The 57671-nt window shown below is 65.5% G+C and carries 46 protein-coding genes (2 of these 46 cut by a window edge); 18 read left to right on the forward strand and 28 right to left on the reverse strand.

All coding sequences use genetic code 11. The features are described 5' to 3' along the window. Positions 1 to 197, reverse strand: the 5' end (the start) of a protein-coding gene (locus tag ACZ5R1_RS01085; protein WP_042135225.1) for a GMC family oxidoreductase. The gene continues 1591 nt to the left of window position 1, outside the view; 197 of the gene's 1788 nt are visible here — the first part of the coding sequence; it begins with the start codon at positions 195 to 197; its stop codon lies off the left edge, out of view. After that, on the reverse strand, positions 197 to 928 hold the full coding sequence (locus ACZ5R1_RS01090; RefSeq protein ID WP_042135227.1) for a gluconate 2-dehydrogenase subunit 3 family protein: 732 nt from the start codon (positions 926 to 928) through the stop codon (positions 197 to 199). Before ACZ5R1_RS01090 ends, ACZ5R1_RS01085 begins: the two co-directional genes overlap by 1 nt. 567 nt (positions 929 to 1495) lie before the next feature. Between ACZ5R1_RS01090 and gabP the strand changes: the two genes are divergently transcribed. Together gabP and ACZ5R1_RS01100 are read left to right on the forward strand one after the other, a co-directional pair. Continuing rightward, positions 1496 to 2884, forward strand: a complete 1389-nt coding sequence (gene gabP / locus ACZ5R1_RS01095) for a GABA permease (protein ID WP_464712764.1) — start codon at positions 1496 to 1498, stop codon at positions 2882 to 2884. A gap of 354 nt (positions 2885 to 3238) precedes the next feature. After that, complete coding sequence (locus ACZ5R1_RS01100) at positions 3239 to 3448, forward strand: DUF1127 domain-containing protein (RefSeq protein ID WP_007161433.1); 210 nt, start codon at positions 3239 to 3241, stop codon at positions 3446 to 3448. A 124-nt stretch (positions 3449 to 3572) separates the two neighbouring features. Here the strand turns inward: ACZ5R1_RS01100 and ACZ5R1_RS01105 are convergent, their stop codons facing one another. Then, positions 3573 to 3800 (reverse strand): hypothetical protein, encoded by a 228-nt coding sequence (locus ACZ5R1_RS01105; RefSeq protein WP_042135232.1) that lies wholly within the window; start codon positions 3798 to 3800, stop codon positions 3573 to 3575. Between the two features lie 307 nt (positions 3801 to 4107). On the opposite strand from ACZ5R1_RS01105, the gene ACZ5R1_RS01110 reads away from it, so the two are divergent. The 10 genes from ACZ5R1_RS01110 (at position 4108) to garD (ending at position 18170) form a co-directional block, all read left to right on the forward strand. Further along, on the forward strand, positions 4108 to 5211 hold the full coding sequence (locus tag ACZ5R1_RS01110; RefSeq protein WP_147302569.1) for an efflux RND transporter periplasmic adaptor subunit: 1104 nt from the start codon (positions 4108 to 4110) through the stop codon (positions 5209 to 5211). Continuing rightward, positions 5208 to 6287 (forward strand): efflux RND transporter periplasmic adaptor subunit, encoded by a 1080-nt coding sequence (locus ACZ5R1_RS01115; RefSeq protein WP_169853344.1) that lies wholly within the window; start codon positions 5208 to 5210, stop codon positions 6285 to 6287. The genes ACZ5R1_RS01110 and ACZ5R1_RS01115 overlap by 4 nt, the downstream gene beginning before the upstream one ends. Further along, positions 6284 to 9334, forward strand: coding sequence for an efflux RND transporter permease subunit (locus ACZ5R1_RS01120; RefSeq protein ID WP_464712765.1), 3051 nt, complete (start codon positions 6284 to 6286; stop codon positions 9332 to 9334). Before ACZ5R1_RS01115 ends, ACZ5R1_RS01120 begins: the two co-directional genes overlap by 4 nt. Positions 9335 to 9566: 232 nt before the next feature. Next, positions 9567 to 10508: a LysR family transcriptional regulator gene (locus tag ACZ5R1_RS01125; RefSeq protein WP_027598127.1), complete on the forward strand. Its 942-nt coding sequence runs from the start codon at positions 9567 to 9569 to the stop codon at positions 10506 to 10508. 118 nt (positions 10509 to 10626) lie between these two features. Continuing rightward, positions 10627 to 10797 carry a hypothetical protein gene (locus ACZ5R1_RS01130; protein WP_169742416.1) on the forward strand — a complete coding sequence of 57 codons (171 nt, stop codon included), beginning with the start codon at positions 10627 to 10629 and terminating at the stop codon, positions 10795 to 10797. 120 nt (positions 10798 to 10917) lie between these two features. Continuing rightward, positions 10918 to 12729 carry an aminopeptidase P family protein gene (locus tag ACZ5R1_RS01135; RefSeq protein WP_042135237.1) on the forward strand — a complete coding sequence of 604 codons (1812 nt, stop codon included), beginning with the start codon at positions 10918 to 10920 and terminating at the stop codon, positions 12727 to 12729. Beyond that, positions 12726 to 13766, forward strand: coding sequence for a threonine aldolase family protein (locus ACZ5R1_RS01140; protein ID WP_042135239.1), 1041 nt, complete (start codon positions 12726 to 12728; stop codon positions 13764 to 13766). Before ACZ5R1_RS01135 ends, ACZ5R1_RS01140 begins: the two co-directional genes overlap by 4 nt. A gap of 263 nt (positions 13767 to 14029) precedes the next feature. Then, positions 14030 to 15067: a LacI family DNA-binding transcriptional regulator gene (locus ACZ5R1_RS01145; protein ID WP_042135241.1), complete on the forward strand. Its 1038-nt coding sequence runs from the start codon at positions 14030 to 14032 to the stop codon at positions 15065 to 15067. 166 nt (positions 15068 to 15233) lie between these two features. Continuing rightward, a complete protein-coding gene (locus ACZ5R1_RS01150) occupies positions 15234 to 16592 on the forward strand; it encodes an MFS transporter (protein WP_464712766.1) in 1359 nt (452 codons plus the stop codon). 21 nt (positions 16593 to 16613) lie between these two features. Beyond that, positions 16614 to 18170, forward strand: a complete 1557-nt coding sequence (garD, locus tag ACZ5R1_RS01155; protein WP_042135242.1) for a galactarate dehydratase — start codon at positions 16614 to 16616, stop codon at positions 18168 to 18170. Positions 18171 to 18254: 84 nt separating this feature from the next. Here the strand turns inward: garD and ACZ5R1_RS01160 are convergent, their stop codons facing one another. The 4 genes from ACZ5R1_RS01160 to rph form a co-directional block, all read right to left on the reverse strand. Continuing rightward, positions 18255 to 20159: an acyltransferase family protein gene (locus ACZ5R1_RS01160; RefSeq protein WP_042135244.1), complete on the reverse strand. Its 1905-nt coding sequence runs from the start codon at positions 20157 to 20159 to the stop codon at positions 18255 to 18257. Between the two features lie 48 nt (positions 20160 to 20207). Further along, the gene (locus ACZ5R1_RS01165; RefSeq protein ID WP_042135246.1) at positions 20208 to 21506 is read right to left on the reverse strand and encodes a membrane protein; all 1299 of its coding nucleotides are present in this window, start codon (positions 21504 to 21506) and stop codon (positions 20208 to 20210) included. Between the two features lie 306 nt (positions 21507 to 21812). Next, entirely contained in the window at positions 21813 to 22175 is a 363-nt protein-coding gene (locus ACZ5R1_RS01170) for a DUF4870 domain-containing protein (RefSeq protein WP_077171325.1), read from the reverse strand. Positions 22176 to 22187: 12 nt separating this feature from the next. Beyond that, positions 22188 to 22910, reverse strand: coding sequence for a ribonuclease PH (gene rph / locus ACZ5R1_RS01175; protein WP_017639344.1), 723 nt, complete (start codon positions 22908 to 22910; stop codon positions 22188 to 22190). Positions 22911 to 23082: 172 nt separating this feature from the next. Between rph and ACZ5R1_RS01180 the strand changes: the two genes are divergently transcribed. The 5 genes from ACZ5R1_RS01180 (at position 23083) to ACZ5R1_RS01200 (ending at position 27590) form a co-directional block, all read left to right on the forward strand. Then, a complete protein-coding gene (locus ACZ5R1_RS01180; protein WP_007161417.1) occupies positions 23083 to 23943 on the forward strand; it encodes a YicC/YloC family endoribonuclease in 861 nt (286 codons plus the stop codon). Positions 23944 to 23953: 10 nt separating this feature from the next. Beyond that, complete coding sequence (gene gmk / locus ACZ5R1_RS01185; protein ID WP_007161416.1) at positions 23954 to 24574, forward strand: guanylate kinase; 621 nt, start codon at positions 23954 to 23956, stop codon at positions 24572 to 24574. 587 nt (positions 24575 to 25161) lie between these two features. Further along, a complete protein-coding gene (locus tag ACZ5R1_RS01190; RefSeq protein WP_139346894.1) occupies positions 25162 to 25656 on the forward strand; it encodes a hypothetical protein in 495 nt (164 codons plus the stop codon). A gap of 12 nt (positions 25657 to 25668) precedes the next feature. Next, positions 25669 to 26274 (forward strand): hypothetical protein, encoded by a 606-nt coding sequence (locus tag ACZ5R1_RS01195; protein ID WP_042135254.1) that lies wholly within the window; start codon positions 25669 to 25671, stop codon positions 26272 to 26274. A 263-nt stretch (positions 26275 to 26537) separates the two neighbouring features. Continuing rightward, positions 26538 to 27590 carry a hypothetical protein gene (locus tag ACZ5R1_RS01200; protein ID WP_197851112.1) on the forward strand — a complete coding sequence of 351 codons (1053 nt, stop codon included), beginning with the start codon at positions 26538 to 26540 and terminating at the stop codon, positions 27588 to 27590. 43 nt (positions 27591 to 27633) lie between these two features. Here the strand turns inward: ACZ5R1_RS01200 and ACZ5R1_RS01205 are convergent, their stop codons facing one another. The 20 genes from ACZ5R1_RS01205 to ACZ5R1_RS01300 form a co-directional block, all read right to left on the reverse strand. Further along, complete coding sequence (locus ACZ5R1_RS01205; protein ID WP_027598136.1) at positions 27634 to 29127, reverse strand: aldehyde dehydrogenase; 1494 nt, start codon at positions 29125 to 29127, stop codon at positions 27634 to 27636. Positions 29128 to 29230: 103 nt separating this feature from the next. Next, a complete protein-coding gene (locus ACZ5R1_RS01210) occupies positions 29231 to 29842 on the reverse strand; it encodes a hypothetical protein (protein WP_027598137.1) in 612 nt (203 codons plus the stop codon). Between the two features lie 80 nt (positions 29843 to 29922). Then, positions 29923 to 31293, reverse strand: coding sequence for an exopolysaccharide Pel transporter PelG (gene pelG / locus ACZ5R1_RS01215; protein WP_007161413.1), 1371 nt, complete (start codon positions 31291 to 31293; stop codon positions 29923 to 29925). Position 31294: 1 nt separating this feature from the next. Continuing rightward, a complete protein-coding gene (gene pelF, locus ACZ5R1_RS01220; RefSeq protein ID WP_007161412.1) occupies positions 31295 to 32818 on the reverse strand; it encodes a GT4 family glycosyltransferase PelF in 1524 nt (507 codons plus the stop codon). After that, positions 32815 to 33804, reverse strand: coding sequence for a tetratricopeptide repeat protein (locus ACZ5R1_RS01225; protein ID WP_042135258.1), 990 nt, complete (start codon positions 33802 to 33804; stop codon positions 32815 to 32817). The genes pelF and ACZ5R1_RS01225 overlap by 4 nt, the downstream gene beginning before the upstream one ends. Continuing rightward, entirely contained in the window at positions 33782 to 35155 is a 1374-nt protein-coding gene (locus ACZ5R1_RS01230) for a PelD GGDEF domain-containing protein (RefSeq protein ID WP_007161410.1), read from the reverse strand. Before ACZ5R1_RS01230 ends, ACZ5R1_RS01225 begins: the two co-directional genes overlap by 23 nt. After that, complete coding sequence (locus ACZ5R1_RS01235; RefSeq protein ID WP_017639355.1) at positions 35155 to 35670, reverse strand: hypothetical protein; 516 nt, start codon at positions 35668 to 35670, stop codon at positions 35155 to 35157. The genes ACZ5R1_RS01230 and ACZ5R1_RS01235 overlap by 1 nt, the downstream gene beginning before the upstream one ends. Positions 35671 to 35692: 22 nt before the next feature. Next, positions 35693 to 39289 (reverse strand): tetratricopeptide repeat protein, encoded by a 3597-nt coding sequence (locus ACZ5R1_RS01240; RefSeq protein ID WP_464712767.1) that lies wholly within the window; start codon positions 39287 to 39289, stop codon positions 35693 to 35695. After that, positions 39270 to 41993 carry an endo alpha-1,4 polygalactosaminidase gene (locus ACZ5R1_RS01245; RefSeq protein ID WP_464712768.1) on the reverse strand — a complete coding sequence of 908 codons (2724 nt, stop codon included), beginning with the start codon at positions 41991 to 41993 and terminating at the stop codon, positions 39270 to 39272. Before ACZ5R1_RS01245 ends, ACZ5R1_RS01240 begins: the two co-directional genes overlap by 20 nt. A 361-nt stretch (positions 41994 to 42354) precedes the next feature. Beyond that, complete coding sequence (locus tag ACZ5R1_RS01250; RefSeq protein WP_027598144.1) at positions 42355 to 43467, reverse strand: polysaccharide biosynthesis/export family protein; 1113 nt, start codon at positions 43465 to 43467, stop codon at positions 42355 to 42357. 283 nt (positions 43468 to 43750) lie between these two features. Then, positions 43751 to 44785 (reverse strand): glycoside hydrolase family 5 protein, encoded by a 1035-nt coding sequence (locus ACZ5R1_RS01255; RefSeq protein WP_027598145.1) that lies wholly within the window; start codon positions 44783 to 44785, stop codon positions 43751 to 43753. A 57-nt stretch (positions 44786 to 44842) separates the two neighbouring features. Further along, the gene (locus tag ACZ5R1_RS01260) at positions 44843 to 46114 is read right to left on the reverse strand and encodes a flippase (protein ID WP_042135263.1); all 1272 of its coding nucleotides are present in this window, start codon (positions 46112 to 46114) and stop codon (positions 44843 to 44845) included. Between the two features lie 55 nt (positions 46115 to 46169). Beyond that, a complete protein-coding gene (locus ACZ5R1_RS01265) occupies positions 46170 to 47447 on the reverse strand; it encodes a hypothetical protein (RefSeq protein WP_027598146.1) in 1278 nt (425 codons plus the stop codon). 84 nt (positions 47448 to 47531) lie between these two features. Then, positions 47532 to 48272, reverse strand: a complete 741-nt coding sequence (locus tag ACZ5R1_RS01270; protein ID WP_027598147.1) for a WecB/TagA/CpsF family glycosyltransferase — start codon at positions 48270 to 48272, stop codon at positions 47532 to 47534. Then, the gene (locus ACZ5R1_RS01275; RefSeq protein ID WP_027598148.1) at positions 48265 to 49140 is read right to left on the reverse strand and encodes a glycosyltransferase family 2 protein; all 876 of its coding nucleotides are present in this window, start codon (positions 49138 to 49140) and stop codon (positions 48265 to 48267) included. The genes ACZ5R1_RS01270 and ACZ5R1_RS01275 overlap by 8 nt, the downstream gene beginning before the upstream one ends. Before the next feature lie 200 nt (positions 49141 to 49340). Further along, positions 49341 to 51557 (reverse strand): polysaccharide biosynthesis tyrosine autokinase, encoded by a 2217-nt coding sequence (locus ACZ5R1_RS01280; protein WP_027598149.1) that lies wholly within the window; start codon positions 51555 to 51557, stop codon positions 49341 to 49343. A 15-nt stretch (positions 51558 to 51572) separates the two neighbouring features. Then, positions 51573 to 52013 carry a low molecular weight protein-tyrosine-phosphatase gene (locus ACZ5R1_RS01285; RefSeq protein ID WP_027598150.1) on the reverse strand — a complete coding sequence of 147 codons (441 nt, stop codon included), beginning with the start codon at positions 52011 to 52013 and terminating at the stop codon, positions 51573 to 51575. Positions 52014 to 52170: 157 nt separating this feature from the next. Continuing rightward, on the reverse strand, positions 52171 to 53580 hold the full coding sequence (locus ACZ5R1_RS01290) for an undecaprenyl-phosphate glucose phosphotransferase (protein ID WP_007161398.1): 1410 nt from the start codon (positions 53578 to 53580) through the stop codon (positions 52171 to 52173). A 470-nt stretch (positions 53581 to 54050) separates the two neighbouring features. Further along, the gene (locus tag ACZ5R1_RS01295) at positions 54051 to 54263 is read right to left on the reverse strand and encodes a hypothetical protein (RefSeq protein ID WP_027598151.1); all 213 of its coding nucleotides are present in this window, start codon (positions 54261 to 54263) and stop codon (positions 54051 to 54053) included. Positions 54264 to 54401: 138 nt separating this feature from the next. After that, on the reverse strand, positions 54402 to 55610 hold the full coding sequence (locus ACZ5R1_RS01300; RefSeq protein ID WP_081347912.1) for a methyltransferase: 1209 nt from the start codon (positions 55608 to 55610) through the stop codon (positions 54402 to 54404). Between the two features lie 298 nt (positions 55611 to 55908). On the opposite strand from ACZ5R1_RS01300, the gene ACZ5R1_RS01305 reads away from it, so the two are divergent. Next, positions 55909 to 56772 carry an isocitrate lyase/PEP mutase family protein gene (locus tag ACZ5R1_RS01305; protein WP_027598153.1) on the forward strand — a complete coding sequence of 288 codons (864 nt, stop codon included), beginning with the start codon at positions 55909 to 55911 and terminating at the stop codon, positions 56770 to 56772. Positions 56773 to 56775: 3 nt separating this feature from the next. On the opposite strand, the gene ACZ5R1_RS01310 is transcribed toward ACZ5R1_RS01305, so the two are convergent. Beyond that, positions 56776 to 57671, reverse strand: the 3' portion of a protein-coding gene (locus ACZ5R1_RS01310; protein WP_027598154.1) for a glycosyltransferase family 4 protein. The gene runs 304 nt beyond the window's last position; the window shows 896 of its 1200 coding nt (coding positions 305–1200); the start codon falls outside the window, past its right edge; its stop codon occupies positions 56776 to 56778.

The raw sequence follows: 57671 nt of genomic DNA on the forward strand, positions 1-57671 counted from the left end.
AACAGCTTCTTGCGGATGCTGTAGGTGAGTTCGTCGATCACCTGCGGGTAGGAGCCGTCGGGATAGGTGTCGCGGTAGCTGCCACGTTCCAGGGCCACCACGTCCAGGCCGGCCTCGGTCAGTTCCTTGGCCATGATGGCCCCCGTCCAGCCGAAGCCGACGATCACTACCTGCTTGCTGGGCAATACCTTGGCCATCAACCGCGCTCCCCGCGAATGGAGACCGGGGGCAGCGGATAGCGCTCGTCGCGCTCCACCCAGTCCATGAAGTCAGCGCGGGCACCGGGGAAATTCACCAGCTTCCAGCCGACCAGTTCCTTGTTGCCGCCATGCAGCGGGTCGCAATAGAAGCCTTCCCGGGTGTTTTGCAGCAGCTGGGCGAAGAACAGCTTGGCCGGTACGCCGTCCAGGCTGGCCTCACCGCTTTCCAGCGCCTTGAGGGCCGCGTCCTGCGCGGCGGGTGCCAGCTCGGCGAAGACCTTGCCGTGCTGCTGGCGGGCCCAGCGATCCACCGCGGCGATGCCCAGGCGATAGAGGTCCTGGGGTACTAGGCGACTCTGGTAGCCCATCTCCGGCGCGGCATCGGCGGCGAAGGGGCCCTGCATGTACCAGAGGCCGCCACGGGCGTAGGGGGTCTGCATCTGCCGGTCGATGAATTCCGGCGCACCGGCTTCCAGCGCGCCCGGGCCCAGGTCGTCCGCCGGAATCAGCCGGGCCACCGCGGCCTGCACGAAGGCCCATTCCTCGGCGGTAAAGAACACCGGTTGATAGTGGTCGGCGCGCGGACTGCTGCCCGGCTTGCTTTCCGGGGTGGGCGCGGCGAGGGCCAGGCCCGAGGGGGCACCGCTCGCCAGGGCGACCACGGGAATCAGGCTCAGGGACTTGCGCAGGAAGTCGCGGCGGGCCGGGACGGAATCGTCTGCGGACATGGTCAGGGTCTCATCAGGTGCCCGACGTGGAACCGCAGGGCTTATGGTTAGCTAGCTAATATGTTGGAATATTACCAACATCTGCCGGTCGCGGTTACATTTTGTCGCAGGTGTGCAGAGCCCTGGCGGCTCGGCAAGTTCCCACTGCTGCTGCATCGGCATGGAAAAGCGCCCAAGCCACGGCCCTGAGCGGTACCTGCCACGCAGCGAGCCAACAGCGGATGCCAGGCAAGGCGGTCTCTTCCGTCGTGTCCTGGTTCTGCGGTCAGGTAGCGAAGGGCGTGGCGGCCAGCTCCAGGCCCAGGGTTACCTAAGGTTCCACCTGTACAAGCACCATAAGAATGCAAGTTGCACAAGGTGATACCTAACGAAGCAAGCCGATGGGGCGCGCATACCTGAAAGAAATCGCTTTTCACATCAGATGGTTAGCGCGATAGCTCGACAGAACGCCGCTTTTTCGCCGCTTTCCGCGAGGCGTTGCACCCTTTGCGTTCATTTTGTGCCGATTTCAGCCCGGGTGGCGCGCAAGTTGCACTTGGGAGGCTTTCCGTTGTCAGGTAACACCTTATGTCCAACGTAGAATGCAACCTCTCTCCGGCGCTCAAACCGCGCCATGTGACCATGTTGTCCATCGCCGGGGTGATCGGTGCCGGTCTGTTCGTCGGCTCCGGTCATGCCATCGCCGCGGCCGGCCCGGCCGTGCTGCTGGCCTACGCCCTGGCCGGTACCCTGGTGGTGCTGGTCATGCGCATGCTGGGTGAAATGGCCGTCGCCTCGCCCGATACCGGTTCCTTCTCGTCCTATGCGCAGCAGGGCATCGGCCGCTGGGCCGGCTTCACCATCGGCTGGCTGTACTGGTGGTTCTGGGTGCTGGTGATTCCGCTGGAGGCCGTGGCCGCCGCCGCCATCCTCAATGCCTGGTTCCCGGCGATCGCCACCTGGCAATTCGCCCTGATCATTACCGGCATCCTGACCGTGACCAACCTGTTCAGCGTCGCCAAATACGGCGAGTTCGAATTCTGGTTCGCCCTGCTCAAGGTCATCGCCATCGTCGCCTTCATCGCCCTGGGCGCGGCCGCCCTGGTCGGCGCCCTGCCGGGTCGCGAGGTCAGCGGCCTGAGCAATCTGATGGCCCATACCGGCGGCTTCATGCCCAATGGCTTCGGCGCGGTGCTGGGCGCCCTGCTGACCACCATGTTCAGCTTCATGGGAACCGAGATCGTCACCATCGCCGCCGCCGAGTCCAAGGACCCGTCGCGGCAGATCAGCAAGGCCACCAACTCGGTGATCTGGCGGATCGCGCTGTTCTACCTGGTCTCCATCTTCCTGGTGGTGTCCATGGTGCCCTGGAACGATGCCCAGCTGCCGATCGTGGGTTCCTACCAGCGCGCCCTCGAGGTGCTGTCGATCCCCAATGCCAAGCTGATCGTCGACTGCGTGGTGCTGGTCGCCGTGGCCAGCTGCCTGAACTCGGCGCTCTACACCGCTTCGCGCATGCTCTATTCGCTGGCCCGCCGTGGCGATGCCCCGGCCAAGATGGGTCGTGCCTCCAGCAGCGGCGTGCCGCGCGCGGCCGTGCTGGCCAGTACCGCCGTGGGCTTCCTCACCACCATCGCCAACTACACCATGCCCGAGGCGGTGTTCAGCTTCCTGCTGTCCACCTCCGGCGCCGTGGCTCTGCTGGTCTATCTGGTGATCGCCGTGACCCAGCTGCGCCTGAGACGCAAGCTGATCGCCCGCGGCGAAACCCTGGAGTTCCGCATGTGGCTGTTCCCCTGGCTGACCTGGGCGGTGATCGTCTTCATCGTCGGCGCCCTGACCGTGATGCTGTTCAGCGAAGCCCATCGCTTCGAGATCCTGGCGACCGGTCTGCTGGCGCTGCTGGTCGTGGCCATCGGCACCTGGGTAGGCCGGCGTCAGCCCGCCAACCCGAGCCTGGCCGCTGCCGCGCGCTGATGACCAGAGGCTTCCGGCGCCACCGGGCGTCGGAAGCGCTCCTTTCTGGAGCACGGAGTTCCTTCCAGGCTGGACAGCGGCCGCGGTAACAGGTAGAACAGCACTCCTGTTTCCTGGCCTTCCGGGCAACTGTACAGCTCAAATTCTCGCGATGTTCCCTCTGGTAACCAAATTTTGCACTGCAATGGTGCAAGACGTTACAGAATGACCCAAATTGCGGCAGTACAGTTGCAATTGTGTGCCGAGTGATCCGCGAACCTTTCCCTGGACTGTTACTGGTGGTAGCACTCGCCTGGCGAGACAATGGCGCCATTCGATGACCAGTACCCGTCACAAGCGGGAAGGAAAGCCACCATGGAACGCACCTTCAGTTCCTCGCTGTACAACGCCAAGCCCAGCAACCGCGTGCCCGCTGCCCTGCGCGTTATCTCCACCCTGTCCACCTGGCAGCGTCGCATCGCCAGCCGCAACGAACTGGCTCGTCTGGACGCCCGTATGCTGGCTGACGCCGGTATCACCGAGGCCCAGCGCTACCAGGAAATGCACAAGCCGTTCTGGCGCTAAGCCCGGCTGCTGCATCCTTTCCACAGACCCCGCTTCGGCGGGGTTTGTCTTGTCTGCAGCCTGAACGGCAGGCAGCAAAAAGCCCCGGCATGCCGGGGCTTTCTGTTACCGCCAGGGACGGTGATTACTGCATGTTGTTCTGGTTGCGAGCGTCGACCTTGTTGGGCTTGTCGCTCTTGAAGGGCACTTCGGCAGCGCCATCGGCACCGCCCTTCACGGTAGTCTTGCCCGGCACCTCGGAAGTGGCGGATCCGTTGACGGCCGTGGCGCTCTTGGAGGTTTCGGCCGCGAAGACACCCGTGGCCATCGACAGCATCACAGCAGCGGTAGAGGTGATCAGCAGCTTTTTCATGAGTTCGGCCTCGTCGAAATAAACCTGTGAATCTGATGGGGCCCGCGCCGGAACGGTGGCGGGCATCAGCTGCGGACGGGCAGGTCCACAGCGCACGTCTCAGTTGACTGCGGCCTGGAATGCCGGGTTCCAGGGCATTTGTGAACATTTGTGGGCGAATGGCCGCTCCGTTGCCGGGCATTTGCCCAACGCCCTCGTCGTAGCGCTTCCCAAGCATCGCCAGGCGCCTGACAATTCGTCAGACGAACCCCCTGCGCCGCCTGTGGTCAGTTCGCAGATCGCGCCTCTTCCACCGATAAGGACAATCATGAGGGCTCTCCGCCTTGCTCGCCTCTGCCAGGTAACGGCTGCTCTGACCCTGGTAACGCTGTTACCGGGCTGCTCCCAGGAGCAACCGCCCACCGAGGAACTGGCGCGGGTGGTGGTGGTGCAGCTGAGTCCGATAAAGGACAGTCAGCGCATCCCCTTCACCGGAGATATCCAGGCGCGGGTGCAGGCGCCGCTCGGTTTTCGCGTGAGTGGCAAGATCAGCGAGCGGCTGGCGGATGTCGGCGATCGCGTGCGCGAGGGTCAGGTCCTGGCCCGGCTGGATCCCCAGGATCTGCGCAATAACCTGGCCGCCGCCCAGGCCCAGGTGGAGGCCCAGGAAGCCCGCACCCGGCTGGCGCGGGTCGATTTCGAGCGCCAGGCCGCCCTGCTCCCCAAGGGCTACACCAGTCGCAGCCAGTACGACCAGGCCCAGGCCACCCTGGACGGTGCCCGCAGCGCCCTGCAGACCGCCGTCGCCCAGCGCGACGATGCGCGCAAGCAACTGGGCTATACCGAATTGCGCGCCAGCGCCGCCGGGGTGCTGACCGCCCGCCACGCCGAAGCGGGGCAGGTGGTGCAGGCCGGCACGGCGATCTTCGACCTGGCGGTGAGCGGCGACCTCGACGCCGTCTTCGATCTCTATGAATCCCTGGCCCGCGAACTCAAGGTCGGCCAGACCCTGCCCGTCGCCCTGCAGGCGCAACCGGCCGTCACGACCCGGGGTACCCTGCGCGAGATCGCCCCGACCGTGGCGAGCAGTGGCACGGTGCGCATCAAGGTACAACTCGATAGACCCCCGGCGGCCATGACCCTGGGGGCGGTGGTCAATGCCCAGCTCGAGGGCGCGACGGAGCAGGGCTTCGCCTTGCCCTGGACGGCGCTGAACGGCACCACCGAGCAGCCCGCCGCCTGGCGCCTCGGCGAAGACGGGCGGGTCAGCCTGCAGCCGCTGCGCATCGAGCGCTTCACCCGCGACAGCATCATCGTCAACGAGGGCCTCGCGGCTGGCGACCGCATCGTGGTCGCCGGCGGCCAGGCGCTGAGTCCCGGGCAGAGGGTCGAAGTCGCCGAGCGCTCGGCCTTCAACGAGGTGCGCCCATGAAGCCGCTGCTGCCGCTGCTGCCGCTATGTCTGCTGCTGGTCCTGGCGGGCTGCTCGGATGACGAGGCGCCGCCGCCGCCGATCCGGCCGGTGGCGACCCTGACCTTGAGTGCCCCGCCGCCCGGGCGCGAAGTCTTTGCCGGCAGCATCCAGGCGCGCTACGAGAGCGTGTTGGGCTTTCGCGTCGGCGGTCGCATGACCCGGCGGCTGCTGGACGTGGGTCAGCCGGTGCGCCGTGGCCAGTTGCTGGCGGCGCTGGACCCCACCGATCAGGACAATGCCCTGCGCAGTCGGCAGGGCCAGACCGCCGATGCCGAAGCCCAGTGGCGCGATGCGCGCAACGATGCCCGGCGCCAGCAGCAGCTGTTCGACCAGGGCGTTGGCTCGCGCTCCCAGCTGGATCAGGCGCTGACCCGCCTGCACACCCTGGAAGCCGCCCGCGAACAGGCCCAGAGCGCCGAGCGCCAGGCCCGCGATCAGCGCGACTATGCCGAGCTCTACAGCGATTTCGACGGGGTGATCACCGCCTGGCAGGCCGAGGTCGGCCAGGTGGTGTCCGCCGGTCAGCCGGTGGTGCGGGTCGCCCGTCCGGACGTCCGCGAGGCGGTGCTGGACCTGCCGGCCCAGGCCATCGGCCAGCTGACCCCGGGACGCGTCCTGACCGTGCGCATGGCCCTGGATCCCGAGGTGGCGGTCGCCGGTCGGGTGCGCGAGATCGAGCCCCAGGCCGATGCCACCACGCGCACCCGGCGGGTGCGCCTGACCCTGGACGAGCCACCGGCCGCGCTGCGCATCGGCAGCCTGGTGCAGGGCGAGCTGGAGTCGCCACCGGCGGCGGGCCTGCCGCTGCCGACCCAGGCGCTGCGGCGTCAGGACGGCCGGACCTCGGTCTGGGTGGTGGAAGGCCAGGGCGAGCAGGCGCAGGTGCGCCAGCGGCCGGTCGAGGTGCTGCGCGAGGCCGATGGCCTGGCCTGGATCGGCAACGGCCTGAAGGCGGGAGAGCGGGTGGTGATAGCCGGGGTCAACAGTCTCGAGGAGGGACAGCGGGTGAAGGATCAGGAGGGCGCTCGGCCATGAAAGGCTTCAACCTGTCGGACTGGGCGCTGCGCCACCAATCCTTCGTCTGGTACCTGATGTTCGTCGCCCTGCTGATGGGCGTCTTCTCCTACATGAAGCTGGGACGCGAGGAAGATCCGTCCTTTGCCATCAAGACCATGGTCATCCAGACCCGCTGGCCGGGGGCGACCACCGAGGAGACCCTGCGCCAGGTCACCGAGCGGGTGGAAAAGAAGCTCGAAGAGCTGGATTCCCTCGACTACACCAAGAGTTTCACCCGGCCGGGGCAGTCCACGGTATTCGTCTACCTGCGCGACACCACGCCGGCCAAGGCGATTCCCGACATCTGGTACCAGGTGCGCAAGAAGGTCTCGGACATCCAGGGCGAATTCCCCCAGGGCATCCAGGGCCCGGCCTTCAACGACGAATTCGGCGACGTCTTCGGCAGCATCTATGCCTTCACCGGCGACGGCTTCAGCATGCGCCAGCTGCGCGACCAGGTGGAGCAGGTGCGCCGCGAGATCCGCAGCGTGCCGGGCATCGGCAAGGTGCAGCTGATCGGCGCGGAGAACGAGGTCATCTACCTGGACTTCTCCACCCGCAAGCTGGCCGCCCTGGGGCTGGACCAGCGCCAGGTGATGCAGAGCCTGCAACAGCAGAATGCGGTGACCCCCTCGGGCACCATCGAATCCGGCGCCGAGCGCATCAGCGTGCGCACCAGTGGCGAATTCCGCTCCACCGCCGATCTGGCCGCGGTCAATCTGCGCATCGACGATCGCTTCTACCGCCTCACCGACCTGGCCGACATCCGCAGCGGCTACGCCGATCCACCCAGTTCGCTGTTCCGCTACAACGGCCAGCCGGCGATCGGCCTGGCCATCGCCATGAGCAGCGGCGGCAACATCCAGACCTTTGGCGCGGCCCTCACCGAGAAGATGCAGGAGCTGACCGGCGCCCTGCCGGTGGGCATCGGCGTGCACGTGGTCTCCAACCAGGCGCAGGTGGTGGAAAAGGCTGTCGGCGGCTTCACCCGGGCGCTGTTCGAGGCGGTCATCATCGTGCTGGTGGTGAGCTTCATCAGCCTCGGCGTGCGCGCCGGCCTGGTGGTGGCGCTGTCGATTCCCCTGACCCTGGCGCTGGTGTTCGTCTTCATGGAATACAGCGGCATCACCATGCAGCGGATCTCCCTGGGCGCCCTGATCATCGCCCTCGGCCTGCTGGTGGACGACGCCATGATCACCGTGGAGATGATGGTGACCAAGCGCGAGGAGGGCGAGTCGCTGCACCGCTCGGCGACCTATGCCTACGAGTCGACCGCCTTTCCCATGCTCACCGGCACCCTGGTGACGGTGGCCGGCTTCGTGCCCATCGGCCTCAACTCCAGCAGCGCCGGCCAGTACACCTTCACCCTGTTCGCGGTGATCGCCGTGGCCCTGCTGCTGTCCTGGATCGTCGCGGTGTTCTTTTCGCCGGTGATCGGCGTGCACATCCTGCCGAAGAAGGTGAAGCCCAAGGATCATGACCAGCCCGGCCGCCTGGCGCGCTGGTCCGACGGCCTCCTGCTGGGCGCCATGCGCCACCGCTGGCTGACCATCCTCCTCACGGTGCTGCTGTTCGCCGCGGCGCTGTTCTCGATGAAGTTCGTGCAGAACCAGTTCTTCCCGTCCTCGGATCGACCCGAACTGCTGATCGACTTCAACCTGCCGCAGAACGCCTCCCTCGACGCCACCCGGGCGCAGATGGACAGATTCGAGAATACCCTGGCCGACGATCCTGACGTGGCCCACTGGAGTTCCTATGTCGGCCAGGGCGCGGTGCGCTTCTACCTGCCGCTGGACCAGCAGCTGGAGAATCCCTTCTATGGCCAGGTAATCCTGGTGGCCAAGGACCTGGAGGCGCGCAATCGCCTCCTGCCCAAGCTCAAGCAGCGGCTGCGCCAGGACTTCGTCGGGCTGTCCGGCTACGTCCAGCCTCTCGAGATGGGGCCGCCGGTGGGCCGGCCGATCCAGTACCGCATCAGCGGTCCGGACGTCGCCGAGGTACGCCGCCAGGCGCTGGCGCTGGCCAGCGTGCTGGGCAAGAGTCCGCAACTGGGTGACTTCCTCTACGACTGGAACGAGCCGGCGCGGATGCTCAAGGTCGAGGTCAACCAGGACAAGGCGCGGCAGCTGGGCTTCTCGTCCCAGGACGTGGCGCAGATCCTCAATGGCGTGGTGACCGGTACCCCGGTGACCCAGGTGCGCGACGACATCTACCTGGTCAACGTGGTGGCCCGCGCCAGCGAGGCCGAGCGGCGCTCGGTGGAGACCCTGGAGAATCTGCAGATCATGACGCCCCAGGGCGTCGCGGTGCCGCTCAAGGCCTTCGCCCGTATCGACTACGCCCTGGAGCAGCCGCTGGTGTGGCGCCGCGATCGGCTGCCCACCATTACCCTCAAGGCCTCGATTCTCAGCGAGATCCAGGCGCCGGATCTGGTCAAGCAGCTGCAGCCGGACGTGGATGCCTTCATCGCCAAGCTGCCGCCGCGCTACCAGGTGGCGGTGGGCGGCACGGTGGAGGAGAGCAGCAAGGCCCAGGGCCCGATCGCCGAGGTGGTGCCGCTGATGCTGTTTCTCATGGCCACCTTCCTGATGATCCAGCTGCACAGCATCCGCAAGCTGTTCCTGGTGGCGAGCGTGGCGCCCCTGGGCCTGATCGGGGTGGTGCTGGGGCTGATCCCCTTCGGCCAGCCGCTGGGCTTCGTCGCCATCCTCGGGGTGCTGGCGCTGATCGGCATCATCATCCGCAACTCGGTGATCCTGGTGACCCAGATCGATGCCTTCGAGCAGGCCGGTCGCTCGCCCTGGGACGCCGTGGTGGAAGCCACCCAACACCGCCGCCGGCCGATCCTGCTGACCGCCGCCGCGGCCAGCCTGGGCATGATTCCCATCGCCCGCGAGGTGTTCTGGGGCCCCATGGCCTACGCCATGATCGGCGGCATCGTCGCGGCGACGCTGCTGACGCTGCTGTTCCTGCCGGCGCTGTACATCGCCAGCTATCGCATTCGCGAGCCGGAGCGGCGGGACTGATGGCCGGGGCCTGGTCGGAACGCCAGGCAAAAAAAACGGCCCTCCGGCTGAGGTCTCCAGGGGAGACGTCTGCCGGAAGGCCGCAAGGAGCTATCCAAGGAGCCACTGCCGGAGGGAAGGATTCGCGCGGTCAGCAAGTCGAATCCACAGCAGCTCACTGCACCACTATCGGGCGTCCGACTTTTTCAATAAAGTGACGACTTGACGAAACTCCATTGCGAAAAAGGCAATAATGGATATTTTCCAAGGCATGCGCATCTTCGTCCGGGTGGTGGATCTGGGCAGTCTCACGGCTGCTGCCCACACCCTCGACCTGTCCACCGCCCAGGTGTCGCGCCTGCTGGCGGAACTGGAAAGCCATCTGCAGACCCGCCTGCTGCACCGCACCACCCGGCGGCTGGCGCTGACCGAGGCGGGCGAGCGCTATCTCGAACGCTGCCGGCGCATCCTGCAGGACGTCGGCGAGGCCGAAGCCGAGGCCAGCGGCGCCCATCTCAAGCCCCATGGCCATCTGCGCCTGCATTCCATGACCGGTCTGGGCACCCAGTTGCTGGCGCCGCTGGTGTCGCGCTTCTGCGCGCGCTATCCCCATGTCGAGATCGTCATGAATCTCTCGCAGAACCACCCGGCGCTGCTGGAGGATGGGCACGACATCGCCATCACCCTGGACACCGAACTAGCCGACTCGGATTTCGTCGCCCAGCGTCTCGGTGGCGTCTACAGCGTGGTCTGCGCGGCGCCCAGCTATCTGGCGCAGCGCCCGGCGCCCAAGGTGCCGGCCGATCTCGCCGCGCACGACTGCCTGCGCCTGCTGGATCCGAATTTCTCCGAACGCTGGGTCTTCGCCGGTGAAGACGGCGAGCAGCAGGTGGCGCCGCGCTACGTCTTCCAGGTCAATGTCGCCGAGGCCCTGGCCAGCGTGGCCCGCCAGGGCATGGGCATCTGCCTGCTGCCCAGCTACATCGCGGTCAACTACCTGCGTGATGGCAGCCTGGTGCGCCTGCTGCCCAACTTCCGCCTGCGCGAACGCAACATCCATGCGCTCTATCCCTCGCGGCGCTTTCTCGACGCCAAGATCAAGACTTGGATCGACTTCCTCAAGGAAGAATTGCCCGAACGTCTGCAGCTGGAGAATCGGGTGCTCGAGGACCAGCGCTACTGGGCCAAGGACTAGGCCAGGGCTTGTTGCAATCCTTGCAACAGTCATTTAATTAGCATGCTATTTATTAGGCGGCGTTCTTTTCCTAGAATGGTCCTGTACCCCGATGAACACGACCTTTGAGGAGTTCGCCATGAAACGTTCTCTGTCCGCCCTGTTGCTGACCCTTGCCACCCTGACCGCCACCCAGTTCGCCGCTGCCGACGACAATCCCAGCCTGAGATACAAACTGGTCGATCAGAATCATGCCGCCATGCAGCACTACGGCGATCAGGCCGCTCCCGCCGCCGACGTGCGTCGCTGAGCCGCTCCGCTTTCGAAAGACCACCCCTCCTTGCTCCTTTGGTCTTTCTCCGCCGCACCCTTTGGGTGCGGCTTTTTTATATCTGCGGCACACTGAGCCCCTGACCTTGTCGAGGTGCTCATGACCGCCACTTCCGCTCAACGACTTGCCGCCCTGCGCGCCTTCCTGGCCGAGCAGGGCGCCGATGCCTGCCTGATCCCCAGCGCCGATCCCCATCTGTCCGAATACCTGCCGGAACACTGGCAGGGCCGTGCCTGGCTGTCCGGTTTCACCGGCTCCGCCGGGTTGCTGCTGGTGACCCGCGAGGCCGCCGGCGTCTGGACCGACAGCCGCTACTGGGAGCAGGCCACCCAGGAGCTGGCGGGCAGCGGCATCGACCTGATGAAGCAGGTCGCCAGCCAGCCCCAGGCCCACCTGCAGTGGCTGGCCGACCAGGTGCCCGCGGGCGGCACGGTACTGGTGGACGGCCAGGTGCTGTCGCTCGGCGCAGCGGCGGCCCTGCGCCGCGCGCTGGAGCCCAAGGGTATCCGGCTGCGGACCGATCTCGACCCGCTGGCGGCGATCTGGCGCGAGCGCCCCGCGCTGCCGGCGGCACCGGTCTATGCCCATGCCGCCCCCCAGGCCCCCCATCCGCGCAGCGCCAAGCTCGCCCAGGTGCGCGAGAAGCTGAAGGACGCCAAGGCCGACTGGCATTTCATCTCCTCGCTGGACGACATCGCCTGGCTGCTCAACCTGCGCGGCGCCGACGTGCCCTACAACCCGGTGTTCCTCGCCCATGTGCTGCTGGGTAGCGACAGCTGCCAGCTGTTCATCGACCCGGCCAAGGTGCCGGCCGAGATCCGCACGGCCCTGGTGGAGGACGGCGTGACCCTGGCCGACTACCACCAGGCGGCCGCCGAGCTGGCCCGGCTGCCGGCCGGCAGTCGCCTGCTGGTGGACCCGGCGCGGGTCACCCTCGGGCTGGCCGAGGCCGCGCCCCAAGGGGTCGAGCGGCACGAGCAGATCAATCCCTCGACCCTGCTCAAGGCCTGCAAGACCGCCGAGGAGGTGGCCCAGGTGCGCATGGCCATGGAAGAGGACGGCGCCGCGCTGTGCGTCTTCTTCGCCCGTTTCGAGGCGGCCCTGGCCCGTGGCGAGCGCCTCACCGAGCTGACCGTGGACGACTGGCTGAGCGAGGCCCGCGCGGCGCGCCCCAACTTCGTCTCCCTGAGCTTCGCCACCATCGCCGGCTTCAACGCCGGTGGCGCCCTGCCGCACTACCGGGCGACCGAAGAGGCCCATGCCGAACTCCAGGGCGACGGCCTGCTGCTGATCGACAGTGGCGGCCAGTACCTGGGGGGCACCACCGACATCACCCGGGTGGTGCCCATCGGCACTCCCAGCGCCGCCCAGAAGCGCGATTTCACCCTGGTGCTCAAGGGCATGCTGGCGCTGTCGCGGGCGCGCTTTCCGGCCGGCGTCGCCGCGCCCATGCTCGACGCCCTGGCGCGCGAGCCGATCTGGGCCGCCGGCATCGACTACGGCCACGGCACCGGCCATGGCGTGGGTTACTTCCTCAATGTGCACGAGGGACCGCAGTCGATTTCCTTCTATGCCACGGTCACCCCGCACCATGTCCTGCGCGAGGGCATGATCACCTCCAACGAACCGGGTATCTATCGCCCCGGCCAGTGGGGCGTGCGGCTGGAGAACCTGCTCCTGTGCACTCGCGCGGAAACCACCGAATTCGGCGATTTCCTGGCCTTCGAGACCCTGACCCTCTGTCCGCTGGACACCCGCTGCCTGGATCTGGCGCTGCTGCGCAGCGACGAGCTGGACTGGCTGGATGGCTATCACGCCGAGGTCCGCCGCCGCGTGCTGCCGCTGGTCGAGGGCGCCGCGCGCGACTGGCTGCTGGCCCGCACCGAACCCGTCGCGAGGACTGCCCGATGAGCAGCAACGCCCAGCAATTCGCCAGTGACAACTATTCCGGCATCTGCCCGGAAGCCTGGGCCGCCATGGCCGCGGCCAACGTCGGCCACGAGACCGCCTATGGCAACGACACCTGGACGGCGCGCGCCGCCGATCGCTTTCGCCAGCTGTTCGAGACCGACTGCGAGGTGTTCTTCGCCTTCAACGGCACCGCGGCCAACTCCCTGGCCCTGGCGGCGCTGTGCCAGAGCTACCACAGCGTGATCTGCTCCGACACCGCCCACGTCGAGACCGACGAATGCGGCGCGCCGGAATTCTTTTCCAACGGCTCCAAGCTGCTGCTGGCACCGGCCCACCAGGGCAAGCTGACCCCGGGCGCCATCCAGCAGATCGCCACCAAGCGCGCCGACATCCACTTTCCCAAGCCGCGGGCAGTGACCGTCACCCAGGCCACCGAGGTGGGTACCCTCTATAGCCTCAACGAATTGCAGGCTATCAGCGCCACCTGCCGCGACCTCGGCCTGCACCTGCACATGGACGGCTCGCGCTTTTCCAATGCCGTGGCCGGCCTGGGCTGCACCCCGGCCGAGGTGACCTGGAAGGCCGGCGTCGACGTGCTCTGCTTTGGTGGCACCAAGAGCGGCATGGCGGTGGGGGAGGCGATCCTTTTCTTCAACCGCGAGCTGGCCGAGGACTTCGAATACCGCTGCAAGCAGGCCGGCCAGCTGGCGTCCAAGATGAGATTCCTCTCCGCGCCCTGGCTTGGCGTGCTGGAAAACGACACCTGGCTACGCCACGCCCGCCACGCCAATGCCATGGCCCAGCTGCTCGCCGAGCGGGTACGCGGGGTGCCCGGCGTGGACTTCATGTTCCCGGTGGAAGCCAACTCGGTGTTCCTGCAGCTCTCCGAACCGGCGCTGGAATTCCTGCGCGCCCGCGGCTGGCGCTTCTACACCTTCATCGGCAGCGGCGGGGCGCGTTTCATGTGCTCCTGGGATACCGAAGAGGCGCGGGTACTGGAGCTGGCGGCGGACATTCGGACGGCGATGGGCGGGTAGGGCGCAGCGCGGCCGTGGCCGTGCGATGGCTGCTTAAACTGTAGGAGCGGCCGCATCGGCGGACCGCCATGGCCGCGATCAGACCTGGCGCTGGCTTTATCGCGGCCATGGGCCGCTCCTACGGGATTCGATGCTCTCTCATCCATCGCTGTCCATTCCCAGGTGGAAAACGCTGCGCGGTTTTCCACGCTCCGGTGTTCTCCGGGGACGCCGCCCGCACCAACCGTTACCATGGCCGATCTCTTCCTCGTCTCCAGCGATTCATGGCCAAGAAGTCCAGCAAAGCCCTCTCTACCGCGGTCAATTCCGCTGCCCCCACGCTCATCGACGTGGCCCGGGTCGCCGGGGTGTCGCCGATCACCGTCTCGCGGGCGCTGAATCGACCGGAGATCGTCAGCGAGGCGGCGCGGGAGAAGGTGCTGGCGGCGGTGCAGGCCACCGGCTACGTGCCCAATCTGCTGGCCGGCGGCCTGGCCTCCAATCGCAGTCGCCTGGTGGCGCTGTTCGTGCCGACCATCGTCCACTCCATCTTCGCCGAGACCGTCCAGGCATTGATGGCGCGCCTGTCCCAGGCCGGCTACCAGACCCTGCTCGGCCTCACCGGCTACAGCGCCGAACAGGAAGAGCAGCTGCTGGCCGCGGTGCTGGGACGCAAGCCCGATGGCATCGTGCTGACCGGTACCCTGCACACCGCCGCCAGTCGGCAGCGCCTGGCCCAGGCTGGCATCCCGGTGGTGGAGTCCTGGGACCTCGGTGAAGACCCGCTGGACATGCAGGTGGGCTTTTCCCACGAAGCCGTGGGGCGCGCCCAGGCCGAGCATCTGCACGCCCGTGGCTATCGGCGCTTCGCCGTGGTCTCGGTGGACGACCCCCGCGCCCTGCGGCGCTGTCGCAGCCTGGTCGCGCGGCTGGCCGAACTGGGCGTGGCGGAACCACTGCTGGAGATCCTGCCGGCGCCGGCGCTGGTGGAGTCCGGACGGGCGGGCCTGCGCCAGCTGCTGGCCCGTGACGAGGCCTTCGATGTGGTGGTGTGCAGCTCGGACACCGTCGCCCAGGGCGTCATGGCGGAAGCCGCCAGCCGCGGTCTGCGCCTGCCCGAGGACCTGGCGGTGCTGGGCTTCGGCAATCTCTCCAGCGCCGCCCAGATGCACCCGGCGCTGTCCTCGGTCAGTGTCGAGGGCGATCGCATGGGCACCCTGGCGGCAGAGGCGTTGCTGCGGCGGTTCGACCTGGGCGATGGTGTCCGGGAGGCGGTGCGCATCGACACCGGTTTCCATATCATCGACCGCGCCACGACCTGACCATCGGCGCTCAAGTTGTTAGACGTCATACTTGTATGGTTGCGCAATCATGCCTTAGTCTTGGACAAACGCCAGGGCTGAGTCAGGTTGTCGCACCAGGATATGATTGCGCAATCATCCAACGACTCGCACCTTCAATAAAAACAATCACGCAAGAGGGATCCCCATGGATGCCACAAGACCCACCCGGGTGCGCTACCTGATCCTGTTGATGCTGTTCGTGGTGACCACCATCAACTACGCCGACCGCGCCACCATCGCCATCGCCGGCTCCAGCCTGCAGAAGGACCTCGGCATCAGCGCCGTCACCCTCGGCTATATCTTCTCCGCCTTCGGTTGGGCCTATGTGGCCGGGCAGATTCCCGGTGGCTGGCTGCTGGATCGCTTCGGTTCGAAGAAGGTCTATGCCGGCAGCATCTTCTTCTGGTCGCTGTTCACCCTGCTGCAGGGGCTGGTCGGCGGCCTGCTGGTGGCCTGGGCGGTGACCACCCTGTTCATGCTGAGATTCCTTGTCGGCCTGGCCGAGGCACCGTCCTTCCCGGGCAACGCGCGCATCGTCGCCGCCTGGTTCCCCACCGCCGAACGCGGCACCGCCTCGGCCATCTTCAACTCGGCGCAGTATTTCGCCACCGCGCTGTTCGCGCCGATCATGGGCGGCATCGTCTTCCACTTCGGCTGGGAGCACGTCTTCGTCATCATGGGCGCCCTGGGCATCCTCTTCTCCGGGGTCTGGCTGAAGTACATCCACAACCCCAAGGAGCATCCGCGCATCAACGCCGCGGAGCTGGCGCACATCCGTGACAACGGCGGTCTGGTGGACATGGACAACGGCGCCCGCCAGCAGGGTGGCGGCCCCAAGTGGCACTACATCACCCAGCTGCTGACCAATCGCATGATGCTCGGCGTCTACCTGGGCCAGTACTGCATCAACGCCATCACCTATTTCTTCCTGACCTGGTTCCCGGTGTACCTGGTGCAGGAGCGCGGCATGACCATCCTCAAGGCCGGTTTCATCGCCTCGCTGCCGGCGATCTGCGGCTTCATCGGCGGGGTGCTCGGCGGGGTGATCTCCGACTACCTGCTGCGGCGCGGCCATTCCCTGACCTTCGCCCGCAAGCTGCCCATCGTCTGCGGCCTGCTGCTCTCCACCAGCATGATCTTCTGCAACTACGTCGATGCCGACTGGATGGTGGTGGGCTTCATGACCCTGGCCTTCTTCGGCAAGGGCATCGGCGCCCTCGGCTGGGCGGTGGTGGCGGACACCTCGCCCAAGCAGATCGCCGGGCTCTCCGGCGGCCTGTTCAACACCTTCGGCAACCTGGCCTCCATCACCACCCCCATCGTCATCGGCTATCTCATCGCCGCCACCGGCTCCTTCAAGTGGGCGTTGGTCTATGTCGGGGCCAATGCCCTGGTGGCGGTGTTCAGCTACCTGTTCATCGTCGGTCGCATCCAGCGCGTCGAGCTGCGTACCGCCGATGGCGAGATCCTGGGCGCGACCCAGCCTGACCCGGCCCGGGCCTGAGCCCCGGCAGAGGATAAGAACATGAACCTGATCGATCACCGTGATTCGCCGCGCTACATCAAGCTCCACCCCCAGGACAACGTCGGGGTGGTGGTCAACGAACCCGGCGTGGCCGCCGGCACCGCCTTCGCCGATGGCCTGACCACGGTCGAGGCCATTCCCCAGAGCCACAAGGTCTCCCTGGTGGCTCTCGCGGCGGGCGCCGCGGTGGTGCGCTATGGCGAGGTCATCGGCTACGCCCTGCAGGACGTTCCCGCCGGCAGCTGGATCACCGAAGCCCTGCTGCGCATGCCGGAGCCGCCGGCGCTGGACAACCTGCCCAAGGCCACCGCGCCCGGTCAGGTCGGCGAACCTCTGGAAGGCTACACCTTCGAGGGCTTTCGCAATCCGGACGGCAGCGTCGGCACCCGCAACATCCTGGCGGTGACCACCACCGTGCAGTGCGTGGTGGGGGTGCTGGACCATTGCGTGGAGCGGGTACGCAAGGAGATCCTGCCGCGCTACCCCAATGTCGACGACGTGGTGCCGCTGTCCCACAGCTACGGCTGCGGGGTGGCCATTAACGCCCCGGATGCGGTGATCCCCATCCGTACCTTGCACAACATCAGCCGCAACCCCAACTTCGGCGGCCAGGCGCTGGTCATCGGCCTGGGTTGCGAGAAGCTGCAGGCCAGCCAGCTGATGCCGGGCGATGACCTCACCGCCGGGCAGAACGAAGAAGACTGGCTGTTCCGCCTGCAGGACTCGGCCAGTGGCTTCGCCGGCATGGTCGAGCAGATCATGGGGCTGATCGAAGCGCGTCTGGAGGTGCTCGATCAGCGCCGCCGGGAAACGGTACCAGCGTCCGAACTGGTGGTGGGCATGCAGTGCGGCGGCAGCGACGCCTTCTCCGGCATCACCGCCAATCCGGCCTTGGGCGTGGCCGCCGACCTGCTGGTGCGGGCCGGCGCCACCGTGATGTTTTCCGAGAACACCGAGGTGCGCGACGGCATCCACCTGCTGACCCCGCGCGCCGCCACCCCGGAGGTGGCCGACGCCCTGATCCGCGAGATGGACTGGTACGACCGCTACCTGGAGCGGGGCATGGCCGATCGCAGCGCTAATACCACCCCTGGCAACAAGAAGGGCGGGCTGAACAACATCGTCGAAAAGGCCATGGGTTCCATCGCCAAGTCGGGTACCAGCCCCATCGCCGGGGTCATAGCGCCCGGCGAACGGATCCGCGGCAAGGGCCTGTACTTCGCCGCCACCCCGGCCAGCGACTTCATCTGCGGCACCCTGCAACTGGCCGCGGGCATGAACCTGCATATCTTCACCACCGGTCGCGGCACCCCCTACGGACTGTCCATGGTGCCGGTGATCAAGGTCTCGACCCGCACCCAGTTGGCCGAGCGCTGGCCGGACCTGATCGACATCGATGCCGGTCGGGTGGTGAGCGGGCGGCTGTCGCTGGAGGAGATGGGCTGGGAGATCTTCCAGTGCTACCTGGACGTGGCCAGCGGCCGCCGCCAGACCTGGGCCGAGCGCCATCGCCTGCACAACGACCTGGCGCTGTTCAATCCGGCGCCGGTGACCTGATCCTGCCACGGCAATAAAAAAGGCCGGCCCCGATGGGGTCGGCCTTTTTTCATGGAGCCAGGAAGCTGGCGTGCGGTCGGCGCCCTAGCGCTGGGCAGTGGCCGCCGTCAGTTGCAGACTGGGCAGCAGGTAATGGCCGACGATGAACAGCGAGCCCTTGTCGCTCAGGTGACCATCGTCGATCTGCAGCAGGGTCCGGCCATCCGCAGCCCGTACCCGGCAGGCATCCTCGACGCAGAGTCGTTGCACCAGGGAGATGTACTCCAGTCCTGCCGGGAGCCTGGCCTGGCGCATGGCCTGGTCGGTGGCGAGGACGTGGCGATCCAGGGCGGAGTCGGCGATGTGGTCATCGGTGCTGCCCCAGTGGCGGATGGCGATGACGCTGGGCAGCGACGGACTCCACTGGGGAACGGGGCCGAGCAGCACGATGCGCTTGACGCCATAGCTGTGCAGACGCTCGGTGATGGCGTTCCAGTCGGTCTTTTCGTGGTCAGCCTTCTGCGCCATGACCACCACCTCCGGACGCAGGCGCTGAATGGCTTCCAGGGCGGTGCGATTGGAGTAGTTGCAAGTTACCCGCGTCTCGGTTTGCCGACCCATGTCGTCGGTGAGGCGCGGCTTGCAGCTCGCCGAGGCCACCTGGTAGTAGGGCAGGCCGGCCGGCAGCAGGCTGCGCAAGCCGAAGGACAGGGCTTGGGCATGGGAATCGCCCCAGACGAAGAGACCACCCTTGCCCTGGCCGTGGGTGCAGCTGGGGTCGATGGCGTCCTGGTGGCGTTGGGTAAAGGCCGAATAGGCGTCGCACTTGAGCCAGTAGAGGTCGTGGAGATTCTTCTGGCGATCCAGGTATTCCTGCACGAATTGCGCGCGGTCCGACTGGCTGATGCTGCGCAGCGGCGTGATGGCACCGTCGGTGGCGTTCACCGCGCCCGCACTGATGAACAGGGTGGCGAGCAGGCCGGTGCCGGTGGCCAGCGCTGCACCGCTCTGGCCCTTGCGGCGCGAGGCACGGGTCTCCACCAGGGTGTAGGAAGCCCAACCCAGGGCGAAGGAGGCGGCGATGCCCAGCAGCAGGTGCGGCGTCTTGTCGAGCAGGCCGGCATAGCTCATGAACACCACCACCGGCCAGTGCCAGAGGTAGAGCGAGTAGGAGAGGGTACCGGTCCACTGGGAGAAACCGTTGCCGGTGACCAGCGAATCCTGGCGGGCGGCCAGGATGATGGCGGCAGTGCCAAGCACCGGGATCAGCGCCAGATAGCCCGGCCAGACATCGCCTTCGGCGAGCGTCAGGAAACCCAACGCCAGGGCGAGCAGCCCGGCGCCTTCCAGCAGCCGGCGCGAGCGGGCGGCGAGTTGCAGCGGGAAGAGATAGGCGACGCCGCCCACCATCAGCTCCCAGGCACGGGTCGGCAGCAGATAGAAGGCCGCTTCCGGCCAGAGCAGGGAGGCGGTGACGGCGAAGGCGAAGCCGGCCGCGGTGGCGAGCAGGATCAGCACCCGCAGGGTCTTGAGCGACACCAGCTTGGACAGCAGCACCAGGATCAGCGGATAGACCAGGTAGAACTGCCATTCCACCGACAGCGACCAGGTGTGCAGCAGCCATTTCTCATGGGCCGCGGCGGTGAAGTAGCCGGCTTCCTTCCAGTAGACCAGGTTGGAAACGAAACCCAGGCTGCTCGCCACGTGCTTGCCCAGTTCGCCATAGGCGTTGGGCAGCAGGAAGAACCAGCCGGCAATCAACAGCACGGCGCAGAGTACCGCCAGCGCCGGCACGATGCGGCGGACGCGGGATAGGTAGAAGGCGGACAGGCGGAAGCGCTGCTGTTCGAGGGCGCGAAAGATGATCCCGGTGATCAGGAAGCCGGAGATGACGAAGAAGACGTCGACCCCGGCGAAACCGCCCGGTAGCCAGTCGGCATTGAAGTGGAAGAGGACGACGGCGATCACGGCGATCGCGCGCAGCCCATTGATATCTTTCCTGAAGTCCATGAGCGGCATCCGGGCAGCAAGGGGAAGGCGAGAGAAGGAGGCGTCGGGCTAGGCGTGGGGGGCCAGGGTTTCCGGTGCCGGGCGGACCAGGTGCAGGCCGGGGTCGGTCTTGGGCTTGAGCAGCAGATAGCCCAGGGTGATGCCGATGAACAGGTTGGCCACGCCGATCTCGAAGAGGTCGGTGGTCCAGCCGATCAGGCATAGACAGAAGGCGATGGCCAGCAGAGTGTGGCTTTCACGGTCGCGATTGAGGTACAGACGGATGAACAGCGGCAGCTGCAGGCAGTATAGAGCGATGCCGACCACGCCGAACACGCACCACAGATAGACCACGCTGCTGTCGCAGTTGACCATCAGGTCCAGGCCCGGCACCGGGAAGGCGGCCATGGTGCTGCCGAACATGCCGAAGCCGGCGCCGGTCAGGGTCCAGCCGGGTTCGCTCATGACCTCGACCACGTTGGGCCAGGTGTTGACCAGGCGGTCGTAGAAGGAGGCCAGGCCGCTGTCGCTGGTGACCACATGGGGATCGAAGTCGCGGATCAGGCTCAGGATCGGCAGCAGCAGGCCGCCCACCACGCCGAGCAGCAACAGCAGGTAGGTGGACCACGGGAAGCGCCGACCCAGCATCAGCATCAGGGTGAAGGCGAAGGCCGCAGCCGGGGCCTTGCTGGTGGTCAGCAGGATGCCGAACAGGCCGGTCAGGGCCATCAGCAGCCAAAGCGTGTAGGAGCGCGCGAAATAGGAGAGATAGAGGCAGTAGACGGCGATCAGGGCGGCCAGGACGTTGGACACGCGGGCGAAACCGGCGATGCGGTCGGCCTCGCCGGCCATCCAGTTGGTGTTGCCGGCGATGTCGTTGCCACCCAGGGTGTAGCTGTAGCCCTTCCAGGGGACGGAGGTGTACTTGTCCAGCAGGATGCCGATGAGCGAGGCGATCAGCAGACCCAGCACCACCCGGCCAAGCAGGCGTCGCTGCTCCAGCAGCTCGCGGCCGCAGAGCAGGCCGAATAGCAGTGGGCTGTAGACGAACAGCGAGAAGAAGACGTTGTTGATGCTGGCGCCATGCAGCAACGCCAGGGCCGCATAGGCCGGGATGCTGAGCAGGGCCACCCAGAGGATGCGCGGTAGCTTGGCGGTGGCCAGTTGCAGGGCGAAGAGCGCCAGGCAGGCGATCTTGGGCAGGTAGATCAACGCCGAGGCACCGGCCATGTCGAGGTAGTAGCGCAGGGCGCCGGAAAAGGTCTCGACGAACAGCAGCGAGATGGCGGTCCAGACCGCGAGGGTCGAATAGCGCCAGGACAAAGCCTGCTGGAACGCCGATTGCGGGGGGGCGACTACGGCCGACATGATCATCATCCCTGGGTTGATGCCGAGGCAGCGGGCCGTGGACGGCCGCTGCGCTGACGTGAAAGGCGCCAAAGCGATAACCAGCGCGAGGGCTCGCCACCTTGGCGTTGTCCCTGGGCTGGATGAGGTCTGCAAGCGAAAGGCAGGCACGCTACCGCCCATGGCGGTCAGGAACGGCCACGGGCGACAGGTGGAAAAAGGTACGACGCGGGGATGATAGCGGAGGGCTTCCGGCGCCTGTCAAACGGCGCCGGGCCGACCGGAAATCCTCAACGCGGATATCAGAAGCAGGCCACAAAAAGCCCGCTATTTCACCATCCGCCAGGTCAGGGGATAGCGGTAATCGCGGCCCTGGTTGGCCTTGATGCCGGCGATCACCGTCAGCACGAAGGCCACGCAGGCCACCAGCAGCATCAGCGGAAAGCCGATCAGCACCCACACCAGCAGCCAGCAGATCATGTGCAGCAGGGTGACGGTGAGCTGGAAGTTCAGCGCCTCCTTGCCCTGGCTGTCGATGAAGGGGTCGTCCTCGCGCTTGAACTGCCAGACCACCAGCGGACCTATGACGTTACCGATGAAGGGCACCACGAAGCCCAGGAAGGCGGCGTAGTGGCAGAGCATGGCCCAGCGCCGGGCTTCGGCGCTGGGGGCGGGGACGAGATCGTGCATGAGCGGGCTTCCTTACTCGCCGCGCAGGGCGGCTTGCTGGAGCTCGAACAGGTCGCGCAGGCCACCCTGGGCCAGTTCGAGCATGGCGTTGAGTTCGGCCGGCTGGAAGGGCGCGCCTTCGGCGGTGCCCTGCACCTCGATGAAGCCACCGGCGTCGGTCATGATCACGTTGAGATCGGTCTCGGCGGCGGAGTCTTCCAGGTAGTCCAGGTCGAGCACCGGGGTGCCCTGGTAGATGCCCACGGAGATGGCGGCCACCATCTGCTTGAGCGGATTGCCCTTGAGGTTGCCGCGGCGCTTGAGCGCGCCCAGGGCATCGACCAGGGCCACGCAGGCACCGGTCACCGAGGCGGTGCGGGTACCGCCGTCGGCCTGGATCACGTCGCAGTCGATATAGATGGTGTTCTCGCCCAGCTTGGACAGGTCGACGGCGGCGCGCAGCGAACGACCGATCAGCCGCTGGATCTCCAGGGTCCGACCGCCCTGCTTGCCCTTGGCTGCTTCCCGCTGGTTCCGCTCGCCGGTCGCGCGCGGCAGCATGCCGTACTCGGCGGTGAGCCAGCCCTGGCCCTTGCCCTTGAGAAAGCGCGGCACCCCGGCCTCGACGCTGGCGGTACAGATCACCTTGGTATCGCCGAATTCCACCAGGACCGAACCCTCGGCGTGCTTGGTGTACTGACGGGTGATGCGGATGGGGCGCAGCTGATCGGCGGCGCGGCCACTGGGACGCTTCATTGCGGGCTTCCTGTAAGGCGTAGATATCAGGTCCATAGTATAGGGAGCGTCCGGCTCATGCGACACGGATGCATTGGGTCGCTCCGATCAGGTGCGCTAGAATCGTGCGTTTTACATGCGTGGTCGCTCGGGATCGCCCCAGATCCACGCATCGTCAGACGAGGATCCTGCCATGGTGCACAGCATGACGGCGTTCGCCCGGGTCGAGCGGCCGGGGCCCCAGGGCACCCTGAGCTGGGAGTTGCGCTCGGTCAATCACCGCTATCTGGAGCCCCACCTGCGGCTGCCGGAGACCTTTCGCGATCTGGAGTCCGGCGTGCGCGAGGCGCTGCGCCGGCGCCTGTCGCGGGGCAAGCTGGAGTGCGTGCTGCGCGAAGAGCGTGACGAGAGCGTGGCTCTGCGCGTCGATGCCCGCCGCGCCGCGCAGCTGGTGGCCGCCGCCGAAGACGTCGCCGCGCTGATCGCGCGTCCGGCCAAGCTCGATCCCCTGGCCGTGCTGGCCTGGCCCGGGGTGCTGGCGGGCGCCGAGGTGGATGGCGCCGAACTCAAGGCCCAGACCCTGGCGCTGTTCGAGGCGGCGCTGGATGAATTGCTCGACGGCCGGCAGCGCGAGGGCCGCGAACTGGCGCGCCTGATCGAGGAACGCCTGGACCAGGTGCTGGCGGAGGTGGCGACCCTGCGCGCGCTGCTGCCCGAGCTGCTGGCCCTGCAACGGCGCCGTATCCTCGAGCGCTGCGCCGAGGCGGGGGTCGAGTTCGAACCGGCGCGGCTGGAGCAGGAACTGGTGCTGCTGGCGCAGAAGAGCGACGTGGCCGAGGAACTGGATCGTCTGGAGACCCATGTGGCCGAGGTGCGGCGGGTCCTGGCGGGCAGCGGCGCGGCCGGCCGGCGGCTGGATTTCCTCATGCAGGAACTCAATCGCGAGGCCAATACCCTGGGTTCCAAGGCCATCGACGCCCGGGCCTCCCAGGCGGCCATCAATCTCAAGGTGCTCATCGAACAGATGCGTGAGCAAGTGCAGAACATCGAATAGGCGGACCTTCATGACAGCCCTTCCCGGCACCCTTTACATCGTTTCCGCGCCTTCCGGCGCCGGTAAGACCAGCCTGGTCAAGGCCCTGCTGGATGCCCTGCCCGACATCCGCGTGTCGGTCTCCCACACCACCCGCGCCATGCGCCCGGGTGAAGCCGACGGGGTGAACTATCACTTCGTCGATTGCGCGACCTTTACCAACCTGCTCGAACACGGCGACTTCCTCGAGCACGCCGAGGTGTTCGGCAACTACTATGGCACCTCCCAGGCCGCCCTGGAGCGCACCCTCGCCGAAGGCCACGACCTGATCCTGGAAATCGACTGGCAGGGCGCCCAGCAGGTCCGTCGCAAGCTGCCCCACGCCCAGTCGATCTTCATCCTGCCGCCGAGCCAGGCCGCCCTGCGCCAGCGCCTGGACAATCGCGGCCAGGACAGCGCCGAGATCATCGAAAGACGCATGCGCGAGGCGGTCAGCGAGATGAGTCACTATGTCGAATACGACTACCTGATCATCAACGACGACTTCGCCAGCGCCCTGGAAGACCTCAAGTCGATCTTCCGCACCCGCCAGCTGCGCCTGGATCGTCAGCAGCGCCGCCACGACGATCTGCTGGTGGATCTGCTGGGCTGATACCTGCCTCGCGGCCCGCGCCTTCAGCGCGCGGGCTGTCCGCTCCCCGCGTCGCCGCCGCAGGACGTCCGGCGCCCTTCCAAAGCCATGAAATATCTCGTTACATTTTTCTGGGCCTTGGCTTGGGCGGCTGGCGCCTGTCGATGTTTTGGCAGTCGCGCTATTTATCTGGTTTTACACAAAAAATATTGATCATCGGCTGACGGTTATTGGCTCTGCTTTAATGTAAGGCCGCTTTTTATATGCTTATTTAAAAGCATTAAAACAGCGACTTTCTACCTGCTTTCGCCTGCTCGCCATTCGTTACTATTTGTTTAAAGAAACTTTGGCTAGGCTTTTTCCGGACGACTAGCGAAGTTGCCCGTGGGCTAAAGGCGGGCATTTAGCTATCAAGGTCGTTGCTGTTAGCGGTTGTCTGATTACCTGAGCACTGTCAGGGAAACAATTATCGGAACTGACTTCGGTAAAGGGTTTCCTGCTGTCCGCTAGAACTGCCAGATCCGCGTAGTTGAGCATTTCGCGGGAGATTTCGGTATTTCAGTGGGACTTTCATTTTTGACATGACTGTCGTAACAGGAGCGTTCGATATGAAATTAAAACCTGTGGCCACGCTGATGTTGGCAACGCTGTTGGGTACTACCGCCCAGGCAGCAGAGTCTTTGAGTACGGGTCCTTACTTGCGGCTCAAGGTGCTGGGCAATACCGGATTCGTCCTCAATAGATTGAAGGCGGAAGACACCAAGATCGTCACGGGTGGTGAATACGACTATCTGGTGGTCGGGCCCAATGTGCAGGTCGACGGCAACGTCAAGAAGGAGATCAACGACGCCCTTGATCAAGGCAAACGCGTGATCTTCGACAATCAACCCGGTCAGCACCTCGCCAGTGAGAACGCGGCCCTGGCGCTGGGCATGACCGTCGAGGCGGATGCCCTGATGGTGAAGAAGCCAGAGAAGGACACTGGCCTGCTGATAACCCCCGTCGATCGGCCCACGCGCGCCGATGCCCTGTCCGCGAGCAAGGCCCAGAGCAACAAGCAGGATCAGGCGAGCAACACCATCGAAAACGTCTTCGGACTTTGAGGGACCAAAGTTATGAATACCTTTGCGAAATCCACCCTGGTTGGTGCGCTCGGCTTCCTGCTGTCGACCGGTCTGGTGCAGGCCGGCGAGTGCTTCACCGACCACACCGAGCCCGCCATCCTGGGTGACGGTTCCCGGGCCTTCGCCACCCAGCAGGCAGGCAAGACCTGGGAGGACTGGATCTGGCGCGGGCCGATCTTCCGCTGCTCGACCAGAGGAACCATCGACTGCACCTACACCTGGGGCGAGACCAAGACCTCCAGCTACGGCTGGTCGGTAGGGGTCAAGATCAATCCGGAGAAGCTGCCCTTCATCGGCAAATACCTGAGCATCCTCGGCGTCGATGGCAGCTACAAGCAGGATCGCACGATGAGTACCGCCTTCACCTGGGGCGTGAGGATAGAGCCGGGCTACAAGGCGCAACCCATTCAGGTGGTGGAGCGACGCTGGAAAAGCGGCAAGTTCCGCGGCGCCTGGGTCCGCACCGGCAGTTGTTCGCGCGGCATCGGCAACCCACCCGGGATGCACTGGTACGACTGGGATTCCAAGCGGGTGATCAGCAGCTGGAGCGGTAGCGTGGAGGTGAGCAGATACGCCACCTACCACGTCTATCGCTAGGCCTGCGCCCGCGCCAAGGCCGGGTCATGGCGCCCCGGCCTTGGCCGTCGCGGTGGCTGCTGGTCGAGTACCCAGGCAGTCCGCCGCCAACGCTCGTCAAAACCGCTCTTTGGATGGATGGCGATGGGGGCCCGGCTGATCACACTCAGCACGGGCCGTCCGTGCGCGACGCCCTCCTTGCAGTACGGTCGATTCCGCCATCTCGCCGGGGTCGCGGCTAGTCGTCCTGTCCTCGGTAGATTCCACTGGAGCGGAAGACCGTCATGAAGACCCCTACCTTGCTGGCGGCGCTGCTCGCTGGCCTTGCAGCGCCGGCATTCGCCGTCGAGCAGAGCATCACCCTGACTCAGACCGGTAATGACAACCAGGCCACCCTGAACCAGAGCGGTGGTCGCGCCAATAGCGTTGAGCAACTGCAAAGCGGCGATGACAATCGCACGACCCTCGAACAGCGCCAGGCCTTCGGCGCCCAGGCGCGGATCGCGCAGACGTCCAGCGGCAATGGGCTGCAGATTTTCCAGGAAGGCAGTAATCAGCAGATCGTCGTGACCCAACTGGAAAACGGCAACCACTACGCCGAGATCACCCAAACCGGCGGTGGCGCGGGCAACGGCCTGGAGCTGGAGCAGCGCGGCAATGCGGCATCGGCCTACCTGAGCCAGGCGGGCGATCTCAATGTGTACAGCGTGCGCCAGGCGGGCTTCGGCGGCAACGACCTGCGGGCGACCAGCACCGGCGATGGCAATCGGGTGACCGTGGAGCAACGCGGCGGCGGCCTGGCAGAGGCGGTGCAGACCGGCAACAACAACGCGGCGCAGCTGACGCAAAGCGTGTCTTTCGCCGGTGGGCGGGCCACGCTGCGTCAGCAGGGCAACGGCAATCAGGTGCAGGCCGAGCAGGAAACCAGTCGCTACAGCAGCGCCCTGGCGCTGAGCCAGGGCGGCGATGGTAACCAGGCCCAGTTGTCACAACGCGCTGGCTTCAGCGACATCACCTTCACCCAGCAGGGCAACGCCAACGAACTGAGCGCCACCCAGACCGGCTTGGAAGCCCGAATCGCCGGCATCAGCGCAGGCGATGCCAACCAGGCGACCTTCGTTCAGAGCGGCGTGCGGGTGGAGGCGGAGATCCAGCAGCAAGGCAATGGCAACCTGGCGTCCATTACCCAGGACACGGTGCCGGACAGCTTCAGCGGCGCCAGTGCCTTCATCGGCCAGACCGGCGACTCCAACTCGGCGATGATCGACCAGGTCGGTTCCACGGCGCGCATCACGCAGAGCGGCTTCGGTAACCAGGCGACGATCTACCAGCGCTGAAGGGAGACGGGCTGACCCCGACCGGGATCAGCCTGCCGATGGCTTACAGCTTGATCCAGGTCGCCTTGAGCTCGGTGTACTTGTCGAAGGCGTGCAGGGACTTGTCGCGACCGTTGCCGGACTGCTTGAAGCCGCCGAAGGGCGCGGTCATGTCGCCGCCGTCGTACTGGTTGACCCAGACGCTGCCGGCGCGCAGGGCGCGGGCGGTCTTGTGGGCCTTGGAGATGTCGCGGGTCCAGACCGCGGCGGCCAGGCCGTATTGGGTGTCGTTGGCGATCTGCACGGCTTCTTCGGCGGTGTCGAAGGTGATCACCGAGAGCACCGGGCCGAAGATCTCTTCGCGGGCGATCTTCATAGCGTTGCTCACGCCGTCGAAGATGGTCGGCTCGACATAGACGCCACCGGTCTCTTCCAGGGTGCGCTTGCCACCGGCCACCAGGGTGGCGCCTTCGGCATGGCCGGCTTCGATGTAGCGCAGCACGGTGTCCAGCTGGGTGGTGTCCACCAGGGCGCCGACGTTGGTCTCGGGGTCCAGTGCATGGCCAGGCTTCCAGCCCTTGAGGGCCTCGACCACCAGCGGCAGGAATTCTTCCTTGATGGAGCGCTCCACCAGCAGGCGCGAACCGGCGGTGCAGACCTCGCCCTGGTTGAAGGCGATACCGCTGGCGGCGGCCGCGGCGGCGTCCTTGAGGTCGGGGGCATCGGCGAAGACGATGTTGGGGCTCTTGCCGCCGGCTTCCAGCCAGACGCGCTTCATGTTGGATTCGCCGGAATAGGCCAGCAGCTGCTTGGCGACCCGGGTGGAACCTGTGAAGACGATGGTGTCGACGTCCGCATGCAGGCCCAGGGCCTTGCCGACGGTATGGCCGTAACCCGGCAGCACGTTGAACACCCCGGCGGGGATACCCGCCTGCTGGGCCAGCTGGGCGACGCGGATGGCGGTCAGCGGCGACTTTTCCGAGGGCTTGAGCACCACCGAGTTGCCGGTGGCGAGCGCCGGGCCGAGTTTCCAGCAGGCCATCATCAACGGGAAATTCCAGGGCACCACGGCGGCGACCACGCCGACCGGCTCGCGGGTGACCAGGCCGAGCTGGTCATGGGGCGTGGGCGCGACCTCGTCGTAGAGCTTGTCGATGGCCTCGGCGCTCCAGCGGATGGCGTTGGCCGAGGCCGGCACGTCGATGGTGAGGGAGTCGGCGATGGGCTTGCCCATGTCCAGGGTTTCCAGCAGCGCCAGCTCTTCGGCGTTGGCCAGCAGCAGGTCGGCGAAGCGGATCAGCACGCGCTTGCGCTGGGCCGGCGCCAGGTGCGCCCAGGTACCCTTCTGGAAGGCGGCGCGGGCGGCAGCCACGGCCAGGTCGGCATCGGCGGCGTCACAGCTGGCGACCTTGGCGAGGAAACGTCCGTCCACCGGACTCAGGCAGTCGAAGGTGGCGCCGGCGGTGGCGTCGACATAGGCGCCGTCGATGAAGGCGCGACCTTCCAGGGTGAGACCTTGGAAGCGCTGCTCCCACTCGGCGCGGCTGGGCAAGCTCATGGGTGACTCCTCGCTAATGGCGGTGAGCAGCCACCCTAAACCGGCCCGGAAGGGTTATCAATATATTTGACACTCGGCCGCCAAAGGCGCCGAAACGTGCGTTTTATCGAACGCTGCGCTGGCGTTGACGACTCAGGGTCAGGGCCGGGCGGGTCGTGGTCAGGGCGCCACGCCGTTGCCGCGGCTGGAAGCACTGCTGGGTGAGCGGCGCCTCGACGCTGGCGTCCAGGTCATCCAGCCAGCCCTCCACGGCGTCTTCCAGGGCGGCGACAGTGAGCTGCCCCAGGACCTGGTGGGCGATGAGATTGCCCAGGCTGGGCGCCGCTGGCGCGCGGGTGGCGCCCCACCAGGCGGCCAGGCGCTCCTGGAGGCCTTCGAGCAGGCGATGGAGGCGATAGGCCGCGGCCAGCAGGGCCAGGCTGGCCGAGGGTGCCTGGGCCAGCGCCGCCGGGGCGAAGCCGGCCAGGGCGCGTTCCAGCACCCCGGTCAGGGGCGCCTCGAAGGCCACCGCCCGCGCCTGCAGCAGCAGGGCTTCGAGGGCATCGGGCACCTTGTCGACATAGGCGCTGGCGAAGCGCTCCAGGGCCGGGCCGCGGGTGGCGTCGGCGCTGGCGGTACGCGCCGCCTGGTCGGCAAAGGTGCGGCTGGCCTCGCCACTGTCCCGAGCGCGCCCCTGGGTGGTCTGGATCACGAGGCGCAAGGCGGCGGTATTCATGGCAGGGTCCTGCAGGGATGAGCTGTGTTGGACGCCTCCAGAGGGAGCGGGTCACACCGTTCGTCCGGTGCCGGCGGCCTTCAGTGCCGGAGCATGAAGGTGTCGTATTCCAGGTCGTCCAGCACCCGGTCCAGGCGGTGCAGACCCAGCAGCACGCAACAGGCCAGGGAGACGGTGAAGCCGTAGCCGAAGAAGCTCGGACCCAGCTCGATGCTGAGCAGGGTCAGCGCCAGGTTGAGGCCGAGAAACAGGGTGCAGAGCATCAGCACGGTGTCGCGCCGGTCCAGGTAGAAGAAGACGTTGAGCAGCGCCATGAACACCACCTGGATGCTCACCCCTACCACGTCGATGTAGAACAGCGGTAGGTAGTAGTGCGACATGCCGAGCCAGGCCAGCAGTTGGGGCGCCAGCAGGAACACCAGCACCAGGGTCAGGCCCTGGACCTTGCAGATCTCCAGCAGCCCCTGGCGGATGGCCAGGATCATCTGCTCCTTGAGCTGGCTGATGTGCTGCAGAGTCTCGCCGCCGCGCACGGCGTTGAACACCCGCTCGTACCACTCGGCGAAGTCGGTCTCGATGCGCACCAGGAACACCGCCATGCCGGGGATGATGGCCAGGTAGGCGAGAAAGATCGGCAGGTCGTAGAGGATGGAGGCGCGCAGCGGACCGATGACGGCATCGGAGGTCAGCGGATTGAACCAGAAGACGAATTTGTCGACCCAGATGCCTAGGTTGTAGAACAGCCCGGTGACCAGCAGGCTGATGAAGATCTGCTTGCGGTCGAGGAAGTCGAAGGCCACCAGACGCTCGGCCGGGTATTCGCGGATGATGTCGTAGAGAAACATGAACAGCAGGGCGGCGTGGCCCAGCAGCAGCGCCATCAGCAGACCGTCCATGCCGAGGAAGCGCAGCACGAAGGCGGCGGCGATCATGATGGCGTAGCCCAGCGTCATCACCACCAGGATGCGGTTGTAGGCCTTCATCCCCGATAGGAAGATGATCACCAGCCAGAGATCGCAGAGGGTGACGAAGTTGGCCAGCACCAGCAGCCGGTAGGCGAAGGGCTGATCGAACAGGGTGGCCAGCAGCAGGAAACCCAGGCCGCCGGCGACCAGCGTGACCAGGAGCAGGATGCCCACCAGATTGGGCAGGATGCTGGTCTGTTTCTCCTCGAACAGCCGGTCCGAGACGAAGCGGGTGAAATACAGCTGCAGGCCGCCGGTGAGGATCAGCGAGCTGGCCATGAGGTAGGTCACCGTGACCAGGAACTGGCGGATCAGCACGCTGGGGGTGACGATGCCGGTGGCCAGCACGCCGATCAGCATGACGCTGATGATCGACAGCACCCAGGGGCCGGAACTGATCAGGCCGGCATAGACATAGGCGCGCAGGGTGGCGGTGTAGGAGTCGCGCGCGAGGATCTTGCGCAGTTCGAAGCCGATGCCGGCCATGTCAGACGACCCTCCCGATGGCGTCCTGGTAGAGCTCGCGATAGCGTTCCAGCATCAGCGGCTCGGTGTAGTAGCGATTGACCCGGGCGAGGCCGGTGCGCTGCGCGGCCTGCCAGCGACCGGGATTGCGCAGCAGGGCGAGGATGGCGCGGGCGGTGGCCTGGGGATCGGCGATGGCGACCACGCTGCCGCCGGTGCCCAGGGCGCGGTCCTCGGGGATGGAACCCTCGATCAGCTCGCGGCAGGAGCCCACGTCGCTGCTCACCACCGGCACCCCGGCGGCCCAGCCTTCGAGGATCACCAGCGGCTGGGCCTCGCTGATGGAGGTCAGCACCATGAGGCCTAGCTTGGGCAGGATGTCGCCGATCTTCTGGAAGCCGAGGAATTTCACCTTGCCCTCCAGGCCCAGGCTGGTGACCAGGCTGTGGCATTCGGCGGCGTATTCCTCGTCTTCGTCTTCCGGGCCGACCACCCACGCCTCGGCCTCGGGCATGGCGCTGATCACCCCGCGCATGGCGCGGATGAAGGTCTTGACGTCCTTGATCGGCACCACCCGGCCGAGCAGCCCGACCACCGGCGGCACCCCTTCCGGGCGGCGCTCCAGGGCGTCCTGCCACTGGGTGAGGCTGATGCCGTTGGGGATCACCCGGCAGCGCGCGGGATCGGCGCCATCCTGGATCTGCCGGCGGCGGTTGCCGTCATAGAGCGAGATGATCGGATCGGCGGCCTTGTAGGTGAGCAGGCCGATGCGCTCGAAGAAGCGGATCCACAGCCGGCGGATGTAGCTGACGTCCACGTCCAGCCCGGTGCGCAGGGCTTCGTCGGGGCCTTCGGCGATCCACTTGGCCTGGGCCAGGTCGATCTTGCGTTCCTTGGTGTAGATGCCGTGCTCGCTGAGCAGGAAGTTGCAGCCCCAGCGCCGCTGCAGGATGGCGCCGAGCATGCCGGCGTAACCGGTGGAGATGGAGTGGATCATCCGCGGACGCGGCAGGCGGCGCGCGGCCTCGGCCAGCATCAGCAAGGGCGCCTGCATGGCGCGCAGGGTCCAGAGGTAGTCGACGAAGGAGGGGTCGGTGCAATAGCGCTCGTAGCCCTCGGTGATGGCCTCCCAGCTGGCGCGGCTGTACATGAAGTCGTCCAGGGTCACGCTGCCCTGGGCGAAGGCGTCCACCAGGGCATCGCCCTGGGCGGCGCTGGGTTCGTCGGGGTGGTGCAGGAAGGCGTGCAGGTCGCGCAGCAGCTGCACCGGCGCCTGGCGTCTTGGACTGATGGGCGCCGCCTTGGGCACCCAGGACCCGGCGAGAAAGTGTTCCTCGATGTGCACCACGTTGGGCGGGATGGCGTAGTGGCGCTTCTCGTAGTTCTCGCGCTGGCCGCCGATGAAGAACACCGAGAAGGTCAGCTCCGGCAGGCCGAGGATCAACTGGTTGACCCAGCTCGACACCCCGCCGCGCACATAGGGCCAGGTGCCCTCCAAGAGCAGGCAGACATCGGGGGTGACGGTCGCGGCGGGGGCGTCTTTCATAACCAGTACTTCACCAGGGCGGCGAACGGCGGCCGCTTCTTCAGATCCGCCGGCAGGCTGTCGAGCAGCGCCGGGATGACCGCGTAATCGCGGCGCAGAAAGGCGATTTCGGCGCGAAAGGGCGCCAGTTGCGCCAGGGGTACGCCCGCCGCTTCAGCGTCCTGGAAGAATTCCAGGGCGCGCTCGGGCTCGCCCTGCTCCAGGGCGATGCGGCCGGCGAGGATGCGCAATTCTTCATTTTCTTCCCCGGCCAGGGCCAATTCGATGTGTTCGCGGGCCTGGCCGAGCACGTGACGCAGGACGCTGCCCTGGGCCAGACCCAGATAGGCCAGTTCCCAGTAGCCGCGGGCCAGGGTGCCGTGCAGCGCCGGCTGGCGCTCGGCGGGGGTGCTGGCCAGTTCGCCGAGCTGGGTCTCGATGCGCTGGTTGATCTGGCTTTCCTGCTGGTCGAGCATCGAATAGGCGAGCAGCCGCACGTCGTCGGCCGGATCGCGCAGGGCCAGCTTGAGGATGGGGATGGCGTCGCGCCCGGGCATGCGGCGAGTGGCGAAGAGCGCGGTCAGGCGCTTGTCGGTGCTGGGCGCGTGGCGCAGGACGTCCTGCAGGCCGCCGTCGCTGAACAGCATCTCCTCGCGCCGTTCCAGCGGGCGGAACGGCAGATTGGGCACGCTGCGCGCCTCCCAGGCGATCTCGCGGTGTTTGCGCGGCAGATAGAGTGCCGGAAACACCGCGGCGATCACCCCGGCCGCGCCCAGCAGCGGAATGAAGAAGGCCAGGGCAAAGAGAAACAGCGGACTCCAGGGCAGCGGGCGCTGGTAGCGCCGGGGCAGCAGCAGCCAGGCGCCCCCTGCCAGCAGGGCGCTGCCGGCGGCATGAGCGGCGGCGAAGGCCAGGGCCGCCGCCGCCACCGGCAGGTTGGCAAACAGCAGCGCCCAGCTGCTGGCCTCGAAGGCGAAGGCGCCGCTAAACAGCCACTTGCTGTTCATGTAGGCCACACTCGTTGAACAGGAAGACGCGCAGCTCCTGGGCGCGGGTCTTGGGCAGCAGCTCGTGCTCATGGCTGCGCACGCCCAGGCTTTCCAGGGTGCTGTCCTGGCCATGGCGCTCGGCCAGCAGCTGGCGCAGCCGGCGGCGATAGCCTTCCAGGCCGTCGGAGGAGGTCAGCGGCAGCAGGACCAGCAGGCAGGGGTGACCGGCCTGATTGGTCAGGCGCAGTTGCAGGTCGAGGCCGCGGCGACTGCCTTCCAGCAGCGCCAGGGCCCGCTCGCCACCGTCGGCCTCGGTCATCTCGAAGCAGAACAGGCAGGCGGGCAGGGCGTGCTGCTGGGCGTCGCGCAGCGAGCGCTTGAGGTGCTGGGAGAATTGCTGGGCGTCATCGTCGGCCAGGGCCAGCGCCTGGGGATCGCTGCCCAGCAGGTCGGCGATGTGGCCGGCGAGGATGGTCAGCAGGTTGAGGGTGCGTTCGTTGAAGGAAAAGAACGGCATCTGCTCGATGGCCAGTACCGCCAGCAGCCGCTCCTCGGTGTCCAGCAGAGGCACGCAGGCCTGTAGCGCCGAATGCTGGGTCTCGCCGCGTTCCAGCAGCGCCTGGCGGATGCTCAGGGTCTCGCCGCGCTCCAGGGTCAGGCGCACCAGCAGGTCGTCGGGATCGATGCCGGGCATCTCGCCCTGGCTGGCGAGGGCGCGACGATCCACCCGGCCGTTGCCGTCGACCCGGTACAGCCCCGCTACCCGCAGCGAACCGTACTGGGTCAGCAGGCCGACGATGGGTTCGGCCAGGGCCTGCAGGGCATCCTGCTCGCGCGGCACCTCGCGCAGCTGGCGACGCAGGTCCAGCAGGGAGCTGCGCAGGCTGAGATCGTTGCCGGCGACGCGCTGCTCCAGGCGATCGTGGGAGATGCGCAGCAGGTGGTGGGCGCGGGTGAATTCATCCAGCCGTAGCTGGCGATAGTCGTTGGCCAGGTCCAGCCGTTCCAGGCGCCGATCCCAGAGGTCGCGGAATTCGCCCACCAGCATGGCGCAGAGCAACACGCCGACGATAAAGGACGGCGGGATCTCCTCGTAGGCCGGATAGCCCTGGCGGTGCAGGTAGAGCAGGGCCACAACCAAGAGGCTGGCACTCACCAGGCCGCGCATGAAGCCATAGCGCACGCCCATGAGGATGGGCGCGAACACCACCCAGGGAAAGGCCAGGCCGACCATCAGGGGATCTTCCGGCACCAGCCAGAAGCCCAGCCCCAGGGCGGCCGCCGTGACCAGCAGGGTTTCCAGCCAGGACAGGCGGCCACTGGCGCGGGGCGCCAGGGTGTAGTCCTTGTGGACGGATTGCAGGGCCATCAGCGCAGCTGCAGCTCTTGCGCGGTGCCGCGCAGGACCTTTTGCGCGGTGGCGGCCAGGCTCTCGCGCGACCAGCCGGAGCGGGCGCCGCTGTTGCTCCAGACCACCCGGCCGCTGGCCGGCTCGACCACCTGCAGGGTCACGCCCACCGCCGGTTCGCCGTCCAGGCCGTTCTTGTATTGCCACTCGTCGACGCTGCCGGTGAGCACGTATTGCAGATTCTGTTGCCGCGCCCAGTCCAGGGCCGCGCGCTGGCGGGCCTTCTCGTCGTCGGTGGGATTGCCGCCCTGGCTGTCGTCATAGACCTGCGGACGGATGCCGCGCTCGCCGAGCACGCTGACCAGGATCTGCGCCGCGCGATCGCCGGCCATGGGCGCCTGGGCATAGTTGGCCAGGGGCACCAGGCCCCAGCGGGCATCCTTGGGCAGGGCTTCGCCACTGGGTCGGGTAAAGCTCGAGCAGCCGGCCAGGAGCACGGTGGCGACACTGGCGACGAGCAGACGCGTGATGTTCATGAGGTCTCTCCCTTGAAGCGGCCTAGCGACCGATTCGATTGCTGTATTGAATGCCCAGGGTGCTGCCGGCCTGACCGCCGCTGCCCTGGGGCGCGGACTGGTAGCCGGCGGTGAACGCCAGTTCGTCGTCGCCGAGCACTACCATGCCCAGGCCGACATTCAAACCGTAGTTGAATTCGCGCTCGGTCCACTGCCAGCCGACCAGGGTGTCCACCAGCCAGCTGTATTGGGGATGGGTGCGGTTGAGCGAACCGGGAATGCCGCGTCGCCAGCTGCTGCCGACATAGAGCTGGCCATAGCGATCCTGCAACAGCTGGGTGCCGCCCAGGGCTTCCAGGTCGGCCACGGTGACCTCGCCGTTCTCGCCACTGCCGGCCAGCGGCTGCAGGTAGCGGGTGACGCTGGCGGGCAGGGTGCTGCGCGCACTGTTCTGCTGATAGGTGATGCCACTGCGCACCTGCCAGGTGGGACCTTCGAAGAAGATCATGTGGCTCAGCTCCAGGTTGAAGGCGAAGCCGCTGCCCAGGGCATCGCCGTCCCGACTGGAATAGCGATTGTGCGCCGCTCGCCAGCTCAGCTGGTCGCGTGGCGTGAGGTTGTGGCGCCCGGCCAGGCTGACGCTGTCCCGCCGGCCGAGGGCGCGCAGATAGCCGCTCTCGTCGGGTTGCCGGTGCCAGTCCAGGGCCGCCTCGATCTCGGTGTTGCCATCGATACGCCAGGTGCGGGCGACGCCCAGGCCCAGGCGATTGCTGTCCGAACGCTGGCTGGCGTCGACGGTGGTTTCCAGACCGCCATCGGCCAGGTTCTTCAGCACCTTGAGCAGCATCTGGTGTTCGTTGCCCAGGGCATCGGACTTGAGGCCGCTGCTCTCCACGCGATTCTGCTTGAGCTGGACATCGGCATAGATGTCATCGCTGAGTCGCCGGGCGGCGCGCACCTCGGTGCCCTGTTCGATCAGACCGCCATAGTCGCGGCGTTCCCAGCCGGCCTGGACGCCGTTGGGGGTGCGCTCGGCCTGCTCGGTGGCCTGGCGCAGCAACTGTCGCTGGATGACCTCCGGCGGCTCGTCGCCGGCGGCCGTCAGGGCCGCGGCCTGGGCGTCGCCGGCATGGCCGAGGCGCTGCAGCACCTCGACGCGCTGCGCCGGATCCAGATCGCCGGCCGCCAGCAGCTTTTCCAGCTCGCCGCGATTCTGCCGGCGCAGGACTTCCTGCAACTGCTCGTACTGGCGCACCTTCAGACCACGGCTCTTGGCCCAGGCCAGCCATTCGCCCTTGAGGCCGTCGTCGTTGTTCTGGCTGAGTGCGTCGAGCCACTGATCGAACCAGAGTTGCAGCATGCTCGGCGAGCCATCCTGCCAGGCACGCGCCTGGGCCAGCGCCGCCTGGGGACCGCGCAGGCTGGAGAGCAGACGCAGGTAGGTGGCATAGCGCTCGGGGGTGGCCGGCACCTCGTCGTTGGCCAGGTGCGGCGTGACGGCCTTGCGCAGCCGCAGCGCCGCGTCCTGGTGACCGGCGGCGTCCAGGGCGTCGGCGTAGGCGGCCTGCACCAGCCAGTCCTGGGGATGGGCGTCCAGGTAGCGGCGATACCAGCCAAGCGCCTCTTCCGCCTGGCCCAGCAGCACCAGGCCGCTGCCGAAGGGTAGCCAGAGCACGTCGCTGTCCCGGGCCCGGCCCTTCCAGTCGCGCAGCAGGGTGGCCAGTTCGGTCTGGCGATTCTGATCGATGAGCAGCCACAGCAGCCGTTCGCGGAAGCGGTCGTCATCCGGAAAGCGCTGCAGGGCCTGGCGATAGCCCTCTTCGGCCTGGGCGATGCGCCCGCGCTGGAAGTCCAGCCCCGAGCGCGCCAGCCAGACCGCGGGATTGTCGGCCGAAGCCGGCTCGCGCGCGGCACTGGCCAGCAGCCGCTCCAGCGCCGCGGTGTCCTTGAGTTGCTCGGCCCATTGCAGGGCGTCGGTCAGGCGCTTCTGGTTCTTGCTCTTTTCCCAGCTCTTTTCCAGCAAGGCCAGGGCCTTGCGCGGCGCCGTGCGCAGATAGATCGCCAGCAGTCGATCCTCGTCGTTGGCGGTCAGGCCCTTGTCGATCGTGGCCAGGCGTTCGAAGGCCAGCTGGGCTTCGCCGTCGCGCTCCAGCTCCCAGGCCAGCTCCGCCCGCAGCCGCCAGTAGTCGACGCCCTGCCGCTGCTTGGCCGGCATGCCCTCGAGCACCTTCCAGGCTTCTTCGGGCTTGAACAGCTCCCACAGGGTGCCGGCCCAAGTCAGATACTCCGCGTTGGTCAGCGGGAATCTCTTGCCGAACGCGGCCCAGCCTGCGGCTTCGGCGTCGCCCTGCTCGGTACGGGCCAGCAGCTGCTGCAGCCGCTCCCAGGCCAGGCGCTGCTTCGGCTGACGCCGGATGTAGTCCCGCAGCCAGCGCTCCTCGGCGGCGGGATCGCCCAGGGATTCGTAGGCGAAGATCAGCGCATCCAGTTCGGTCTTGTCCAGCTGCCGTTGCCGCGACGCCTCGGCCAGCAACTCGACCACGGCATCGAAGCGAAACGCCCGCGCGGCCAGCTTCCAGGCATGATCGCGCCGTTCCGGATCGTCCTGGCGCGCCAGCAGGCGCAACCAGAGGTCGAGGGCTTCGTCCATATGCCCGGTCCACTCGCCCAGCTGGGCCAGTTCCGCGAGCAGTTTTTCATCGTCCGGACGCAGCGCCAGCAGCTGATGACCCTCTTCCCAGGCACGTTCGGTGTCGCCTCGGCCCAGGGCCAGCCGGTACGCGGCCTCCAGGGCGGCCGGGTCGTCCGGCTGCCACTCGCGCCAGCGATCGATCAGGCGCTGGGCCAGGTCCAGGCGCCCGCTGCCCTGGGCGGCGGCCACCCCGGCCTGCAGCCAGGCCAGACCACTGGCATCGGCCTGCAGCCGCGGCAGTTCCTGTTCCAGCAGGGCGGCGGCCTCGGCGCCCTGGCCGGCGGCAAGCCAGGCATCGAAGGCCTGGTGCCGGTAGCCCTGGCGTTGCTCGACCGAATCGGCGAGATCGGCCAGGCGCAGATAGAGGCGGGCGGCCTCCTGCTGCCGCCCGCCGGCCAGACTCCAGCGCGCTGCCTGTTCCAGCCATTGCTGGCGCCGGGGCGGATCGCGGCGCGCCAGTTCGACATAACGCTGCGCCGCCGTGGCCGGATCGCCCAGTTGCAGGGCGCGCTCGGCGACCCGTTGCAGCTGGGGCGTGCTCAGGGTCGCCACGTCCAGGGCGCTCAGCTGTTGGGCCAGGCGCTCGCGCTCGGCATCGGCCAGGCCTTGCGGCTGGGCTTCAGCCTGCAGGATGTCCAGCTCCAGGGCATAGAAGGGCGTCGACGCCAGCGGTTTCGGCAGCAGCTGCAATTGCCGCCGCGCCTCGTCGATGCGCCCGAGGGCGATCAGCTGGTCGATCAGCTTCATGCGCAGCCCGGTGTCGTCCGGGGTCGCCTTGAGCAGCACCTGGGCGTAGCTGATGGACACCTGGTCGGCCGGCTCCTCGCCGGGCAGGAAGACCTGCTTGCCATGAAAGGTCAGCACCAGCACCAGTGCGGTGAGGAGCGCGACCCCCAGCAGCGTCCAACCACTCAGGAGCCGGGTTTTCTTAGCCGCAGACGATCTCACCGTCACTCACTCGTGTTAGCGGAAGTTTGAACGTCTGGAGTCCGGCCGCAGCCGGCTGGCTCTTGTAGCGCTCGCGACCGACCCGCACCTCGCAGGCCGAGGACGCGCGCAGGGTCAGCTCCAGCGGGAATTGTCCGGCGAAGGCGAAGCGGATGCGCGTCGGCGACAGGTAGTCCCACTGCTGCAGCGGAATGTTGGCCTCTTCGAGGGCGGGGGTGGGGTCGCGGCTGTCACGCAGGACCAGCCGCGCCTGAGCGCCGGCCAGGTGGACATAACGCCCCTGCGGCAGGTCGCGGACCCCAGCGATGCCCCTGGAGCGCTGCAGATCCGGCCAACCCAGGCGCGGATCCAGGCGCAGGGTACGCAGACCGTCGAGGGCCTTGATCGACCAGCTGCCGTCGTCTTCCCGGGCGAGACTGGCGGTATAGAAGCCGCGCAGGCGACTCAGGTAGTCGCTCATCCACAGCGAAATGGGATGTTCGGCGGCCATGCCCTGGTAGATCTCTTCCATGACCTTGAGCGACGCCTGCTTGGTGGCCGAGTAGAAGTGGTAATAGAGATGCAGGCCGCGCAGACGCAAGGGGTGCTCGGTCCGTTCGAAGGTATAGAGCAGATCGCGAAAGCCGTAGTAGGGACCGCGCCAGAGATTGGTGTAAACGTTCTCGTTGATGATGGGCGCATAGAACTGCAGGCCGCCCGGGGTGGGGCGGATGAAGGGATAGAGTCCGCTCACCGAAGGCTGCGACCGGATGATGTGCGAGTTGCCGCCGTTCACGTTGAGCAGGCCATTGTCGTAGGCGAGCTTGAGGGTGGCGGCATCCGGCTGGGCGTCCCCGGACCAGAACACCATCTTCACCGGCTTCTGCGGGGTGGTCAGGCGCTCGTTGATATAGCGGGTCGAACCCACGATCTCCCGGGTGAAATCCACCTTGTCGTAGCCGGGAATCTGCATCATGTAGCCGTACTGGGCTTCGAAGTTCTCGCTCTGCTCGGCCACCGCCGGTTGCCAGAAGAACGGGTGGCTGAAGGTGTGGGTGGCCACCTCCACCTTGGGATCGGCGAACAGGCGACGGGCGATGGGCTCCAGTTGCGCGGTCAGCTCCGGATAGCGGCCCTTGGGGCCGACCTCGCCTTCGATGATCGACGCCGAGGTCAGAAAGGGATGCGGCTGGATGAACTGCTCCAGCACCACCTGGCCGGAAAAGGGCGCACCGGGAATCTCCGCCTTGGAGGCGAAGGCGTCGCCGTCGATGTGCACGGTGGCGATGCGTCGACCGTTCTCCGTGGTCGGATCGGGTACCGGCAGGGGTGGCAGTTGCAGGGTCTTCGCGGTGAAGGCGAAGGGATCGATGATCCAGCGACTGGCTTCGGGACCGTCTTCCATGACATAGGGGCCGAAGGCGAAGCCGCCCCAGGAGGCCACGCCCATGGGCACGAAGGTGCCGCCCGGACCGCTCAGGCTGACCACCGGGGTCGGCCCACCGGGCAGCGTCTGCACGGCGGGCAGGTCACGCGTGCGCAACTTGACCGGTGCTTCGAAGTTGCCGGCCAGGGCAGGGTCCAGCACCTTGAGGGTCAGGCCGTCGGGCAGCGGCTTGCGACTGACGCCCAGACCCAGGCGCTTGAGCAGGGCCTCGTTGTCCAGCGGCAGGCCACCGAGAATCAGCAGCGGCGTCTTTTCGTCCAGGCGCTGGCCGATCCAGTCGCTGAATTCCCGGGAATGAGGGGGCGGACCGCTGGTCATCCACACCACGACCCCGGCGTAGAGAGCACTGGGCCAGGCCGCGGGCAGCGGCTTGGAGGCATCGAAATAGTCCAGGCGATAGCCCTGATACTCCAGGGCACTGCCCAGGAAACGGTGCACCGCCGACTGGCGCAGGGCGCCTTCGCGGCCGTCGTAGAGCAGCGCCAGCCGCCGTGGCTGCAGGGCCACCGAGCTGATGCCCAGGGTATTGAGATCGGGCGTGGTGATATAGGGCACATAGCCTTCGTCGCGCAGCCGCCTGGCCAGGCGCCGGGCTTCCTCACGCTGCTCCGGCGGCAGGTACTCGATGGCGATGACCGGGATACCGGCACTGCGCGCCGCCTCGATCCGCGGCTTCAGCCACTCGCGGTCTTGCTCGCTGACGGGACGATAGGTCTTCTTGCCGGCATCCCAGCCGGCGTAGAGGGATTCCACCGCCATGGCGGCAGCCACCCCGGGCAATTCCGGTTGCACCTCGAAGCCACGGTTGAAGAACAGCTTGAGCGCTGGCTGGCGGCGGTGCAGCTCGGCCAGCAGGCTCTTCAGCGCCAGGCGCTGGGTTTCCCGCTGGTCTTCGGCCACCAGCTGGAAACTGTCGAGGGTGTCGAGGAACAGCCCCGTGTAACCGGCTTTGGCCAGCTGGGCGGCGCGTTCGAGCAGGTGGGTTCGCCATACCGGCGCTGCCAGGTTCATCACCTGGCTGCCCCAGGCCTTGTTGGCCACCGGGCTTGCACCCGCGCTGAGACCGGCCTTCTCCAGCGCCGCCGCATCGCCGGCGAATTCGCCGATGGACAGGTAGGCGAAGGGCTGGGCACCGCCGTCGTGCAGCGCGCGGACATCGGCGGCATTGGCATGGCCGGGTTCGAGCACCACCCAGTCGAACTGGGCGAGTTCGGCCACCGGCGGCTTTTCCGCATACCAGAAGGCCACGCTGGCGGGCGCGGCCAGGGCCGTCCCCATGAGGGACAGGGAGCCCAGCAGCCATACCGTCAGCCGGCGCCACCAACCGAAGCGGGACCCTGCTCTAATTGCCTTGCCTGACGCCACACCCAGTCCTTAAACGTGCCCAACTTCGGTATCAGGTTAGCTACATTACGCAAAAGCGTGACGAAAAACTGCCTGCGCCAAGCCGAGCGGCAGCAATTACCGGGTTAATAGGTATCGAAATAATTAATCGTCTGCTGGAAAGCCTGTCTAGGCAGCGGGTTTCAGACGTGTGGGCGAGGAGGTGTAGCGCGGGAAGGCAGGAGGGGTGTCGCGGAACATCAGAGGAATTGCCGTCATGCGCGGCGGTAACCGGCATGACGGCAAGCGAGCGCTGTTACTTGAAGCTGCTGTTCAGGTTGGCGCTGGTGGAGAGGATGTTGGTCGAGCCCAGCAGCTGGCTGACGAAGCGGTTCCAGCGGGTGATACCGGCCGGGCCGACGAAGACCACGTCCTGCGGCTGCAGATGGAAGTTCTGCGCCAGCACATAGGCGGTGGGATTCTTGGCCGCCAGGTGGAAGACCTGGGCGGTGGCACCCGGGGCCTTCAGGTCTTCCGGGCCACGGATGACGTAGACGGCATCGGCGTTGGCGGTTTCCTGCTGGATGCCGCCGGCCTGGCTCAGGGCTTCCATCAGGTTCAGGTTGGTGATCTTGTAGCTGACCGCTGCCGGAGCGCGGACTTCACCGACCACATAGACCTTGCGGGCATCGTTGTAGGGCAGGTGCAGGCTGTCGCCGTCCTTCAGGTAGATGCCGTACAGCTTGGAATCCTTGCGGTTCAGGCTGTCGGTGTCCAGGCGGTATTCCTTGCCGTCACGCACCAGGGTCACGCCGGTCAGATCAGCGCCACCGCTGTTGGCCACGCCGGCCTGACCCAGGGCTTCCACCAGGGTGATGGGCTTGGTGGTCAGGGGAATGGCATCGCCCTTGTTCACGGCGCCGGAGATGGTGACCTTCTGGCTGCCGAACTTCAGCACGCTGACGTCGACCTGGGGATTGTCGATGAAGGTGGCCAGACGACGGGAGATATCGGTACGGATCTCTTCCAGGGTCTTGCCGGCGGCGCGCACGGTGCCGACGTAGGGGTAGAACAGGGTGCCATCCGGACGCACCAGGCGACCGTTGGCTTCCAGCTGCTGCTGGGCGCCGGACGGAGCGGTCAGTTCGGGGTGATCCCAGACGGTGATGTAGAGCAGGTCGCTCGCACCGACGCGGTAAGCCTGCGGCTTGTAGTCCAGCAGGGGCTTGAGGTCGGGAGCCTTGGACAGGGCCGCGGAATCCTGGCTCATCAGCAGCGAGCTGGTGATCGGGATCAGCTGGACCTTGGTGCCCTGGATGCTCGGATCGCTTTTCAGGTCGTCCTGATCCAGGTACTGACCCGGGGAGTAGGCACAACCCTGCAGGACGATGCCAGACAGCAAGGCCAGAGCGGTAAATTTGGTTTTCATGTCATTCGTCCTTGATTGCTGATTGAGTGTGAGCAAGAGGAATAAATCGGAAGGTAGAAGCAACGAGCCGGTTATTCATGGTGTTCCTTCGCGAGACATAACGGTCCTCGACAGGGGACTGGATTCCATGCGGCCAGCCTATCCAGCGGCGAGAGAACTCGGGTCTCAGCTTTTAGTTGTACGAGCACCTGAGTCTGCTGGTCTAGGACTGGCCCTTGGCCATCGAGTTCAGCGCCACCGGAGCGGAAAAAGGTGACGCCGTTCGAAATCTGTCATATCTCTGCTAACGAGGTCCTATGACTTCGCAGTCATGTTTGTTCAGGTGTTTTTCCAGCAGGGCCGTCTGGGGCTTCTCCGCGCCATTCTTCGGTTCGATGGCCAGAGGATAGTCGCCCCAGCCCGGACCCGCCGCCCAATAGGCGCTGGGTACGCACTGCTCGCCCAGATAGCTGAGCAGATTGTCCATGGCTTCCAGCCATTGCGGGTGTGCAGGTATCCCATATTCGCCAATGAAGCCGCGCAAATTGTGCTTTTTCAGCCACTCGATGAAGGGGCGGGTTCTTTCCACGCCGATCATGGGATGGACGCCCTTCATGCCCGAGGCGTAGTTGCCGCTGGAATCTTCGTCGAAGTAGATGTGCGCCTCGTAGATCAGGTTGTCCGCCGGATCCTTGATCAGCAGATCGCCATTCACCTGCGGCCAGCGCTGGGCACTGGACCAGCTGTCGCCGGCGATGAAGATCGGCGTCTTCATGTCCACCGTGCGGATGCTGTCCACGGCCGTCTGCGCCGCCCGCGGCCAGAGGCCCTGGGTGTCATGGGGTTCGTTCATGACATCGTAGCCGTACAGCGCCGGATGCTTCTGGAAGGTCAGCGCCAGGCGCTTCCAGACATCGGCGTAGCTGGCATAGGACACCTGGGGCGAGCCGATCAGCTGGCCGCGATAGCGTGCGTAGTTGTGCAGGTCGAGGATCACCCGGATGCCGTACTTGTCGGCGAAGTCCAGGGTGCGCTGCAGCAGGGCGACCTGGGCCTGATCCAGTTCACCGCCCAGCTGGGGCTGCACCCGCTCCCAGAGAAAGGGGAAACGGATGAAGCGGATGCCCTTGGCCGCGTAGCGGCGGAAGTAATCCTCGGTGGGATAGAAGTAGTTGGTGCCTTCCACGCCGGGCAGCACCTGGCCGGCGAAGCCGGCGGCCGACAGGTTGATGCCGATGAGATCCACCTTGGCTGTCGCCGGCTGTGGCTGAGCCTGGCCATAAAGCGCCGCGGAAAGTAATACGGTGGCCAGCAGGCCACCACCAATACGACGTTTCACTCGTGACACGGACAGCACCTCTCGTGTGTTGCGTAAGTTCGTCTGGACAGGGCTCCCTCAGGAGCTCTGCTGGTAGACCGGCGTGGGTTGCAGCGGCGGCGTGCGCCGGGCGAAGTATTCCAGCGCCAGGTAGTCCACGGTCACCCGGATGGTCCATGCGATGGCGGCGCCCATGATGGAGAAGTGTTGGATGCACACCACCAGCAGACCCAGGTAGGGCAGCAGCTCGGCGAGATGGATCATCGCCGTGGTCCGCGAATGGCCGCGGGCCTGGATCTTGGCGAAGGGAATCTGCGCCAGGGCGTTGAAGATGAAACCCACCGCCAGGATGCGCAGGATCTGCGCGGCATCGCCGCCGTACTCCGGACCCATCCACACGGTCATGATCCAGGGCGCCAGGATGAGGATCGGCAGCACCATCGCCAGGCTGATCAGCAGCAGGCCCCAGAAGGCCTTGTTGGCTTGGCGCGCGGCGTCGTCGCCGCTCTTGCTCAGCAGCGGGAACACCACCCGGGCCACGGCATTGGGGATGATCAGCATCCGCGAGACCGCTTCGGCCGGAGCGGTATAGAAGGACACGCGGCTGGCGCCGACCATGTGCGACAGCACGAAGCGGTCGAAGTAGACCATCAGCGGACTGATGATGTTGCTCACCGTCATCCAGCTGCCGAATTTCAGCAGTTCCTTGAACACCTCGACCTTGAAGGTGCGGATGCCTTCCGGGAAGTCCTTGTGCAGCGGCCAGTAGGCCAGCGCCATGGACACCACCCGCGCCAGCACCAGACCGATCACCGTGGCGGAAAAGCTCGGTTCGATCAGCACCGCGATCAGCGGCGCGATCGCCAGCAGGCTGTTGGAGAAGGTCCGCAGGATGTTGAATTCACCGAAGCGCTCGTTGCCTTCCAGGTAGGCGAACCAGACCGTCGCCAGCAGGAAGGGCGGCACGCACAGGCTCAGCCAGCGAAAGCCGGCCACGGCATTGTCGAAATGTTCGGGCGAGACGTGCAGCAGACTCACCACCTTGCCCGCGCCGAACCACAGCAGCAGCGTCGCCAGCAGGCTCAGGCCGATGACGGCGCCGGTGGCCGTGCCCATGACCAGCCGGTTGAGTCCCTTGTCGCCATGGTGCATGGCCACGGCGCGGATGACCGCCCGCGACAGGCCGGCATCGAACAGGGTGGCATAGCCAACGATGGCGAAGGCCAGGGTGAACAGGCCGAACTGCTCGACCCCGAGCAGGCGCGACAGCACGCCCATGGTGGGCAGCGCGATGGCACTGGGAATGACGACACCCAGGATGTTCCAGGTGCTGTTTTTGATCATCGACATCGTGGGGGTGAAAACTCCTTGAGGCCGCCCGACCGACGTCGGGCGGCACGCGGGATCAGACCGGGCGAGCCAGCTGGCTGCTCGGACGCGGGTAGGGACTGCTGACGTAGGTCTCCTGGACGGATGCGGAGCTGTAATGGTGCAGCGCACGCAGCGCCTGGATCACCAGCAGGTAGCAGATGGTGGCCTGGAGGTACTCGAAGAAACCGGCCAGCGGCCAGATCACCAGCTGCGCCAGGGTGGCGGTCACCACGAAACCGGTATCGGGGTGCAGCATCTTCGCCCAGCGATAGTAGAGGAACAGCGACACCGGGATGATGATGAAGGCCAGGAAGCCGAAGCGGAACAGGGTGCCGAACACGCCGACGTCGGAAAGGAAGAAGTACTCACCGAAGTAGGGGATGAAGCCGTTGTTCCACATCAGCGACAGCGAGCCGCTCGGCAACCAGTGGTTCTGACTGAGGTGGGAGAAGATGTAGCCGATGGTCTGCTCGCGCACCCCGTCGGTGGGGCCGTCCTGCACCGACTGGGCATAGAAGTCCAGGTTCAACCCCAGCACCTTCATCAGGTCCGGGAAGATGAAGAAGGGCGATAGCAGCAGCGCGGAGACGCAGATCCAGACGATCGACTTGCTCTTCAGGCAGAACACGGTGAACACCAGCGCCAGCACGATCAGCTGCCGGGTCTGGGTGCCGAACACCAGGGTCAGCAGGAACACCATGGCCAGCACGATGTGCACGGTCTTGCTGCGCGCCGAGCCATCGATCGGCGAGATGCCCTTGTTCCAGGTCTGGATGCAGTAGAAGTAGGCCAGGCACAGCGCCGGCGCACCGATGGAGGAACGGTCCGGGCGGTCGAAGGAGGACTGCTTGTCCCGCAGGTCCGGCAGCACGCCGAACTTGAACATCCAGGCCATGACGGCGGCCAGCAGCGCGGTGATCAGCAGGGCCTTCTCGAATTGCGAGGCGCTCATGTTGCGCCCCAGGAACATCAGGGTGGCGAAGCCGAAGCTGAACAGGATCCGCCGCTCCTCGATCAGGCCGTAGACCAGCGGCTGGCCGTAGAACAGGAAGGAAAAGATCGCTGGCAGACCGATGAAGACCACCGACGAATAGACGGCGTAGGTCATCAGGATCTTGAATTCGCGCTGCTGGGTACCAATGCTGGTCAGCAGGTAGAAAAAGGTGAAGGCCATGCAGATGGCCAGGTACAACTCGTTCAGATAGAGGATGCCGACCGGGTTGTGCGGGCTTTCGCCGAACACGTCCAGGTGCAGGATCAGCAACGGAACCAGGAGAACGAAGGAAACGGTACTTTTACGGAGAATGCTCATAGACCTACCCATCCAGACGGGACCACCGGACTGCTTGTCCGGTGGTCATCTTCCTTGCGGCTGAGAACGCTGCGGGGCAGCCCCTCAGGTGCGTCGACTGCTGCGTTCCTTGAGATAGATGGGCAGGATGCTCACCGCATCGTGCACGTAACGCTTGGCCAGCCGCTTGGGCTCCGAACACATCCGGTGCAGCCACTCCAGCTTGGCCTTCTGCATCCAGCGCGGCGCCCGCTTGACGGTGCCGACGGCAAACAGGATGGACGCGCCGATGCACAGGCCGACGCCGGTGCGCTTGCTGCTGTCGATCTGCCGCGCGAGCTTTTCCTGACGCGGCGCCCCGACGGCATAGAGGATGAACTCCGACGGATTCTGCATCACGAAGTCGACGCATTTCTGCGTTTCCAGCGGATCGTTGATGAAGCCCATCGGCGGGTTGTAGTGCGCCAGCTGCATGTGCGGATACATCCGCCGCAGCTTGCCCACGTCATTCTCGCTCGAACCAATCAACACCACCGACAGGCGTTCGTCGTTGGCCTTGCGCAGGATGCTCAGCGTCAGATCGCTGCCGGTGATGACCTCGGGTACGGCCACCCCCAGCGACTTGAGGATGGGCATCAGGATCCGGCTGTCGCAGATGCGCTTGCCGGCGCGCTGGTAGGACTCGCGCATGTCGGGGTTGCTCTGCAGCTGCACGACATGGTCGATGTTTGGCGTGACGATGTAGCTGTAGGGCCGGTGGATGTCCTGGCTGATCGAGCTCATCAGCTCGTCCTTGGTACCGGTGAAGAAGTCGATACCAAAGGCTTGGGTGCGTAGGTTAGACATGCATCGTCGCTCCCTTGAAGGCGCCCTTCACGCCGGACCAGGCCAGTTTCGGATTCTTGAATTCCTTGAGCACGGTGATGCCGGACAGCAGCACGGCGGAGACCAGTGCGTAGGGCGTGCCATGGAATTTGCGATTGAAGCGGGTCGCGGCGCGATTACGGAAGTAGTGATAGAAGGCACTGCGTCCGCCCGAGCTCATCGAGCCGTAATGATAGAGCTGGCTCTCCCGCAGCACCTTGAGGGCGACGCCCTTGCGCTTGGCCTGGTACTGCCAGTCCACTTCTTCGGAGTACATGAAGTAGGCTTCGTCCATGAACCCGATCTCGGTCAGCAGGCTGGCGCAGAAGGCCATGCTGCAACCCATGATGTAGTCGGGTTCACGATCGAGCTTGGCGATGTCGCTGACCGCGATGTCCTTGCCCAGCAGCTTGGACTTGCCCAGCAGCGGGTAGAGGATGCCGCCGCCATAGCATTCCAGGCGACCGGTCTGGGAGCTCAGGATCACCGAGCCGACGATGGTCTTGGGCGCGCGTTGCAGCTCGGCCAGCAGCGGGGCGAAGGCATCGTCCTTGACGTAGGCGTCGTTGTTGACGACCCAGAAATGCTTGACCGCCAGGTTGTCCAGCGCCCAGCGCATGCCGTAGTTGTTGCCACCGGCATAGCCGTCGTTGCGCGGACTGGCGAGCACGGTGACCTGGCTCAGGCCGTTGTCGGCCTGCCAGCGTTGCAGGACGTCGATGGAGCCGTCCTGGGAATCATTGTCCACCACCACCGCGTGATCGATGGACGGGCAGTGCTTGAGGATGCTCTCCACACAACTGATGGTTTCGTTGGGGGCCTTGTAGTTGAGCACCATGACTACGTTCATTGGCGTGTTCCTATTCTTCAGAATCATCAATCCGGTACAGCGTCGAGATCCAAGGCTGCCAAGCGTGGCCGGGTTCAGGAGCGAACCCTTCGAAATCGCTGTGTGAGGTAGTTTCTTGTTCGATGCGCCTGTACGAATACTGCCGCGATCCCTGAAGGGATTGGCTGGACGGCGCTCGGGCCGTCCAACCGGGTCGTGCATCAGCTCTTGGCGTTCTGCTCGTAAGAGTAGTGATAGTTGCCGTAAGAGCCGTAGTTACTGGCCTTGCGCTCCACGGCGTTGAAGATCACGCCCTTGAGCGGAATGCCGTTGAGGTCGAAGCGGCGCTTGGTCGCCTCAAGCTCCTTGACACTGTTCACGCCGAAACGTGCGACGATCAGGCTGGTACCGGCGTGGCTGCCGATGATGCCGGCCTCGGTCACCGCCAGGATCGGCGGGGTGTCGATGATCACGATGTCGTACAGCTCGCTGAATTTCTTCAGCACGGTGGTGAATCTCAGGCTCATCAGCAGTTCCGACGGATTCGGCGGGAACTGGCCGCAGGAGACGAAATCCAGGCTGCCGACTTCGGTCTTCTTGATGGCGTCGTTCAGGGCGATGCGGCCACTCAGCAGATCGGACAGACCGTCCTGCTGCTTGGTGTTCATCAGCTTGTGCAGATAGCCCTTGCGCATGTCGCCGTCGATCAGCAGGACGCGCTGACCGGACTCGGCGATCACCGCGGCCAGGTTCGAGGACACGAAGGACTTGCCGACGCCCGGGCTGGGACCGGAGATCATCAGGATGTTGTTCTTGGCCTCGATCATGGCGAAGTGCAGGCTGGTACGCAAACTGCGCAGCGCCTCGGTGCTCAGATCGGTCGGATGGGTGAGGGCGGTCAGCGAGGACTCGCCCGGCTGCTTGGTGCCCAGTACCTTGGTGGTGTCCGCCTGGTTCTTGCTGTAGGGGATCGAGGCGTAGACCGGCAGGCCGATCTGCTCGATGGCTTCCGGGGTCTCGACACCGCGACGCAGGGTGTGACGGGTGTAGACGATGGCCAGGCCGACGATGCCGCCCAGGATGATGGCGACGGCGATGATCAGCGGCTTGTTGGGGGCGGACGGATCGTCAACGTTGGCGTTGGCGTTATCGATGATGCGGACGCTACCCACGGTACCGGCGCGAATGACTTCCAGCTCCTGGGCCTTGTTCAGCATCAGCGCATAGGTCTGACCGGTCACTTCGATGTCGCGGTTCAGGCGCAGCAGTTCCTGCTGGGTTTCCGGCAGCACTTCGACGCGCTTCTGCAGCTTGGCGCGCTCGGCCTGGAGTTGGCCCAGCTGGCTCATCAGCGCCTGGTAGGCCGGGTGCTGGCGAGTGAACTTGCGGTCCATCTCGGTGCGCTTGAGGTTCAGCTCGGAGATCTGGTTATCCAGGGCAACGGTCTGTTCCAGGACACCCTTGGTCTCGCTGTCGATGTCGACCGACTTCTTGTTGGTCTGGTAGTAGTTCAGCGCGGACTGGGCCTTTTCCAGATCGGATTTCACGACCGGGATCTGGGCGCGCAGGAATTCCAGGCTCTGGGTGGACTCGGCGGCGTTGCGATCGATGTTCTGCTGAACGTAGATGTCCGCGACTTCCTGGACGATGGCCTGGGCCTTCAGCGGATCCGCGTCTTGCAGACCGACACCGATGATGCCCGACATCTTGCCGCGTTCACCGGCGACGATGCGGCCCTGGTATTCCTGGATGGTCTTGGAGAAACGCTTCTTCATGATGGTGAATTCGGTGCCGGGGCGAGCCTGCAGCGTAGTCACCTTGATCTGGTAACCGGCATTGCTCACCGGCTGGCCGAGGCCACCGTGCAGTACCACTTCGTCGTCGGCGTTGAAGACGGTGAAGTTCTGGTTGTCCTCGACCTTCAGCTTCATCGGCTTGTCGAGGTTGCTGTCCGGCACTTCCAGCTGGTCGATGACCAGTTTCTCGCCGCCCCAGGCGAAGCTGTTCAGGCCGAGCAGGGGAGAGGCGACGTCGGTTTCATTCTGCGGCTCGAAACGGCGCGCGACGAAGTTGCCGATCAGCGGGAAATAGCGCGGCTTGACCTCGATATCCAGCTTGAGGTTCTCGATCGCCTTGCCGATCACCGAGCGCGACTTGAGCAGCTCGATCTCGGTCACCGCCTCAGGCATGGGCGGCGGCATGCCGCTGGTCTGGTCGGTCAGTCGGGTAACGCCCTTCTTCTCCATTTCGATCTGGATCATGGCGTTGGACGAATACATCGGCGTGGCCAGGATGGCGTAGCCAATACCGAGCGCAGCGAAAATGCCGATTACCGACAGCAGTTGCCATTTGTAATCGATCAACATTCCGAAGAGTGCGGAGAAGTTGATATCCGACTCATTTTTAACTTCGGGAGTAAAGCGAGGCATCGTGGTCATGAAATTCCTTCTTCCCTATTTGATGTATGGAAGCCAACTGTCTACACAGCGCGTCAAAAGTATTTGGACATTTTGAAACATCTCTTTAGAAAGGCGATAAGGGTCTGGTACTTCTTGATTGCTCAACCATTTCCCGATCAGAAAAACCTTACCCCTGACTTCAGGAGCAATACTTTCGACGGAGCGTGAGTGGAACTCTTCCATGGTCAAAATCAAATCCGCCTTGCGCAGCATCTCTGCATCCGCCTGGCGAGCTTTGTGGGTGGTGAAATCGATGCCGTTCTCCCGTAGCAATACCTCCTGAGCGGTCTTTTCCATGCCGTGGCCCACCAGCGCCCTTATGCCGGCCGAACCGACCTGGACGTCACGGCCTTCCAGCGCCTTGGCCAGTAGTGCTTCTGCGACCGGGCTGCGACAGATGTTCCCTTCGCATACAACCAATATCGACTTGATCATTCTTCAAAAACCTTCCTGTTGTCCGGACAACAGGTATCGACGGCAGATAGCCCAGCAAAGCCCGTACAGGAGTTGCTCGCTGCCGATGTAATTAGAGTCGGGAGTCCAGGCTCCAGATCGTCGTGCTGAGTAGTGGGGCCAACGGCCCCGGCCAGACTCAGTATGCGTTCTTATTGATGAAGCCTTTGAACAGCGTGAGGAAGATGATCTTGACGTCCCACCAGAAGGACCAGTGGTGGATATAGTCCAGATCGAACTCGACGCGCTTCTGCATCTTGTCCAGAGTGTCGGTCTCGCCGCGCCAGCCATTGACCTGAGCCCAACCGGTAATGCCGGGCTTCATCTTGTGGCGGAGCATGTAGCCCTGCACCAGCTTGCGGTATTGCTCGTTGTGAGCGACGGCATGGGGACGGGGACCCACGATGGACATTTCGCCGCGGAGTACATTAATGAATTGAGGCAATTCATCGAGAGACGTACGTCGTAAAAATGCACCAAACGGGGTGATGCGGGAGTCATTCTTGGTCGCCTGGGTGACCTTGGCGCCATTTTCCATGACCTTCATGCTGCGGAATTTCCACACTTCGATCGGCTTGCCGTCCATGCCGTAGCGCTTCTGCTTGAAGAAGATCGGACCGGGCGAGGTGATCTTGATGCCGATGGCGATGGCCAGCATGGGCAGGGAGATCATGGCCAGGATGATCGAAGACAGCACGATGTCCTCGATACGCTTGACGATATGGCTGGCGCCATCCATCGGGGTATCGAAGATGCTGATGCTGGGCAGGCCGTCCAGGCTCTCGCTACGGGCATGCAGCAGGTGGAACATGAAGATGTCCGGGATGATGTAGACCGACGCGGTGGTATCGCTCAGCTCCTGGACCAGCCAGTTGATCTTGCTCTGATCGGCCATGCCCAGGGTGATGTAGACCTTGTCGACCTGGCCGGAGCGAACGTCCTGCATGAGGCGATCCAGACCGCCATTCAGCGCCGGGCTGGGCACGCCTTCTTCACCGGTGTCCTGGTTGTCGCTGTAGAAACCGGCGATGCGCAGGCCCATCCAGGGGGCGGTGCTGATGGTGTGCGCCAGGCGCTGGGCGACCATACCGTTGCCGGCGATGGCGACGTTGCGGGTGTTGATGCCGGCCTTGCGCAGGGAATGCATGATCGAGCGCAGCAGCACGCGATAGCCGCACAGCGTGCCCAGCGTCAGACCCAACCAGCCCTGCATCACGCCAGGCGAGAGATAGGACTGATCGAAGAAGAAGTAGTCGACCATGAACACGGTCGCGAAGGTCAGCACCCAGTAGGTGGCGATCTTGAGCAGTTCGTCGGTGATGCGCTCACCCCGCCAGGAACCATAGACGTGGTTCAGCTCGGTGAGGAAATGGAAAATCAGCAAGGACAGGAAGATGACGACCCAATGCTCGGGACGCATGCCGGTTTCCGACGCCCAGGTGCCTGCCACATAGGCGCTCAGCGTGATCACGGCGAGGTCGAGCAGGCGGTGTGCGAGCGAGATTGCCGAGGAATTCGTATGCAAAATGCCGCGTTCTTTCAAATTCATGGTTCCATCCTTGTGCGTCTACCGTGCACGAACTTTCAACTGGGCGAGGCAGCTACCAGCGTATGAAATGTTCACTATGGCGCTCTAGGACCGATGACTGACCACCGATCGCTAAATGCCATGATGGCTGTAGCGACGTTAGGACTCGGCACTGATAAAGAGGTTCACACGGTAAAAAGGCGGGAAGGCGCTGTCGAGTTGGCCCAGATCAGGGCAAATAGCACGCCAGTCGGGCTACGGCGGAGGAGGGGAAGTGAAGAAGGGGGGAGTGCGTCACAGCGCGGGCGGACGGCTGGCACACTTCTCTCGCATCAGGGTGCGATGAGTGGCTTGCCCGGGCAGCGGAAGGCAGGAAAACGTTCCGTCGGACTTTAACGCGGGATGTGGGAATTGTGAGCTGCTTCACCAAACAATGAGACAGCCAGACCGGTCAGGTCGGGTGTAGGCCAGTCCCTGGCCTGAAACACGCCTCAATGGCGATGATGGGACTGAAAACTCAGGGGGGAATTGACGGGAAGGTTTGAAATCTTGGAGTGCCAGGCTGAATTTCTCGAGTTGTCGTGGGAGAACAACAGGAACGACCAGCTGACGAGGAGCGAGGCGACCGCAAGCCAGGGCAGCTGGGCTTGGGCGAAGACGAGGCAACCGGCAACGCCGGTCCAAACGGGCAGGTAGTAGCGCATTTTTGTTATTCCTGCTTTTTTTGCGAGATTGCAACCTAACTATTGTGCAGACTTTGTGAGAAGTCCATCACCAAAAGGTATTTTTTACACTCCTCAGCTCAGATTCCGACAAACGTGCAGGATAGAGCGGCTGTAGGCCTATGCCGGGCAGGGTTTTTCCGCACTCAGCAGCAGATTCCGGGGTGTCAGGCTGGCCTGACAGAAGGTCCCCAGCGTCACACTGTAACCTTGCTCCTGTAGGAACAGCGCCTGGTCCAGCACCAGCCAGAGTTCCAGCGGACGGCGGAACAGGCCGCGCAGCAGTTCGAGATTACGAACTTCTGCCAGCCGCTGGAAGCCCCGACGTTCCCACAGCGGCCAGTCGATCGCCGCGGGAAGCTTCAGCGCCTTGCGCCGCGCCAGCTCCTCACCGAACGCCGAGAAGGGCTGGCGCAGCCAGTGGCTGGGTAGCGGCGGCGTATTGAGATAGACGTCGCGCCCACTGAGTTCGCGTTGCAGGAGATCGAATCCCAGGCGTCGCGCCATGGACAGGTCCCTGTCCCGCCGCACCCGCTGCCCGCCGGTGACGGTTTCGCAGAGCGCCAGGCGCAGAGCTTCGCGGTCCAGGCGCAGCGCCGAGGCCTGCGCCGCGGTGGACAACGGGTCATACACCTCGGTGGAGATGCGGTCATAGCAGCAGGGCGCCAGGGCCAGTTGCTGACAGCCGCGCGCTGCCGTCACCCTGAGCAGCCGGGTGTGCAGGTCGCCGCAGGCGTGCAGGGCGACGGGCGTGTCGCGACTGCCGAGCTGGTCGCCTGCCAGCGGTTGGAGCACATCGGCCTGATAATGGTGCACCGGGGCCCGGCCCCGGTGGCTGAGCCTTTCGCCCTCCTCGACCAGGGCCGCGTCGAACTCCAGGCAGACGGCTGGCGCACCCTGATGGGTCAGGTGCCTGGCCAGGTGGCCCTTGCCCGCGCACCAGTCGACCCAGCGCTGCACCGGTTGCCGGAAGTCCAGTTTGCGACTGAAGGCTTCGATCTGCAGCCACTTGCGCCCCGGCACGTCGACGTCTTGCCTGCCGGACAAGGTGCGGCCAGGAGCGTCTGGGTAGGCGTGGACCTGGCTGAGCGCCAGCGAGGTCTCTGCCAGGGAGCGGAAGGGCTCAGGTGCAGCCAGCAGCTGAGGGGTATTATGGGCGGCCTCGGCTTCCTCCAGACTGCGGGCCCGCAGCCAGCGGGCCAGCTCCGCATGGCTCGATTCCCAGGCCAGCTCCCGTTCGACGAAGGGTCTGGGTCGCCACAGGTGCTGATGGCGGGTCAGAAAGAGATCCAGGGCGGTGAAGCGTTCGAGGAAAGCAGCGGCGAGCATGATGGCATTATGCAGTGACGGGATTGGCAGGAAGGCAAGGCCTGGCCACTATTGTCACTTTGCCCGGGCATGCTTGGGTATCGAAATTTCCGGCGCCTGGCCAGGTGGCTGGCTGCGCTGCCGATCCGCATTCATTTGACGTTCGATACGGGGCCTGCGGCTCTCGAAGAGCGAGGCCAGGCGACGACCGTGGGTCAGTTGGATGAATCGATTTATCTCAAAGCCGGACATCCGGTCGTGTGACCAGTACTTGTCGCGCTAACATTGTCTGTTCGGTATCTCCCAGAAGGAAAATCCTATGAAGCCAACCTCCCCGCACAAGCTGCGTCTAGCGTTCAGAGCCCTGCTCAAATCGGACAGCTGCTATCACACGGCGTCCGTCTTCGATCCCATGTCGGCGCGTATCGCCAACGACCTGGGTTTCGAAATGGGCATCCTCGGCGGGTCGGTGGCTTCCCTGCAGGTGTTGGCCGCGCCGGACTTCGCCCTGATCACCCTCAGCGAGTTCGTCGAGCAGGCCACGCGCATCGGGCGGGTCGCCCGGCTGCCCATCATTGCCGACGCCGATCACGGCTACGGCAATGCGCTGAACGTGATGCGCACCATCACCGAACTCGAACGCGCCGGGGTGGCTGCCCTGACCATCGAGGACACCGTGCTGCCGGCCGGCTATGGTCGCAAGTCCACGGATCTGGTGAGCGTCGAAGAAGGCATCGGCAAGATCAAGGGTGCGCTGGAAGCCCGTATCGACGAGGCCCTGAGCATCTTCGCCCGCACCAACGCCACCGAATTGAGCACCGAGGAAGTCATCTCCCGCACCAAGGCCTACGAGGCCGCGGGTGCGGACGGTATCTGCATGGTCGGCATTCGCGATTTCGCTCATCTGGAAGAGATCACCCAGCACCTGAGCGTGCCGGTAATGCTGGTGACCTACGGCAATCCCCAGTTGCGCGACAACGCCCGCCTGGCCAAGGCCGGGGTCCGGGTGGTGGTGAACGGGCATGCGGCCTACTTCGCGGCGATCAAGGCGACCTACGACTGCCTCAGAGAGCAGCGCGACATCACCGCGTCCGACCTGTCCGCGTCCGAACTCTCCACCAAGTACTCGACCCTGCAGGAGTATCGAGTCTGGGCGCGGGAATTCATGGACGTGAAGGAGTAACCATCAGGCGGTGCTCAGCGAACTCGGTTGCAGAGCCTTGCTGGGAAAGGGTGTCACGATCTCCAGATCCAGATCGGCGGGCAGATGCAGCGCAGCGACCCGGGCCTCGACAAAGGCGCGCATTTCCTGACGGAAGCGCTTGGTGGCGAAGCGCTCGGCATTCTGCCGGCACGCCTGCTGGCTGATCGGCGTTTCCAGGGCCTCGAACTGGCGCACGGCGGCGCATAGCGAGGCAGCGGTCTGCTCCGGATAGAAGACGCCGGTGGGGTGTTGCGCATCGAGGCCGCGCACGGTTTCCAGGACGCCACCCCGGCCATAGGCGATGACGGGGGTACCGCAGGCCTGGGCTTCGATGGGAGTGATGCCGAAATCTTCCTCGGCGGCAAAGACGAAGGCCCGCGCTCTGCGCATGTGGTCGAGCAGGCAGTCGAAGTCCTGGTAACCGAGCAGGGTGACGTTGGGGCCGGCGACTTCCTTGGCCTTCTCGAATTCGGGGCCGGCGCCGATCACCACCAGCTTCTTGTCGGGCATCGAGCTGAAGGCCTCGACGATCATGGGCATGCGCTTGTAGGGCACCATGCGCGACGCCGTGAGATAGAAGTCCTCCTTGCCGCCGCTGGGGGTGAAGCGACTGATGTCGACCGGCGGATAGATGACCTTGGCTTCGCGGCGATAGGCCTTGCTGATGCGCCGGGCGATGAAGTGGGAGTTGGCGACGAAGGCGTCCACGCCGGCGGCGGTGCGCTGATCCCAGATGCGCACGTAGTGCAGGATGACGCGCGCCAGCTTGCCCTTGAGGCCGCGGTCGAGACCGGCTTCCTTGAGGTACTGGTGCTGCAGGTCCCAGGCGTAGCGGATGGGCGAGTGGACATAGCTGATGTGCAGCTGGTCCGGACCGG

The organism is Pseudomonas sp. Pso3 (assembly GCF_055393275.1).

Coding starts and splice junctions, on each gene's coding strand:
- ACZ5R1_RS01090 (WP_042135227.1), bottom strand. CDS start 928: ATGTCCGCAGACGATTCCGTCCCGGCCCGCCGCGACTTCCTGCGCAAG.
- gabP (WP_464712764.1), top strand. CDS start 1,496: ATGTCCAACGTAGAATGCAACCTCTCTCCGGCGCTCAAACCGCGCCAT.
- ACZ5R1_RS01100 (WP_007161433.1), top strand. CDS start 3,239: ATGGAACGCACCTTCAGTTCCTCGCTGTACAACGCCAAGCCCAGCAAC.
- ACZ5R1_RS01105 (WP_042135232.1), bottom strand. CDS start 3,800: ATGAAAAAGCTGCTGATCACCTCTACCGCTGCTGTGATGCTGTCGATG.
- ACZ5R1_RS01110 (WP_147302569.1), top strand. CDS start 4,108: ATGAGGGCTCTCCGCCTTGCTCGCCTCTGCCAGGTAACGGCTGCTCTG.
- ACZ5R1_RS01115 (WP_169853344.1), top strand. CDS start 5,208: ATGAAGCCGCTGCTGCCGCTGCTGCCGCTATGTCTGCTGCTGGTCCTG.
- ACZ5R1_RS01120 (WP_464712765.1), top strand. CDS start 6,284: ATGAAAGGCTTCAACCTGTCGGACTGGGCGCTGCGCCACCAATCCTTC.
- ACZ5R1_RS01125 (WP_027598127.1), top strand. CDS start 9,567: ATGGATATTTTCCAAGGCATGCGCATCTTCGTCCGGGTGGTGGATCTG.
- ACZ5R1_RS01130 (WP_169742416.1), top strand. CDS start 10,627: ATGAAACGTTCTCTGTCCGCCCTGTTGCTGACCCTTGCCACCCTGACC.
- ACZ5R1_RS01135 (WP_042135237.1), top strand. CDS start 10,918: ATGACCGCCACTTCCGCTCAACGACTTGCCGCCCTGCGCGCCTTCCTG.
- ACZ5R1_RS01140 (WP_042135239.1), top strand. CDS start 12,726: ATGAGCAGCAACGCCCAGCAATTCGCCAGTGACAACTATTCCGGCATC.
- ACZ5R1_RS01145 (WP_042135241.1), top strand. CDS start 14,030: ATGGCCAAGAAGTCCAGCAAAGCCCTCTCTACCGCGGTCAATTCCGCT.
- ACZ5R1_RS01150 (WP_464712766.1), top strand. CDS start 15,234: ATGGATGCCACAAGACCCACCCGGGTGCGCTACCTGATCCTGTTGATG.
- garD (WP_042135242.1), top strand. CDS start 16,614: ATGAACCTGATCGATCACCGTGATTCGCCGCGCTACATCAAGCTCCAC.
- ACZ5R1_RS01160 (WP_042135244.1), bottom strand. CDS start 20,159: ATGGACTTCAGGAAAGATATCAATGGGCTGCGCGCGATCGCCGTGATC.
- ACZ5R1_RS01165 (WP_042135246.1), bottom strand. CDS start 21,506: ATGTCGGCCGTAGTCGCCCCCCCGCAATCGGCGTTCCAGCAGGCTTTG.
- ACZ5R1_RS01170 (WP_077171325.1), bottom strand. CDS start 22,175: ATGCACGATCTCGTCCCCGCCCCCAGCGCCGAAGCCCGGCGCTGGGCC.
- rph (WP_017639344.1), bottom strand. CDS start 22,910: ATGAAGCGTCCCAGTGGCCGCGCCGCCGATCAGCTGCGCCCCATCCGC.
- ACZ5R1_RS01180 (WP_007161417.1), top strand. CDS start 23,083: ATGGTGCACAGCATGACGGCGTTCGCCCGGGTCGAGCGGCCGGGGCCC.
- gmk (WP_007161416.1), top strand. CDS start 23,954: ATGACAGCCCTTCCCGGCACCCTTTACATCGTTTCCGCGCCTTCCGGC.
- ACZ5R1_RS01190 (WP_139346894.1), top strand. CDS start 25,162: ATGAAATTAAAACCTGTGGCCACGCTGATGTTGGCAACGCTGTTGGGT.
- ACZ5R1_RS01195 (WP_042135254.1), top strand. CDS start 25,669: ATGAATACCTTTGCGAAATCCACCCTGGTTGGTGCGCTCGGCTTCCTG.
- ACZ5R1_RS01200 (WP_197851112.1), top strand. CDS start 26,538: ATGAAGACCCCTACCTTGCTGGCGGCGCTGCTCGCTGGCCTTGCAGCG.
- ACZ5R1_RS01205 (WP_027598136.1), bottom strand. CDS start 29,127: ATGAGCTTGCCCAGCCGCGCCGAGTGGGAGCAGCGCTTCCAAGGTCTC.
- ACZ5R1_RS01210 (WP_027598137.1), bottom strand. CDS start 29,842: ATGAATACCGCCGCCTTGCGCCTCGTGATCCAGACCACCCAGGGGCGC.
- pelG (WP_007161413.1), bottom strand. CDS start 31,293: ATGGCCGGCATCGGCTTCGAACTGCGCAAGATCCTCGCGCGCGACTCC.
- pelF (WP_007161412.1), bottom strand. CDS start 32,818: ATGAAAGACGCCCCCGCCGCGACCGTCACCCCCGATGTCTGCCTGCTC.
- ACZ5R1_RS01225 (WP_042135258.1), bottom strand. CDS start 33,804: ATGAACAGCAAGTGGCTGTTTAGCGGCGCCTTCGCCTTCGAGGCCAGC.
- ACZ5R1_RS01230 (WP_007161410.1), bottom strand. CDS start 35,155: ATGGCCCTGCAATCCGTCCACAAGGACTACACCCTGGCGCCCCGCGCC.
- ACZ5R1_RS01235 (WP_017639355.1), bottom strand. CDS start 35,670: ATGAACATCACGCGTCTGCTCGTCGCCAGTGTCGCCACCGTGCTCCTG.
- ACZ5R1_RS01245 (WP_464712768.1), bottom strand. CDS start 41,993: ATGGGGACGGCCCTGGCCGCGCCCGCCAGCGTGGCCTTCTGGTATGCG.
- ACZ5R1_RS01250 (WP_027598144.1), bottom strand. CDS start 43,467: ATGAAAACCAAATTTACCGCTCTGGCCTTGCTGTCTGGCATCGTCCTG.
- ACZ5R1_RS01260 (WP_042135263.1), bottom strand. CDS start 46,114: ATGTCGATGATCAAAAACAGCACCTGGAACATCCTGGGTGTCGTCATT.
- ACZ5R1_RS01265 (WP_027598146.1), bottom strand. CDS start 47,447: ATGAGCATTCTCCGTAAAAGTACCGTTTCCTTCGTTCTCCTGGTTCCG.
- ACZ5R1_RS01270 (WP_027598147.1), bottom strand. CDS start 48,272: ATGTCTAACCTACGCACCCAAGCCTTTGGTATCGACTTCTTCACCGGT.
- ACZ5R1_RS01275 (WP_027598148.1), bottom strand. CDS start 49,140: ATGAACGTAGTCATGGTGCTCAACTACAAGGCCCCCAACGAAACCATC.
- ACZ5R1_RS01280 (WP_027598149.1), bottom strand. CDS start 51,557: ATGACCACGATGCCTCGCTTTACTCCCGAAGTTAAAAATGAGTCGGAT.
- ACZ5R1_RS01285 (WP_027598150.1), bottom strand. CDS start 52,013: ATGATCAAGTCGATATTGGTTGTATGCGAAGGGAACATCTGTCGCAGC.
- ACZ5R1_RS01290 (WP_007161398.1), bottom strand. CDS start 53,580: ATGAATTTGAAAGAACGCGGCATTTTGCATACGAATTCCTCGGCAATC.
- ACZ5R1_RS01295 (WP_027598151.1), bottom strand. CDS start 54,263: ATGCGCTACTACCTGCCCGTTTGGACCGGCGTTGCCGGTTGCCTCGTC.
- ACZ5R1_RS01300 (WP_081347912.1), bottom strand. CDS start 55,610: ATGCTCGCCGCTGCTTTCCTCGAACGCTTCACCGCCCTGGATCTCTTT.
- ACZ5R1_RS01305 (WP_027598153.1), top strand. CDS start 55,909: ATGAAGCCAACCTCCCCGCACAAGCTGCGTCTAGCGTTCAGAGCCCTG.